Consider the following 55,316-nt stretch of genomic DNA (forward strand, 5'->3'; position numbering starts at 1 on the left):
CCGCGCGACCAGCGACGCCGCCCAGGCCAGGGCCGCCGCCGCCGAAGCCACCGCCGCCGCCACCGCCGCCCGCGAGGCCGCCACCCGGGCCGACGCCGCCGCGTCCCGCTCGCGGGCCGCCTCCGACGCCGCCCAGCGGGACGTGGCGATCACCAACGCCGCCGTCAAGACGGCCCACGCCGCGGCGGCCGAGGCCATCGACGCGTCGGAGGCGGCGGCCGAGAACGTCCGGCTGGCCAAGATCTACGCCGACACCGCCAAGGCCAAGGCCGCCGAGGCCAAGGCGAACGCCCTGATGGCCCGCAAGGAGGCCGACGCGGCGCACGCCTCGGCCGTGCGCACCGCCGGGTACGCCTACTCCACGGCCCAGGCCGCCACCGCCGCCCGCGACTCGGCGGCACAGGTGATCAAACCGGCCAACGACGCGATCGAGCTCGGGTCACCGTACAAGGACACCGACGCCTCGGCCGGCCTGGCCGGGCTGACCGGGCAGGCCGCCAAGCCGCTCGCCGAGCAGCAGGCCGCGGTCGCCAAGGCCAAGGCCGCGCAGGCGAAGAAGGCCGCGGCCGAGGCGGCGGCGCTGGCGGCGCAGGCGTCGGCCGACGCCAAGGCGGCGGCCACCGCGGCGGCCCAGGCGGCCGAGTACGCGGCCCAGGCAGCCGCGTCGCTGGCCGAGGCGCAGGCGTCGGCGGCCGAGGCCAAGAAGGCGGCCAAGGCGGCGGTGCAGGCCGAGGCCAACACCGTCGAGTACGACCGCCAGGCCACCGCGATCGCGGCGGCGGCGTGCTCGGCCGCCACCGCCGCCGAAGGCTACGCCGACGAGGCCGACGCCTCCGCCGACGCGGCCGAACGGGACGCCGCCTCCGCGCGCGACGCCGCGAGCGCGGCCGAGAGCGACGCAGCCAAGGCCCGCGACGTGGCCACCCAGGCCGAGCGGGACGCGGCCACCGCCGAGGCGGCGGCGCAACGCGCCCGCGAGGCGGCGGAAGAGGCCCAGGCCGCCGCCGAACGGGCCGAGGCGGAGGCCGACCGGCGGCGCGAGGCCGAACGGGCCTCGTCGTCCGGCCCGACCGGCATCCCCAACCTGATCGCCGTGCCGAGCGACGACGTCCGCTACGACGCGACGCCGCTGGAGGACCTCTGTGTCGGCACCAACGGGTGCGACATCGACATGGAGTACCACATCTACGGGACGCAGGACTACTACCTGGTGACCTGCGCCCAGCCCGGCAGGGACGTCGCCGACTGCACAGGACCCCTGGTCTACGACTACCTGGGCAACGGCCCGCTGGACATCCGCTACTCCGAGACCACCCACTTCAACGGCAGGGACCTGGTCGAGAACTTCCTGCGCGCGCTGGTCAGCGCGCTGGTGTACGACTACGTCGCCTGCTGGCGCAAGGTGACCGGTCAGGACGGCGGATCCGCCACGAGCTGTGCCTGGGCGATCGGCTCCATCGTCATCCCGCCGATGATCAAGGCGGGTTACACGTACGCGCTGACGCTGCGCACCGCGATGAGCAACGGCACGTCCTTCACCCACGCGCTGTTCCGGCTGCGCTACTCGACGCTGCCCGCCGAGGCCGTCTACGGCCTGGAGCGGGCCGCGGGCAACGCGCTGGCGGCCGGGCGGTGCTTCCCCGCCGGCACGCTCGTGGACACCGAGCACGGCCCCCGCAAGATCGAGGACATCAGGGTCGGCGACCGGGTCTGGTCCGCCGACCCGGCGACAGGCGAACGGAGGCTGCGGCACGTCACCCGGCTGTTCCACCGGACGGTGGACACCCTCGTGACGATCACCACCGGCAGCGGCACGCTGTCGGCCAGCGAAGGCCACCGGTTCTGGGTGCAGGGCCGGGGCTGGGTCGAGTCGCAGGACCTGCGGCCGGGCGACGCGCTGCAGAACCCGTCCGGCGCCGCCGAGCGCGTCCTCGGCGTGGCGCGGGCCGACGGGCCGGTGGACGTGTACAACTTCGAGGTCGAGACCGACCACACGTACTACGTGTACGCGGGCTCGACGGCGGTGCTGGTGCACAACGACTGCATCACCGACATCGTCAGAGCCGGGGACCACGTCGTGCTCGGCATCAACCCGTACTCTGACGACCTGGCCGCGGGGATGACGGGCGCATTCACATTCAACAACCGGGCGCTGGGGGCGCCGTTCCCGGCCGGGGACGGCAGACCCATCTGGATGGTCGCGGTCTCAGAAGCGGTCGGCAACCCCAACATCCGGCTGTCCGTCAGCCTGGACGGGGTGCCCGGCGCGTCCAACGCCGACGAGGCGCTCGCCGCCCTGCTGGCCCGTGGCGACACGGTGCCCGCCGGGAACTGGCAGATGGTGGCCGAGATCAACAGCGGGCTGGGCACCGCGTGGGAGATGACCGAGCTGCGACGGGCGTACCGGCTGGAGAAGCGCACCTGGGACTCCGTCGAGTTCTACATGACCAAGAACGGGAATCCCACCAGGGTGTACCCGAAGCCGCCGGCCCCTCCGGGGTCGTGACATGGAGTTCAGCAGGGAGGGACGGCTGTTCCGCGTCGTCCGCTTCGACCCCTCGCACCGGCAGCTCCTGCTGCGCAGCGAGGCCGTGGCGGTCGACGCCACCACCACCGTGGTCGAGGTGCACATCGGGCACGTGGAGCTGATGCTGCTCAAACCCATCTACCGGGACGGGCTGCACGTCCGGCGCGCCGATCCCGCCGAGTTCGCCTCGCTGCGCGAGCAGCACGGGCTCGGTGCGGATGCGGAGGGGTGGACGTGGATGCTCGAACGGGGTGGCGGGAGTTTCGTCGTCGGGGCGCAGCCGGCCTGGCGGGAGACTCGGTATCCGCCGGGTGATCGGGAGTGGTTGTTCGACTTCAGCAAGCCGTGGCCGCCGGACTATCCGGCGCAGTGGGGCATCGTCGAATGACCCCTCACCGCCGGGCCCCGTCACATCACACGGGGCCCGGCGGCATCCGCCTCTGTGCACGGGCTTCTGTGCACGGGTCTCTGTGCATGCGTGTGATGCACGGGCTTCTATGCACACGTCCGCATGCACACGTCCGCATGCACGCGTCCGCTTGCACACGTCCGCATGCACGCGTCCGCTTGCACACGTCCGCATGCACACGCCCGCATGCACACGCCCGCATGCACACGCCCGCATGCACGCGTCCGCTTGCACACGTCAGCTGGTGGGCGGTCGCGACAGCAGCGCGCGTCCCGGCAACTCGGGCCCGTTCTTGAGGCGGACGCTCAGCGCGTACAGGCGGGTGGTCTGGGTGGCGCTGTTGTTGTCGTCCGACAGCAGGTAGAGCGTGCGGCGGTGGCCGGACAGGCGGCCGCCCAGCGCCATGCCCTCGATGTTGTCCAGCAGCGGGTTGGGCTGCGGCTGCCTGGCGGTGGCGCCGGACGGCGGGCAGTCGGCGATGTCGGCGAGGAGCCGCTTGCCGAGCCAGGCGCGCTGGTCGGTGAGGGCGGACAGCGACTCGACGCCGGACACGTCGGTGGCGCCGGTGGCCGAGACCCGGAACACGCGCACGGTGTTGCCCACGCCCGAGGTGAAGCCGCGCTCCAGCGACAGCAACTGGCCGTCGGCGAGCGCCACCAGCTCGACCAGCCCGAGCCCCGGGTCGGTGCGGTAGGCGTGCTGGGCGACGGGCGCGTAGGCACCCGACCGGCGCTCGTAACGCAGGATCCGCTGCAGTCCGCGGCCCTCGGCGTCGCGGCCGTCGGCGGACAGCGGGCCCTCCATCCCGGCGTACAGGACGCGGCCGTCGGGGGTGGCGGTCAGCGCCTCGAAGGTCTGGTTGACCGCCGCCTCGCCGGACGGGGTGACCCGGAACCGTTCCGGCACCTGCAGCTCGGCGGTCTGGCGGCCGTCGGAGAGCCGGAAACGCCTGATGGACGGCTCGGTCTCGGAGCTGGCCAGCACGGTCTGGCCGCCGCGCTCCGCGACCAGCCCTTCGCCGTCGAAGTCCGCCCCCGTGTACGGGACGCCGTCCGGCCGTCGCAGCGTCGTCATGCCGCGGATCTGCGCCGACAGGGTTCTGCGGTGGGTGATGTCGAGCTCGTACAGGCGGGCGGGGGTGGTGCCGACGTTGTCCACCAGCGCCAGCGCCCGTGAGGCGCGGGTCGGCGCGAGGGCGGACAGCCCGCCGACGGCCGTGCCCTCGAACGTCGCCTTGTCGAGGTCGTCGGTGAAGCCGAGCAGGGAGACATCGGCCGAACACCGGCCCCCGTCCACGACCCGCTCAGCCCCAGCACCACCAGCGCCAGCGCCAGCGCCACCAGCGCCACCAGCGCCGCCGACCGCGCCGACCGCCGTGCCAGTCGTGCCAGTCTTGCCAGTCGCGCCGACCGCGGTGGTCGTGTGGGCTGCGGGGGTGGACGTGGCGAGCAGGGCGATGGCGGCTGCGGCCGTGATGGCCTGGGCGGGCCGCCGTGGGCTGCGCACAAATACCTCCGTATGGTTCGCGAAGTGTTCCCGGCCGATCGAAGTCCCCGCAGCCCGCCAGCATAGAACCGGCCGCCGAACTTCTCGTGAACAGCCGCTGTATCCCCACGGCCGGGAAACCTCCACGTAACGATCCGGTGACGAGGACTTCCCTCGTTGGCGTGTGACCGGTCACGCTTGCTCTGCGTGTGACCGGTCACACCCCCTCCGCCCCCCGAGAGGATCGCTCATGCACCGACATCGCTTCACCCGGCGAGCCGTCACAGCAGCCACCGTCCTGGCGTTAGCCTCCGTGACCATGACACCCGCCCGCGCCCAGGCCGCGCCCGACGTGGTCGCCGTGGACTTCGCCCAGCGCACGGGCCCCGTCCACGGCGGCGCGACCGGCATGCTCTACGGCCTGTCCGACCCGGGCGTACCCGGCGACTCCCTGCTCGCCGGCGCCCGCCCCCGCACCGTCGCGCAGAAGGCCCCCGACGGCGACCAGCACCCCAACGGCGACGCGCTGAAGATCGCCGACGGCTTCTTCGCCGCAGGCGGCGAGGAGATCGTCGTCTACATGCAGGACGTCTACAGCCAGTGGCCCTACGAGAACCTCGGCATCGACGACTACCTGGCCAAGGTGGACACGATGGTCCGCAAGGTCGTCCGCGACCGGCCGCGGGACAAGGACAGGTTCGTCTGGGTGCCGTTCAACGAGCCCGACGGGATCTGGTACCAGGACTGGAACGCGCTCAAGGACAAGTTCTTCAGCGACTGGAAGAGGGTCGTCGAGCGCATCCGCTCCATCGACCCCACCGCCCGCATCGTCGGCCCCAACGAGGCCAGGTACAACCCGGGCCGCCTGCGCGACTTCCTCACCTGGGCCAGGGACAACGACAGCCTGCCCGACATCATGGCCTGGCACGAGCTGTCGCGCGGCAGCCTGGCCGACTACCGCGGCCATTACCAGCACTACCGCGCACTGGAGCGCGAGCTGGGCATCGGCCCGCTGCCGATCAACATCGACGAGTACGGCAACCGCCGCGACATGTCCGTCCCCGGCCAGATGATCCAGTGGATCTCTTTGTTCGAGGACACCAAGGTGGACGCCGACATGGCGTACTGGACGTACGCCGGCAACCTCGACGACCACGCCGTGCGCACCCGCCAGGCCAACGGCGGCTGGTGGCTGCTCAAGTGGTACGCCGACCTGACCGGGCAGACGGTCAGGGTCACCCCGCCGCAGCCGGACGTCCCCGACACCGTGCAGGCGGTCGCGGCGCTCGACGAGGCCGCGCGGCGCGGCACCGTCCTGGTGGGCGGCGGCTCGGCGCCCGTCCGGCTCGACCTGACCGGCCTCGACCCGGCCGTCTTCGGCAGGCAGGTGGACGTCGTCGTGTCGAGGACGTCCTGGACGGGGTACGAGGGCGACGCGCTCAAGCCGTCCGTCGTCGCCGCCCGCCGCGCCGCCACGACCGGCGGCAGGCTCAGCGTGGACCTGCCCGGCGGGGACGTCATGGCCGCCTACCGGGTGACGATCGTCCCGTCGAGCGGCCCCGCCCCCGCCGCCGACGCGCCCTGGACGACGTCGGTGGAGGCCGAGTCCGCCACCCTCACCGCGGCCCAGGCCTACGACCAGGACACCACGGCCGACCCCCAGCGGTACGCGACCTCCGGCAAGCGCGACGTCGGCTCCATGAACCAGGCCGCTTCCGCGGTGACGTTCCCCGTCACCGTCCCGCGCGCCGGCCGCTACCGCCTCGGCGTCTACCACGGCGCGAACAAGACGCCCGGCAGGCACGCGCTGTTCGTGGACGGCGCGCTGAACCAGATCGTGCAGTACTCGGCGAACCTCGGCTGGACCTACCGGGGCCGCACCGACGTCCTGCTCGACCTGACCGCGGGCACCCACCGGCTGTCGCTGCGCACCAGCGCCGACGGGACGGCCCTGCTGCCCGGCAGCGACATCACCCTCGACAAGTTCGACCTCACCGAGGTCACCGGCCCCGCGCGGGCGGCGTTCCCGGCCGACGAGGCCAGGCTGTCCGGCGGCGCGCGGCTCGACCGCTCCGGCGCGTGGCCCGCGATCGTCCTGGGCGGCGGCGCCCGCGCCACGTTCTTCGTCGCCGCCGCCGAGGACGGCTACCACGACCTGACCCTGTCCTACCGCGCCGCCCGGGCCGGCGACCTGGACGTCCGCGTGGACGGGCGCGCCGTGCAGGGCGTGCGGGCCACCCGCCAGGGTGATGGGACGTCGCGCGCCCGCGTGTACCTCCCGGCGGGCATCTCGAAGGTCGAGGTCGGCGGCCCGCAGGGGCTGAACCTGCGCGAGCTGGTCACCGTACGGGCCGCGCAGGCGGACGGGGCGGTGCACCGGGTCGAGGCCGAGCAGGCCCGCCTGTCCGGCACGGCCCGCGTGGTCGGCGCGACCGGCGGCTCGAACGCCTCCGCCGCCGCCTACGTGGGCGACCTCGGCAACGGCGCGGGCAACACGATCACGCTCACCCGCCCCGCCGCCTTCGGCCCCGGCCAGTACGTCCTGGTGACGCACTACGCCAACGCCGACAGGAACACCGGGCACCCGTACAACACGGACGTCATCAGCCGTTTCCTCGACATCACCGAGACCGGCGGCGCGACGACGCGCGGCGTGTTCCGGCACAACTACGCCTGGGACAACTTCTGGCCCCAGGCCACCCCGCTCACCCTGACCACCGCGAACGGCGCCGTCGTCCTCGGCAACGCGGCCGCGTACGGGCCGAACGTGGACCGGCTGGAGCTGGCCCGATTCGTCCTGGAGGTGGACAACCGCGCCTGACCCCGGCACGGCCCGCCGGGGGACGGCCCCGGCGGGCCCCTTTCACCAGGTCACGGGCAGTTCGTAGGCGCCGTAGACGAACCCGTCGTGCTTGAACGGGATCTGCCCCACCTCGGCGGCCAGCGCCAGGGACGGGATCCGCCGCAGCAGCGTGGGGTAGGCGACCTGCAGCTCCATCCGCGCCAGCGACTGCCCGAGACACTGGTGCACGCCGTACCCGAACGTCACGTGCGAGCGGGCGTTGCGGCCCACGTCGAGGCGGTCCGGGTCGGGGAAGACGGCCGGGTCGCGGTTGGCGACCTCGTTGACGGCCAGGATGCCCTCGCCCGCCCGGATGACCTGGCCGGCGATCTCGAGGTCCTCCAGCGCGACCCGGCGCAGCCCGCCGTGCGTGATCGTCAGGTAGCGCAACAGCTCCTCGACCGCCGCCGCCACCTGCGGGTCGTCGCCCTTGCGCAGGGCGTCCGCCTGGTCGGGCTGCCTGAGCAGGGCCAGCGCGCCGAGGGTGATCATGTTCGCGGTGGTCTCGTGGCCGGCGAACAGCATCAGCACGCCCATCTGCGTGGCCTCCTGCTGCGACAGCTCACCGGCCGCGATCCGCTCGGCCAGCCCCGACAGCAGGTCGTCGCCTGGACGCGCGAGCTTCTCGCCGAGCAGCGTGTACAGGTACGCGCCCAGGGCGTACTGCGCCTGCCCGCGCACCTCCGCCGGGGAGTCGCGGTTGATGATCGTCCTGCTGTTGGCCTGGAAGAACTCATGGTCGTCGTACGGCACGCCGAGCAGGTTCGAGATCACCAGCGAGGGCAGTGGCAGCGAGAACGCCTCGACCAGATCGACCGGCCCCGGCCCGGCGAGCATCGCGTCCACCAGGTCGTCCGCGATCCGCTGCGTCGCCGGGCGCATCGCCTCCACCCGCCGGACCGTGAACGCCCCGGTGACCATCCGCCGCAGCCGGGCGTGCTCCGGGTCGTCCATGAGGATGAAGCTGATGCCGCCCGCGCCGTCCTCGCGCGCGGCCATCGCCTCCATGGCCGCCGCCTCGACCGCGGACAGCCTGGGCAGGCCGCGCGCCGGCTCGACGCTGACGCCGGGATGGGCGAGCACGGCGCGGTGCTCGGCGTGGCCCGTCACCAGCCAGGCCATGGTGCCGTCCCACAGCCGGACCCGGGTCAGCGGGCCCTCCTCCTGCCGGGCCCGCATCGCGGGCGCCGGATCCAGCGGGCACGCCGCCGACCTGGCGATGTCGTACTCGGGGATGGTCGTCACGATTGTCTCCTTCGGGAAGAGATCACGGAGCGCGCGAGGACTTCAGACGCGAAAGCCCTTCAGGCGCGGGACGCGCGAGTCCTTCAGGCGCGGGATGCGCGAGGACTTCAGGCCCGGTCCGGCGTTTGCGTAGGCTGTCCTTCCGACCACCCTCGCCCGGCACGCCTCCCCGGCACGGCCGAGGACCTGCGGCGGCCTGCGGGGCCGGGCCGTCGCGGGCAGTGCGAGGCCCCCGGTGCGGTGAAAGACGATGAGCGGCAAGATGACCCGGGTCGAGCAGGTGAGCGCCACCAGGGAGGCGCTGCTGGCGGCGGCGGAACGGCTGTTCGCCGAGCGCGGGGTGCACGCCGTCGGCAACCGGCAGATCAGCGAGGCGGCGGGCCAGGGCAACAACGCCGCCGTCACCTACCACTTCGGGACCAAGGCCGACCTCATCCGCGCGATCGCCCGCAAGCACGCCGAGCAACTCGAAGGCATCCGCGTCCGCATGATGGGCGACATCGCCGACTCCACCGACCTGCGCGACTGGGTCGCCTGCCTGGTCCGGCCGCTCACCGAGCATCTGGAGAGCCTCGGCAGCCCCACCTGGTACGCCCGCTTCACCGCCCAGGTCATGGCCGACCCCGCGCTCAACGCCATCATGGTGGACGAGGCCATGAGCGCCGCCCCCGTGCTGCGGCTCTTCCGCCACGGCCTGACCCGCTGCCTGCCCGACCTGCCCGCCGACGTCCGCGTCGAACGGGGCGTCATGGCCCGGCACCTGATCGTCCAGATGTGCGTGGAACGGGAACGAGCACTGGCCGACCACAGCCCCACCTTCCGTCCCACCTGGTCCGCCACCGCCGACGGCCTGATCGACGCGATCGTCGCGCTGTGGCGGGCACCCGTCTCGGACCCATCGTGATGCCGCCAGGGCCCGCCGGGAAGCCCTAGCACGCGGGCAGGCCGGGAGGGCCTGGGCGCGGGCGCGCCTGCGCTCGCCGGGGAAGGGCGCACGTTTGCGCTCGCCGGAAGGCCTGGCGCGCGGCCCCGGCCGATCGCGATCCTGGTGGCGGCACACCCCCGAGCCTCAGGAGCCACGATGATCGCCAGGATCTGGCACGCGACCGCCACCCCGCCCGGCGCCGACGCCTACCACCGCCACTTCACCACCGCCGTCCTCCCCGAACTACGCAAGACGGGCGGCCACCTCGGCGCCTACGTGCTCAAGCGCCCCACGGACGACCACGTGGAGCTGCAGGTCATCACCCTCTGGGAGTCGTTCGACTCGATCAGGGCCTTCGCCGGGGACGACGTCGCCACGGCGGTGGTCGAGCCCGACGCCCGCGCCGTCCTGCTCTCATACGACACCACCGTCACCCACCACGACGTGCTCACAGCCGTCCCCTGACGGAGGCGGCGCCCGCCCGGTCAGGGCGTCCCCCCGCACGTGAGATGCTGCGAGGATGACCACGACTGAACATGCCGAACCGGCCCCCCGCCGCAGGCGGGGCCGTCCAGGCCATGACCAGTCGGCGATCCTGCGCGCCGCCGTCGAGCTGTTCAACCGGCGCGGGTACGACGCCACCAGCATGGGCGACCTGGCCAAGGAGCTGGGGCTGACGAAGCCGGCCATCTACCACCACGTCACCAGCAAGGAGCAACTGCTCGGCCAGGCGCTCGACGACGCCCTCGACGAGCTCACCTCCGTCGTGACCGAGGCGTCCGAGCAGCGCCCCGGGGAAGGCGCTTACCAGCGGTTGCGCGAGGTGGTGCGGCGCAGCGTGGAGGTGCTGGTCGCGCACCAGCCGTCCGTCACGCTGCTGCTGCGGGTGCGCGGCAACAGCGAGATCGAGGTGGCCGCGCTGGAACGGCGGCGCTGGCTGGACGACCGGCTGGCCGCGCTCGTCGCGGACGCGGTGGGCGAGGGGGCGCTGCGCGACGACGTGCCGCCCGCGCTGGTCAGCCGGTTGCTGTTCGGGATGGTGAACTCGCTGGTCGAGTGGTATCGGCCGGACGGGGCGTACGACCAGGGGATGGTCGCGGACGCGATCACGTCCATCGCGTTCGACGGCCTGGCCCGTCACGAGACGGGGTCGCCGTAGCCCAGGCAAGCCAGCGCCTGGTGGCGAGCGCGTCCGACTGCCTGGTGCTGCGGGCGGCCGGGTCAGTGGCCCTCGAAGGTGGGTTTGCGCTTGGCCAGGAACGCCGCCACGGCCCCCGCGTGATCCTTGGTCAGCCCGAGCCGTCCCTGAGCCCGGGCCTCGGCGACCAGCGTCGCGCCGAGGTCGCGCCCCCACGCCTCCCCGATGAGCCGTTTCGACTCGGCGTAGGCCGCTGTCGGCCCGGAGGCGAGCCGGGCGGCGAGCGCCCGCCCGGCCGCGCCGACCTCGTCGCGCGGCACCACCCGCCCGGAGATCCCCCACTCGACGGCCTGCTGAGCGCTGAACGGCTCGGCGAGCAGGACCAGCTCCCTGGCCCGCGACTCGCCGACCGACCGGGTGAGCGTCGCCGACAGGCCGGAGTCGCAGGTCAGGCCGATGGCGCTGAACGCCGTCCCGAGCACGGCGTCCTCGGCGAGCACGCGCAGGTCGCAGGCGAGCGCGAGGGCCAGCCCCGCGCCCACGCAGGTGCCGTTGACACCGGCGACGACCGGTTTGTCCATGGTGGCGAGCAGCCGGACGACGGGCGCGTAGTCCTCCTCGACGGTGTCGAACGCGTGCGCGGGGGCCTCGCGCAGCGCCGCCGCGTGCTCGGCCAGGTCCTGCCCGGCGCAGAACGCGCCGCCCGCCCCGGTCAGCAGCACGGCCCGGACGGCGGAGTCGGCGGCGACGTCCTCGAGGGCGCCGCGCAGCGCCACCTTGGTCTTGGCGTCCAGCGCGTTGCGGCGCTCCGGACGGTTGAGCGTCACGACGGCCACGCCGCCGTCGCGCTCGACGACGACGGGAGCCCCGTCCACCGGGCCGCTCATCGCGCGTCCCAGGTCTTGGCGACCAGCGTGAGCACGTCGTAGGTGGCGACCGGCTGGCCCTCCTGGTTGGTCACCACGGCGTCCCAGCGGACCTCGCCGTAGTCGGCGTTGCTCCGGGGCGTGATCTGCTTGACGGTCAGCGTCACGGCGATGGTGTCGTCGGCCTTGACCGGGGTGAGGAAGCGCAGGGAGTCGACGCCGAAGTTGGCCAGCACGGGCCCGGGCGCGGGGTCGACGAAGAGCCCGGCGGCCAGCGACACGACCAGGTAGCCGTGGGCCACGATGCCGCCGAACAGCGGGTTGCGGGCGGCGGCCGCGGGGTCGGTGTGGGCGTAGAAGGTGTCGCCGGTGAACTCGGCGAAGTGGTCGATGTCGGCGAGCGACACCGTGCGCGGGGCGGAGGCGATCGTGTCGCCGATCCGCAGCTCCGCGAGCGACTTGCGGAAGGGATGCACGCCGGTCTCGGCGCGGGCGGCGCCGGTCGTCCACCGTCCGGTGATGGCGGTGAGCTGGTCGGGGGAGGCCTGGACGGCGGTGCGCTGCATGTGGTGCAGGACGCCGCGCACGCCGCCCAGCTCCTCGCCGCCGCCGGCCCGTCCAGGGCCGCCGTGCACGAGGACGGGCAGCGGGGAGCCGTGCCCGGTGGACTCCTTGGCGTCGTCCCTGTCGAGGACGAGGACGCGGCCGTGCCACGGGGCGAGCCCGAGCACGACGGAGCGGGCGACGCCGGGGTCGTGGGTGGCGACGGAGGCCACCAGGCTGCCCTTGCCCTTGGCGGCGAGCGCGACGGCCTCGTCCAGGCCGCCGTAGCCGATCACGGTGCTGACCGGCCCGAACGGCTCCACGTCGTGCGGCTCGACGGCTCCCGGCCGCGCGCGCAGCACGAGCGGGGTCATGAACGCGCCGCGCTCGGGGTCGCCGTCGAGCAGGGCCGCGCCCTTGGGGTCGCCGAAGACGACCTCGGAGCTGGTCATCAGCGACTCGACGGCCTTGCGTACCTCTTCGCGCTGGCCGAGGCTGGCGAGCGGGCCCATCCGCACGTCGGGGTTGCGCGGGTCGCCGACGCTCACCTTCGCGAGGCGGCCGGCGAGCGCGTCGGCGACCGCCCCGGCCATCCCCGTGGGGACGAGCACGCGGCGGATGGCGGTGCACTTCTGGCCCGCCTTGACGGTCATCTCGGTGACGACGCCCTTGACGAACAGGTCGAACTCCGGATCGTCCAAAGCAACGTCGGGGCCGAGGATGGAGCAGTTGAGCGAGTCGGCCTCGACGTTGAGCGCCACGCCGTGGTCGAGCACGTTCGGGTGGCGGCGCAGGATGCCCGCCGTGTGCGCCGAGCCGGTGAACGCCACGGAGTCCTGGATCGTCAGCTCGTCGAGCAGCCCGCCCGCCGAGCCGGCGAGGAACTGCAGCGTGCCCTCGGGCAGCAGGCCCGACTCGACGATCCGCCGGACGGCCAGCTCGGTGAGGTAGGCGGTCTGGCTGGCGGGCTTGACGATCGTGGGCAGCCCGGCGAGGAAGGCGGGCGCGAGCTTTTCGAGCATGCCCCAGACGGGGAAGTTGAACGCGTTGATCTGGACGGCCACGCCCGGCCGGGAGGTGTAGAGGTGCTGGCCGGCGAACGTGCCGCCCTTGCCGAGGGGCTCCAGGCCGCCGTCGAGGACGACCGTGTCGTTCGGCAGCTCCCTGACGCCCTTGCTGCCGTAGCTGAACAGGGTGCCGATGCCGCCGTCCACGTCGACCGCGGTGTCGCGCGCGGTGGCGCCGGTGCGCGCGGACAGTGCGTACAGCTCCTCCTTGTGCTCTAGCAGATGCTTTGCCAGAGCTTTGAGCAGGGCGGCCCGCTCGTGGAAGGTCAGGGATCGCAGTGCCGGGCCGCCGGTGTCCCTGGCGTGCCTGACCATGGCCGCGACGTCCAGCCCACGGCTTGAGATCCGCGCGACCTCCTCGCCCGTGGCGGCGTCGAGCAGCGGTTCACCGTCGTCGGCCGCGCGGAACCATCGTCCGGCGGCGTAGCTCTCCAGCAGCGCGCTCACGCTGTCTCCTTTCCCCGGGACCTGTTGCGCGAAGACCCCGACCCGTGTCACGGTATTACTGACCGAGCGATAAGTAAATAAGAGCGATGTGTCTCGGAGGGAACATGACGACGACCCCGGCGGAGCCGGATTTGCAGGCCGCGTTCGACGCGACCATCGACCGCCACGACCGGGTCGAACCCCGCGACTGGATGCCGGACGCCTACCGCAGGACGCTCGTCCGCCAGATCGCCCAGCACGCGCACTCCGAGATCATCGGCATGCAGCCCGAGGGCAACTGGATCGGCCGCGCACCGTCCCTGCGGCGCAAGGCGATCCTGCTGGCCAAGGTGCAGGACGAGGCGGGGCACGGGCTCTACCTGTACTCCGCCTGCGAGACGCTGGGCGTCTCCCGCGCCGAGCTGACCGAAATGCTGCTCACCGGCAGGCAGAAATATTCCTCGATCTTCAACTACCCGACCCTGTCGTACGCCGACGTCGGCACGATCGGCTGGCTCGTGGACGGGGCCGCCATCTGCAACCAGGTGCCGCTCTGCCGCACCTCCTACGGCCCGTACGGCCGCGCCATGATCCGCATCTGCAAGGAGGAGTCGTTCCACCAGCGACAGGGGTACGAGCTGCTCATGACCATGATGCGCGGGACGGACGAGCAGCGGGCCATGGTGCAGGAGTCGGTGGACCGGTTCTGGTGGCCGGTGCTGATGATGTTCGGGCCACCGGACGCGCAGTCGCCCAACAGCGAGCGGTCCATGGCCTGGGGGATCAAGCGCAACTCCAACGACGAGCTGCGGCAGAAGTTCGTGGACATGACCGTTCCGCAGGCCGAGGCGCTCGGCGTGAGGCTGCCCGACCCCGGGCTGCGCTGGAACGAGGAGCGCGGGCACTACGACTTCGGCGAGCCCGACTGGCGGGAGCTGGCCGCCGTCATCAGGGGTGACGGGCCGTGCAACGAGCAGCGGCTGGCGCACCGCAGGGCCGCCCACGACGAGGGCGCCTGGGTACGCGACGCCGCCACCGCCTTCGCCGCCCGCGAGGCCGCAGCCACCGCTCGTGAGGCCGCCATCGCCCGCGAGAGCGCTGGGAGTGCCCGATGAGCGGCGGCGACCGGCGGGAGTGGCCGCTGTACGAGGTGTTCGTGCGCGGCAAGCGCGGCCTCAACCACGTGCACGTCGGATCCCTGCACGCCCCCGACGACATGATGGCCCTGCGCCACGCCCGCGACGTCTACACCCGCCGCAACGAGGGCGTCAGCATCTGGGTCGTCCGCGCCGACGCCATCACCGCCTCCAGCCCGGACGAGAAGGACCCGCTGTTCGGCCCGAACGGCGACAAGGTCTACCGGCACCCCACGTTCTACGAGATCCCCGACGACGTCCCGCACATGTGAGGAACGCGAAATGAGCGACGAACACGGCAGCGTCTTCGACGGCCTGCTCGGCGGCGACTCCTCCCAGTGGGCCTTCGGCACCGACTTCGAGGACCCCCTCTCCGGCGTCGACACCACGACGCCCGCCGGCGTGAACCCCGCCGAGCTGGCCGCGTACTGCCTGATGCTCGGCGACGACGCCCTGATCATGTCCCAGCGCCTGTCCGAGTGGTGCAGCCGGGCGCCCGACCTGGAGGAGGACATCGCCCTCGCCAACATGGCGCTCGACCTGCTCGGCCAGGCCCGCCTGCTGCTGGCCAGAGCCGCCGCCGCCGACCCCGGCGTGCTGCCCGCCCTGCCCGAGGGCTCGCCCGTGCCGCCGGAGGACGCGCTCGCCTTCTTCCGCGACGACCGCCAGTTCAGGAACGTGCGGCTCGCCGAGGTGGCCAACGGGGACTTCGCGCACGTCGTGGTGCGGCTGCTGCTGTTCTCCACGGCCCGGCTGGCGCTGCTGGAGCGGCTGCGTACGAGCCGGGACCAGGTGCTGGCGGCCGTGGCGGCCAAGGGCGTCAAGGAGGTCACCTACCACCGGGACTGGGCCGGGCGGTGGTTCCTCACGCTGGCGCGCGGCACCGAGGAGTCGCACCGCAGGCTGCTCGCCGCCCTCGACGCCCTGTGGCCGTTGCGGGGGGAGCTGGTGGCCGCGCATCCGCTCGAACGCGCCCTGGCCGGGGCCGGTGTGGGGGTGGATCCCGCGACGCTGGGTGAGGAGGTGGACGCCGTGCTCGATCAGGTGCTGGCCGTCAGCGGCGTGCCGCGTCCTGAACGCGGGGACCTGGCGGGGGTCGGCGGCCGTACCGGCCGGGACGGGCTGCACACCGAGGCCCTCAGCCGGTTGCTCGCCGAGATGCAGGTGGTCGCCCGCGCACACCCGGGCGGGCGCTGGTGAACGCCGACCGGCGCGCCACCGCGTCCCGCACCCCCGGGACGGCGGACGCCGGGCGGCGGGCGGCCGAGGTCGCCGGGGAGGTGCGCGACCCCGAGATGCCCATGCTCACCCTCGCCGACCTGGGCGTCCTGCGCGGCGTCGAGGTGCGGCGGGACGCGGACGGCAGCGACGCCGTCATCGCCTCGATCACCCCCACCTACACCGGCTGCCCCGCCATGGCGACCATGCGCGACGACCTCGTGCACCGGCTCAACGACGCCGGCTTCGCCCACGTCGAGGTGCGGATCGTGCTCGACCCGCCCTGGTCCAGCGACTGGATCTCCGAACGGGGCCGCGCCGCGCTCCGCGCCGCCGGGATGTCGGCCCCCGGCCCCGTACCGAAGCGGACAGGACCGGTGCCGCTGACGCTCGGCCCGCCCCGCACCGCGCCGCCCTGCCCGCGCTGCGGCTCGGCCGCCACCCGCCTCACCTCGGAGTTCGGCGCCACCGCCTGCAAGGCCCTCTACCGCTGCACCGGCTGCCTCGAACCGTTCGAGCACGTCAAGGAGATCTGAGACGATGACCACGCTCGCGCCCGCCCCGTCCAGGGCAGCCGTCTTCCACCCGCTGACCGTGGCGGCCGTGGACCGGCTGTGCGACGACGCCGCCGCGATCACGTTCGCCGTCCCCGGCGAGCTGCGCGACGCCTACGCCTTCCAGGCAGGCCAGTCGCTCACCCTGCGCCGCGTCATCGACGGTCGCGAGCACCGCCGCTCGTACTCGATCTGCGCCCCCGCCGGCGCGGCGCCGCGCATCGGCGTCAGGGAGATCCCCGGCGGCCTGTTCTCCTCCTGGCTCGTGCACGAGGTGCGGCCCGGCACCCGGATCGAGGCGCAACCGCCCACCGGCTCCTGGCGGGCGGACCCGGACCTGGGCGAGCGGCACCTGTGCGTCGCCGCGGGCTCGGGCATCACGCCGATGTTGTCGGTCGCCTCGACGGTGCTCACCCATCCCGGCGCGCAGGTCTCCCTCCTGTACGGCAACCGGACCAGCCGCACCGTCATGTTCGCCGAGGAGCTGGGCGACCTGAAGAACCGTTACGGCCCCCGGCTCCAGGTCGTGCACGCGCTGTCGCGGGAGCCGCGCGACGTGGAGCTGCTGTCGGGTCGGCTCGACGGCGACCGGCTGCGGCGGCTGCTGACCGGGCTCGTGCCCGTGGAGGTGTTCGACCACGTGTGGTTGTGCGGGCCGCTGCGGATGGTCGAGGAGGCGCGGGAGGTGCTGACCGAGCTGGGGGTGCCAGGGGATCGGGTGCACGTCGAGCTGTTCTACGCCGACGCCCCGCCCCCGCCGCCCCGCCGCCTCGCGAGCGAGGTCTCCGGGGCGACCACCGAGCTGACCACCGTGCTGGACGGCCTGCGCACCACCTCAGCGGTGTCCAGGGAGACGACGCTGCTCGACGGCGCCCAGAACACCCGGGGGGATCTGCCGTTCGCGTGCAAGGGTGGGGTCTGCGGGACGTGCCGGGCCGTCGTGCGGGAAGGGGAGGTCGACATGCGCCGCAACTACGCGCTCGAACCGGCGGAGGTCGCCGCCGGGTTCGTGCTCACCTGCCAGACGTATCCGGTGGGGGAGCAGGTGACCGTCGACTACGACGCCTGAACCGCGACCACCGCACCCGTCCGCCCGACTCGTGAGTCACCACCGCACCCGTCCGTTCACCGATCACAGGAGCTGCACGTGCCCGAATCCTTCGTCGTCTCCGGCGTGCGGACGCCGATAGGCCGTTACGGCGGCGCGCTCGCCCACGTCCGCCCCGACGACCTGGCCGCCCTCGTCGTGCGGGAGGCCGTCGCCCGCGCCGGGATCGACCCCGGCCTGGTGGACGAGGTGGTGCTCGGCGCGGCCAACCAGGCGGGCGAGGACAACCGCAACGTCGCCCGGATGGCCGCCCTCCTGGCGGGCCTGCCCGACACGGTGCCCGGCTTCACCGTCAACCGGCTCTGCGCGTCCGGGCTCACCGCCGTCACCACCGCGCGCGCCCTCATCGCCGCCGGGGACGCGGACGTGGTCGTCGCGGGCGGCGTGGAGTCGATGACCAGGGCGCCGTGGGTGATGGAGAAGCCCGCCAAGGCGTTCGCCAAGCCGGGCGCGTCCTTCGACACCTCCATCGGCTGGCGCTTCACCAACCCGCGGTTCGGCGCCGCCACGACCGCGTCCATGCCGCAGACCGCCGAGACCGTCGCCGAGCGGTGGGGGCTGGGCCGCGAGGAGCTCGACGCGTTCGCGCTCCGCTCCCACCAGCGGGCCGTGGCCGCGGCGAAGGAGGGCCGGTTCGCCGGTGAGATCGTCCCGGTGCCGGTCGGCAAGGGCGCGGCCGGGGAGCTGGCCGAGGCCGACGAGGGGCCGCGGGCGGACACCAGCATGGAGCGGCTGGCCCGGCTGCGCCCGCTGCACGGGCCCGGCGGCGTCATCACCGCGGGCAACTCCAGCTCGCTGAACGACGGCGCGGCGGCCGTCGTCGTGGTGAGCGAGCGCTTCCTGGAGCGGCACGGGCCGGCGCCGCGCGCGCGGCTCGTGGCCGCAGCGCACGCCGGGGTGCCGCCCGAGATCATGGGGATCGGGCCGGTGCCCGCCACCCGCAAGGTGCTCGAACGCGCCGGGTGGGACGTGGCCGGCCTCGACGCCGTCGAGCTGAACGAGGCGTTCGCCGCCCAGTCGCTCGCCTGCGTCCGTGACCTGCAGCTCGACCCCGAACGGGTCAACGCAGACGGGGGCGCGATCGCCCTCGGGCACCCGCTGGGCGCTTCAGGGGCGCGCATCCTGGTGACGCTGCTCGGCCGCCTCGAACGCACCGGCGGCCGTCGGGGGCTGGCCACCCTGTGCGTCGGGGTCGGCCAGGGCGCGGCACTGCTCGTGGAGCGGCCATGAGCGGGAAGCCCAGTCTGCTGGTCGAGGAGGGCGAGAACCGGGTCGTGTGGCGGCTCAACCGCCCCGACGTCCGCAACGCCATCGACCGCACGATGGTGGACGCCCTGCACGAGGCGTGCGCCGCCGCCGAGGCCGAGGCGAAGATCGTCCTGATCGTCGGCGAGGGCACCACGTTCGCCGCCGGCGCGGACATCGCCCAGCTCCGCGAACGCGGCAGGGAGGACGCCCTGCGCGGCATCAACTCCAAGATCTTCGACCGCATCCACAGGCTGCCGATGCCCACCATCGGCCTGCTCGACGGCTACGCCCTGGGCGGCGGCGCCGAACTCGCCTACGCGTGCGACTTCCGGATCGGCACGCCGCGCACCCGCCTCGGCAACCCCGAGACGGGCCTCGGCATCCTGGCCGCCGCCGGCGCCGCCTGGCGGCTGGCCGAGCTGGTCGGGGAGCCGCTGGCCAAGGAGATCCTGCTCGCGGGCCGCGTACTGACGGCGGAGGAGGCGCTGTCCGTGCACCTGCTCAACGAGGTGGTGCAGCCGGACGACTTGCTCGCCACCGGCCACCTGCTGGCCGACCGGATCGCGGCGCAGGCGCCGCTGGCGACCCGGCTGATGAAGGCCGTCTTCCACGCGCCGCGCGACGCGCACCCGTTCGTCGACGACGTGGCGCAGGCGGTGCTGTTCGAGACCGAGGAGAAGCACGCCCGCATGACGGCGTTCCTGGACCGGCGCAACAGGAAGGAGGGCAACCGATGAACGCTGACCTGCCCAGGAGCGTGGGAGTCGTCGGCGGCGGGCGGATGGGGGCCGGGATCGCGCACGCGTTCCTCGTCGCGGGCGGCCACGTGGTCGTCGTGGAGAGCTCCGGCGGGACGGCCGCCGCCGCGCGCGGCCGGATCGGTGACAGCCTGGCCAAGGCCGCCGCCAAGGGCACGCTCGGCGAGCCCGCGGAGTCGGCCGCGTCCCGGCTCGTGGTCACCGCCGACCCCGCCGGGCTGGCCGGGTGCGAGCTGGTGATCGAGGCCGTCCCCGAGGACGCGGCGCTGAAGGCCGAGGTGCTGGCCCTGGCCGGGAAGCAGGCGCCGGGCGCGGTGCTGGCCACCAACACCAGCAGCCTGTCCCTGGCCGGGCTGGCCGCCGGGCTGGCGGCGCCCGGACGTTTCCTCGGCCTGCACTTCTTCAACCCCGTGCCGGTGAGCGACCTCGTGGAGATCGTCGTGGCGCCGCAGACGGAGCCCGAGCTGGTGACGCGGGCCCAGGGGTGGGTGGCGGCGCTGGGCAAGACGCCGATCACCGTGCGCGACTCGCCCGGGTTCGCCAGCAGCAGGTTGGGGGTGTGCCTGGCGCTGGAGGCGATGCGGATGCTGGAGGAAGGGGTCGCGAGCGCGGCCGACATCGACGTCGCGATGACGCTCGGCTACCGCCACCCCGTCGGGCCGCTGCGCACCACCGACCTCGTCGGGCTGGACGTGCGGCTGGCCATCGCCGAGCATCTGGCCCGCGAGCTCGGCCCGCGCTTCGAGCCGCCGCGCATCCTGCGCGACCTCGTCGCCGCCGGGCACCTGGGCCGCAAGACGGGGCAGGGCTTCTACACCTGGTGAGCCGGTGACGCCGCCACGCCCGGCACCTCCTCGCCCGGCCGCCCGCTCCCTGCCCGGCCGCCTCCTTGCCCGGCCGCCCGCTCCCTGCCCGGCCGCCCGCTCCCTGCCCGGCCGCCTCCTTGCCCGGCCGTCCGCTCCCTGCCTGGCCGCCCGCTACTCGCCCGGCGGGTCGCCCAGGTCGGCGGCCACGCGGGCGGCCGTCTCCCGTAGCCAGCGGTGCGCCGCGTCGTGCGTGTGCACCGGGTGCCACCACAACGCCTCCTGCAACGGCACCGCCTCGAAGGGACACGGCAGCGTCCGTACGGGAGCCAGCCCCCGCAGCAGCTCCGCCAGCCGCCGCTGCACCAGCGCGACCCGCCGGGTGCCCGCCACCAGCGCGGGCAGGAGCTGGAAGCTCTGCACCGACACCTCCACCCGCGGCTCCAGCCCCAGCATGGTGAGCTGCCGGGTGACGGGCGCGTCGAAGGTGCGCTGGTAGACCACCCACGGCAGCCGCGCCAGGTCATCCATGGTGACGGCGCCGGGATGCTCGTCCGACACCAGGCACACCCACTCGTCCCGGTACAGCTCGACCGCGGGCATGCCGGAGATCACGCCGTGCGGCATGAGCATGCCGTCCACCCCCGACAGCAGGGCCTCGGGGTTCTCGACGAGGTCGCGCGGCACGTGCCGGAAGTGCAGCCGCACGCCCGGCGCCTCCTCGTGCAGGACGCGCGCCAGCCGCGCGCCGAAGACGGCGATGGCGTAGTCGGAGGACAGCAGCGTGAAGTCGCGCTGCCCGGCGCCGGGCTGGAAGTCGGCGCGGCTGGTGAACAGCCGCTCCAGCACCGCGCAGGCGTTGCCGGCGGGCGCGCGCAGGGCGGTGCCGAGCGGGGTCAGCTCGTAGCGGTTGCCCTGCCTGATCAGCAGGTCGTCGGAGAAGTGGCGGCGCAGCCTGGCCAGGGCGGCGCTCATCGCGGGCTGGCTGAGCCCGACGCGCACGCCCGCCCTGGTGACGTTGCGCTCCTCCAGCAGGGCGCGCAGGGCGACCAGGAGGTTGAGGTCGAGGCTGGCGAGGTCCACGCACTATCCATGTCGTCGATGGCCGGCATCCAAAGAATCGATTTCCCAGATCTCCCGGGATGGCTCAAGGTTAAGGCACCGCATCCGGAGGAAACCTCGTGGAAACATCCCCGTCCCTCGCCGGCCCCTTCGCGCTCGGCACCTTCTCGGCCGCCCCCGGCCCCGCCTCTCCCGGCCCCGCCTCTCCCGGCCCCGCCTTTTCCGGCCCCGTCTTTCCCGGCCTTGTCGCCGGAGACCGCGTCCTCGACCTGAGCGCCCACGGCCCCACCACGCGTGCGCTGCTGGAGCGCTGGGACGACGTCCTGCCCCTTCTGCATGAGGCCGCGACGTCGGCGGGGGAGTGGCGCCCGCTCGCGGAGCTGCGCGTGCACGCCCCGGTCGAGCCGCGCCAGATCCTGCAGTCCGGCGCCAACTACCGCACCCACGTCATCGACCTGGCCGTGGCGCACGAGCCCGCGGACGGCCGTCCCGCCGAACGGGTGCGGGCCGAGGTGGCGGCGATGATGGACCGGCGCGCGGCCGAGGATCAGCCGTACGTGTTCATCGGCCTGCCGTCGTCGGTCACCGGCCCGTACGACGACGTGGTGATCCCGTCGTGGTGCACGAAGCCGGACTGGGAGCTGGAGCTGGCGGCGGTCATCGGCCGCCCGGCGTTCCGGATAAATCCTGATAAAGCGCTCGAACACGTCGCCGCCTACACGATCGCCAACGACGTCACCGCCCGCGAGGTGGTCTTCCGCCGCGACATGCCGGAGATCGGCACCGACTGGCTGCGCGCCAAGAACGCGCCGACGTTCACCCCGCTGGGCCCGTACCTGGTGCCGGCCGCGTTCGTCGGCGACCCGGGCGAGCTGCACGTGACGCTCAAGCTGAACGGCGAGGTCATGCAGGACGAGTCCACCAAGGACATGATCTTCGACGTGGCGCGGCTGGTCTCCTACGTCTCCCGGACCGTCGAGCTGCTGCCCGGTGACCTGGTGCTGACCGGCAGCCCGGCGGGCAACGGCCTGCACCACGGCCGCCTGCTGCGGGCGGGCGACGTCATGGAGGGCACGATCACCGGGCTCGGCACGCAGCGGAACGGATGCCGGGATGAAGGCTGACCGAGCCACCGCCGGGCAGGCGGCCCCGGCGAGCGCCGAGCAGGCGATCGCCGAGGCCGCCGCGGCGTACTCCAACTGGGGGCGCTGGGGCGAGGCCGACGTCCTCGGCACCGTCAACTTCATCGGCCCGGCCGAGCGCCGGGCGGCGGCCGTCCTGGTGCGGCGGGGCGTGACGTTCTCGCTGTCCCAGCGCTTCGACGCCGACGGCCCGCAGAAGGGCTGGCGCCGCCGTACCAACCCGGTGCACACCATGACCGACACCGGCCTGGACGCCGTCCACGGCGACCAGGGCTTCCCGCACGGGTTCGGCGGCGCGGACGACGTGATCGCCATGCCGCTGCAGTGCTCCACCCAGTGGGACGGCCTCGGCCACATCTTCGACCACGGCCGGGCGTGGAACGGCCGCCCCGCCGACAAGGTCGTCACCAGCGAGGGCGACCGGGTGACCGGCATCGAGCACCTGGCCGCCCCGGTGGCGGGCCGCGGCGTGCTGCTGGACGTGGCCGCCGTGTACGGCGAGCTGCCGGACGGCTTCGCCATCACCGAGGAGCACCTGACGGCCACGGCGGAGGCGCACGGCGTCCGGGTCGGGCGCGGCGACCTCGTGTGCGTGCGCACCGGCCGCCTCGCCAGGGCCAGGCGTGAGGGCTGGGGCGACTACGCGGGCGGCCCGTCGCCAGGCCTGTCGTTCTGGAGCGCCGGCTGGCTGCACCGCACCGAGATCGCCGCCGTCGCCACCGACACGTGGGGCTTCGAGGTGCGTCCCAACGAGTTCGAGAACGCGTTCCAGCCCCTGCACCAGGTCGTCATCCCGCACCTTGGCCTGCTCGTCGGCGAGATGTGGGACCTGGACGCGCTGGCCGCCGACTGCGCGGCCGACGGCGTGTACGAGTTCTTCCTCACCGCCCCGCCGCTGCCGATCACCGGCGCGGTCGGATCCCCCGTCAACCCCCTAGCCATCAAATGAGGCCCGCATGCCCGCAGTAGGGAACGTCCTCATCGTCGGCGGCGGCACCGCCGGCCCCGCCCTGGCCATCCTGCTCGCCCGCGCCGGCGTCACCGTGGACGTCGCCGAGATCGAGCCCGGCCCCACCACGCTCGGCTCCGGCATCACGCTACAGGGCAACGCGCTGCGGGTGCTGCGCGACCTCGGCGTGTGGGAGGAGGTGAGCGCGGCCGGGTTCGCGTTCGACTCGCTCGGGCTGCGCACCCCGGGCGGCGACCTGATCGCCGAGATCCCCGACGCCCGCACCGGCGGCCCCGGCCTGCCCGCGACGCTCGGCATGAACCGCCCCGAGCTGGCGGCCATCCTGGCCGCCGCCATGCGCGAGGCGGGCGCCACCATGCGGTACGGCCTCACCGTGGACGCCGTGTCGGGCACCGTGTCCAGCACCGTGTCCAGCACCGTGTCCAGTACCGTGTCGGGCACCGCGCCGGGCATGGTGTCGGACAACGTGCCGGGCATGGTGTCGGACAACGTGCCGGGCATGGTGTCGGACAACGGGCCGGGCATGGTGTCGGACAACGGGCCGGGCATGGTGTCGGACAACGCGCCGGGTGCGATGTCGGACACGGTTGAGGTCACCTTCTCCGACGGCACCACCGGCGCCTACGACCTGGTGGTGGGCGCCGACGGCATCCGCTCGCACGTCCGCGCCCTGATCGGCGTCGAGGCCGCGCCCGAGCCGGTCGGCATGGGAATCTGGCGCATCCACACCCGCCGCCCCAAGGACGTCGAGCGCACCGACCTGATCTACGGCGGCCCCTGCTTCATCGCCGGCTACTGCCCGACCGGCGCCGACACCATGTACGCGTACCTGGTCGAGAAGGCGCGCCCGCGCGAGGACGTCGGCGACAAGGCCGCGCACCTGCGCGCGCTCGCCGAAGGGTACGGCGGCGCCTGGGACGAGATCCGCGCCGGCATCACCGACCCGGCCCGCATCAACTACACCTGGTTCGAGTCGCTGCTGGTGGACCGGCCGTGGAACCGGGGCCGCACCGTCCTGATCGGCGACGCCGCGCACGCCTGCCCGCCCACCCTCGCCCAGGGCGCCGCCCAGTGCCTGGAGGACGCCGCCGTCCTGGCCGAGCTGCTGCTCGCCGCCGACCGGCTCGACCAGGGCCTGTTCGACGCGTTCATGGACCGCCGGTACGACCGGGTCAAGGCCGTGGTCGAGGCGTCGGTGCGGCTGGCCCGCTGGCAGCTCGACGGGGTGCGCGACGCGGACGTGCCCGGTCTGATGGGCACGATCGCGGCGATGGTGAGCGAACGCCCATGATCACCGTTGACGTGCACGCGCACGTCCTGCTGCCGGAGGTCGAGCAGGCCGTGGCCGGGCAGCCGGGGCTGGAGGCGCACCGGGAGCTGGACGCCCGCCGCAACGGGCCCGAGGCCCTGGCCGTGTCGGGGGCGATGATCGGCGAGCGAATCGGGCTGCTCACGCGGGCCGCCGATCGGCTGGCGGCGATGGACGCGGCAGGGGTGGACGTGCAGGTCGTCAGCCCGTCGCCGTCCCACTACCACTACTGGGCCGACCCGGGCCTGGCCCGCACGGTGTGGCGGCTGGCGAACGAGGGCGTGGCCGCCCACTGCGCCTCCGGGCGGCCAGGCCCGGCCTCGCCTCAGCGCCCCGAGCCGCTGCAAGGGCTCGGCGTGGCCCCGTCTCAGCGCCCCGCGCGGCTGCAAGGGCTCGGCGTGGCCCCGTCTCAGCGCCCCGCGCGGCTGCAAGGGCTCGGCGTGGCCCCGTCTCAGCGTCCGGGGCGGCTGCACGGGCTCGGTCTGGCCCCGCTTCAGCACCCTTCGCTGCTGGTCGAGGCCCTCGACCACGCGCTCGGCCTGGGCCTCAAGGGCGTGGAGATCTCCTCCCACGCCCCCGGACGCGACCTGTCCGACCCCGCCTACGAGCCGTTCTGGGCGCACGCCGCCGGGACGGGCGCGGTGGTGTTCCTGCACCCGTTCGGCTGCACCCTGGACGAGCGCCTGAACCGCTGGTACCTGTCCAACCTCGTCGGCCACCCCGTCGAGAACGCCGTCGCCCTGTCCCACCTGATCTTCGCGGGCGTGCTCGACCGCCACCCCGGGCTGAAGCTGCTGGCGGCGCACGGCGGCGGTTACCTGCCGTACTACCTGGGCCGCGCCGACCACGGCTGGCGGGTCCGCCCCGACGCCCGCACCTGCGCCCGCGAGCCCAGCAGCTACCTGCGCGACCTGCACTTCGACTCCCTCACCCACGACCCGGCGGTGCTGCGCGAGCTGGTCAGGGTGGCCGGGCAGGAGCGGGTGCTGCTCGGCTCCGACTTCCCCTTCGACATGGGCGACCCCGACCCGCTCGCCGCCCTGCGCGCGGCCGGGCTGGCGGACACCCCCGTACGCGGCGGCAACGCCGCAAGGCTCTTCGACCTGAAGGATCCCGCATGAGACTCATCACCCACCTGCGGCACGTCGATCTGGCCGTGCCCGACTACGCCAAGCAGCGCGACTTCTACGCGGGCGTCTGGGGCCTGACCGAGGTCGCCAATGACAACGGCATCAGCTTCCTGGCCGCCGAGGGCTCGCCCGAGCAGTACGTCATCCGGCTGCGCAAGGCGGGGGAGAAGCGCCTGGACCTGGTCTCTTTCGGCGCCGCCACCCCGGCGGACGTGGACGCCCTGGCCGAGCGGCTGCGCGCCGCGCAGGTGGGGATCATCTCCGAGCCGGGCAAGCTGGACACCCCCGGCGGCGGCTACGGCTTCCGCTTCTTCGACCTCGACGGCCGCACCGTCGAGGTCTCCGCCGACGTCGCCGTCCGTAAGCACCGCAAGCTGGAGGCCAAGGAGTCCGTCCCGGTCCGCCTCTCGCACGTCGTGCTCAACGCGCCCGACATCGACGCCACCCGCACCTGGTACGAGACCCACCTCGGCTTCGCCCTGTCCGACACCCTCGCCCACCCGCACATGGGCCAGGTCATGCACTTCATGCGCTGCAACCCGCGGCACCACAGCATGGCCATCGCCCGCGGCCCGCACGCCAGCCTGCACCACATCAGCTTCGAGCTGCGCGGCCTCGACGAGTACATGTACGGCACGGGCCGCCTGCTGCGCGCCGGAGTCCGGATGATCTGGGGACCGGGCCGCCACCTGGCGGGCGACAACACGTTCTCCTACTTCATGGACCCGCACGGCAACACCGTCGAGTACACCACCGAGCTGGAGGAGCTGGACGAGGACGCCTGGCACCCGCACGTCTACGACTTCTCCGAGCCGGAGGTCACCGACCAGTGGGGCACCGCCAACCCGATGAACGAGCTGGTCGCCAAGGAATCGTTCAACGACGTCGACCGCGGCGTCTTCGTCGCCCCGCCCGTCTGATGAGGATCGCCACCTTCACCCACCGCGGACGCACCCGCTGCGGCCTCGTCCAAGACCACGTGGTGCGGCCCCTGCCCGACGGCGTCGGCCCGCTCGACGTCCCCCATGACGTGCGAACCGGCGTGCCCATCCCCCTGGCGGACGTGCGGCTGCTCGCCCCGTTCCAGCCGCCCACCGTCCGCGACTTCGTCGCGTTCGAGGAGCACGTCGAGGGCGTGCGCAGGAGCGTTGACGGCCGTTCCGGGGTGCCGGACGCCTGGTACGACGCCCCCGCCTTCTACTTCACCAACCCGTACGCCGTCATCGGCCCGCACGACGACGTGCCGATGCCGCCCGGCTGCCACGCCTTCGACTTCGAGCTGGAGGTCGCCGCCGTCATCGGCTCGCCGGGCCGCGACCTCACCCCTTCGCGGGCGCGGCAGCACATCGCCGGATACCTGATCATGAACGACTGGTCGGCCCGAGACCTGCAGTCCCGCGAGATGCAGGTCAACCTGGGCCCGGCCAAGGGCAAGGACACCGCCACCACCCTCGGCCCGTGGCTCGTCACGGCGGACGAGCTGGAGCCGTACCGCGACGCCGAAGGCTTCCTGAGCCTGGGGCTCACCGTCAGCGTCAACGGCACCGAGATCGGCCGCGACCTGCTGTCCAACATGGGCTGGCCGTTCGAGGAGCTCGTCGCCTACGCCTCGCGCGGCACCTGGGTCCGGCCCGGCGACGTGCTCGGCTCCGGCACCTGCGGCAACGGCGGCTGCCTCGCCGAGCTGTGGGGGCTGCGCGGCGAGCAGTCCCCGCCGCCGCTCAAGCCGGGCGACGTGGTCGAGATCGCCGTCGAGGGCATCGGCTCGATCCGCAACACCGTGGTCCCGGGCGCGGCCCCCGTACCCATCCCCCGAGCCAGGCCCCGCCCGAGAAGCCGCCCGGCCTGATCAACGCGCGCCGCGCCGAGGTAGGTTGAGCCGGGAGATCTCTTCACTTCGGCGATGGGGATGGGGATGGGGATGGGGATGGCCGAGGGCCTTTTACTCGTGGTGTGGGGGATCGTGCCGGCGGTGCTGTTGTTCTTCATCGTCTACTGGGCGGTGCGGCTGGCGATCAGGGACGAGAGGCGACGCTCCGAGGGCGGGCCCCGGCGGCGCAGAGTGCGCCGCCAGCCGCAGTGAGGCCGCTCAGCCGCAGTGTTCGAACGGGCTGGTGTACGAGCTGCTCCCCACGGACCCGCCCCACTTGACGCACTGCCCGGCCGCCGACCGCACCACAGGCCCCGCGTAGTAGCCGAAGCTGCCCGAGTTGGTCGTCCTGCTCTCCCCTTGCGGCTCCAGGAAGGCCGACATCGACGACGCCGTCCCCACGTTAGTCGTCTTCAGCGTCGCGACGCAGTTGTTGCCGTTGCCCGAGTTGTAGAGCAGGTACGTGCGCCCCCCGGTGAGCGCCGCGGAGTCGATCACCGTGTAGCCGCTGCCGCACACCTCCTCGGCCGTGTAGGGGTTGCCGCCGCCGCACGAGTTGGTGCTGGTGACGGCCTTCTTCTGGCCCAGGGCGATGGTCACGCCGTCCACGGTCGGGCTGGTGTCCATCGCCCCGGTGGAGGTGCGCTGCTCGTAGTGCAGGTGCGGGGCGTTGGAGCCGCCGGTGGAGCCGACGGTGCCGATGGCGGTGCCCTGCCCGACGCTCATCGAGCCGCCGGCGGCGCGCGCCATGGTGGCGAGGTGGGCGTAGCGGGTTCTGGTGCCGTCGCCGTGGCGGATCTCGATCCACTTGCCGTAGCTGGTGTTGCCGGCGTCGTAGAAGTAGGCGGTGCCGGCGGCTGTGGCGCGGACGGTCTCGCCGTTGATGTCGTCGCCGCCGTAGTCCTGCCAGTCGATCGAGCCCGACGGGTTGTGGTCGGGCAGCCAGTTGTTGGCGTAGAAGGTCTTTCCGCAGTTGAACGGGCTCTTGTGGGTGGCCAGGGCGGTGCTGGAGTCGGCTGAGGCGGGCTGGGGGAGCAGCGCCGCCGCGAGGGCGAGGGCGGCCAGGGGCAGGACGGGCTTACCGATCTTGGGCATGCTCACCTCGTGAAGCAGGGGGTGGAGGGGGGTACGGTCGAACGCCCAGTCGCTCCGCCCCGGGTGAGGGGCGGCTTGATCGTGAAGATATCCCCGAAAGATCTCTTCATCAATCCCTGTCGATGTGAAAGTTTCCGGCTTCTCCGATGACGGGAAGATGACGCGCCCCCACAGGCCTCTTGTCACAGCGCCGCGGACTGCGTCGTCTAACAGGTATGCACACCGCCCATGAGTTCGAGCGGTACCGGCCCCATCTCACCGAGGTCGCCTACCGGATGCTCGGCACGCTGGCCGACGCCGAGGACGTCGTACAAGAGGCGTACCTGCGCTTCGTCCGCGCGCGCGGCAGCGAGCCGCGCGACGTGCGGGCCTGGCTCACCACGGTCGTCGCCCGCATCTGCCTGGACGAGCTGGGCTCCGCCAGGGCCAGGCGCGAGAGCTACGTCGGGCAGTGGCTGCCCGAGCCGCTCGTCGGCGCCCCGGCCGTGCCGGGGCCGGAGGACCGGGTCACCCTGGACGAGTCGGTCAGCATGGCGGTGCTCGTCCTGCTCGAATCGCTCAGCCCGGCGGAGCGGACCGCGTTCGTGCTGCGCGAGGTGTTCGGCCTGTCCTATGAGGAGGTCGCCCGCACGGTCGGCCGCAGCGAGGCGGCCTGCCGCCAGCTCGTCGCCAGGGCCAGGGCGCACGTCCGCGCCCGCGCGCCGCGCTTCACCCCCGACCGGGGGCAGCACGCCAACGCGGTGGAGGCGTTCGCGAAGGCGTGCTTCCACGGCGGCGTCGAGGAGCTGGTACGCGTCCTGGACCCGAAGGTCGTGCTGCGCTCCGACGGCGGAGGCCTGGTGCCAGGGGTGGCGCGCCGCCCCGTCACCGGCGCGGTGAACGTCGCCCGGCTGCTGCTCGGCGTCGTGGCCAGGAACGCCGTCACACCGCGGACGAGCACGGTCAACGGCTCGGCGGGCCTGGTGTTCGAGGCCGGCGGGACGGTCGTCGGGGTGATGGGCTTCACCGTGGCGGGCGGCCTGATCACCGAGCTGGACCTCGTGGTCAACCCCGGCAAGCTGCGCCGGGTCACCCAGTGAAGGAGAGAGCACGTGTCGTCACTCGCGTACACCCGCAAGGGCGCCGGACCGCCCCTCGTGCTGCTGCACGGCCTCGGCGCCATGCGCGACGCCTGGAACCCGGTCATCCCCGCGCTCGCCGAGCGCTTCGACGTGGTGGCCGTCGATCTGCCCGGGTTCGGGGAGTCCGAGCCGCTGCCCGAACGCATCGAGCCGTTACCGGCCGCCCTGGCGGCGATCGTCGCGGACTTCCTGCGCGGCCTCGGCATCGACTCGCCGCACCTCGCCGGCCACTCGCTCGGCGGCTGGGTCGCGCTCGAACTCGCCGCCATCCGCCCGGCCGCCTCGCTCACCCTGGTGTCGCCGGCGGGCCTGTGGCGCGGTGACACGCCGCTCTACCAGCGGATCAGCCTGCGCATGATCCGGTGGGGCGCCGAGCACGCCACCGGCCTGCTGTCGCGCCTGGTGGACTTCCGGCTGGGACGCGTACTCGTCCTCGGTCAGACCCACGCCAGGCCCCTGCGGGTGACGCCTGGCCAGGCCCGCGCGAGCATCGAGGCCATGGGACGCTGCCCCGGCTTCGCCGCCACGCTGCAGGCCACGGCCAGGCGCCGATACCTGGCGGGCGCGCCGCTGGGCGTCCCGACGACCGTCGCGTTCGGCTCGCGGGACCTGCTGCTCCTGCCCGGGGTGGCCCGCCACCTCGACGAGCTGCCGCCCGACGTGCGCGTCGGGTCGCTGCCCGGCTGCGGCCACGTCTGCATGAGCGACGACCCGGACGCGGTCGCCGCCCTCATCACCAAATCGGCCTGGAACGTTCCAGAACCTCGCTGACCAGGGCGCTCCGGAACATTCCGGGGCACCGCTGACCCGGGCGTCCTGGAACGGCGCCACTGAGCCGGACGTCCTGGAGCGACGCTGTTCGCCGGAGCCTTCTGGAGCGGCGCCCCTGACGCGGGCGTTCTGGAGCGGCGCTGCTCGCCTGGGCGTTCTGGAGCGGCGCCGCTCGCCTGGGCGTTCTGGAGCGGCGCTGCTCGCCTGGGCGTTCTGGAGCGGCGCCGCTCGCCTGGGCGTTCTGGAGCGGCGCCGCTCGTCCGGGTGTTCCGGAACGCTCCGTGGCGCCGCAGGCTCGGCGAGGGCTCAGGTCTCGATGCCGTGCCGGAGCATCCGCCAGATCCGCGCCGCCGTCTCCGTGCGCTCGGACGCCGGGATCTCGGTGAGCATGAGCGCCAGCATGCCGACCGCCAGCACCAGGTCGCCGGTGGAGACGTCGGCGCGGATCCGCCCCGCGCGCTGGGCCTCGGCCAGCCCGGACTCCAGCAGCCGCGCCAGCCGCTCGCGGACCGCCAGGATCCGCGGGTCGGGCTGCGGCGGGATGCTGACCATGGTGATGAACGTGGTCTGCGCGATGGCCTGCTCGGTGACCAGGGCCAGCACCTCGTCGAGCGTGGTGCCGGGCTTGGCGGCCAGCGACTCCAGCTCGGCGATGCTGTCCTCGAAGACGGCGAGGGCGAGGCTGACGCGATCGGGGAAGTGCCGGTAGAGGCTGCCCTGCCCGACTCCGGCCGCCCGCGCCACCTCGGTGAGCGAGGCGTCGTACCCGGCGGTCGCGAACGCCTCGCGGGCCGCCGCGATCAACGCGGCCCTGTTGTGGGCCGCGGCCCTCGGGCCTCGGTTGGGTCGACGGGCGGCGGTCACAGCGGCTATCGTACCAACCGGACGAGACAGTCCGGTTGTCGCGGGAGCGGCCCACCCGACCGAGAGGACCACCTTGACCATGACCTTCGACGACCGTGTCGCCCTCGTGACGGGTGCGGGCTCGGGCATCGGCAGGGCGATGGCCGTCGCCTTCGCCAAGGCCGGCGCCCGCGTCGTGGCCTGCGACATCGACCCCGACAGCGCCGCGAGCACCGCCGCCGACGTCGCCGGCACCGCCGTCGCCGCCGACATCGGCGACGAGTCCTCGGTGGCCGCGCTCGTCGAGGCGGCGATCAGCGCGTACGGGCGGATCGACGTGCTGTGCAACAACGCCGGGATCATGGACACCATGGCCCTGCCCGCCGACATCCCCCTCGACCAGTGGGAGCGGGTGCTGCGGATCAACCTGACCGGCACCTTCCTGGTCACCCACGCGGTGCTGCCGCACATGCTGCGCCAGGGCGGCGGCGCGATCGTCAACACCGCCTCCGAGGCGGGCATCCGCGGCGGCGCGGCCGGCGCCGCCTACACCGCCTCCAAGCACGGCGTCGTCGGCCTGACCAAGAGCGTCGCCTGGGCCTACGCCAAGGACGGCATCCGCTGCAACGCCATCCTGCCCGGCCCCACGATGACCAACATCGCCAACGGCACGTCCTTCGACGCCACCGGCGCCGCCCGCCTCGGGCCCGTGCTCGCCCTGGGGGAGCGGCTGGCCCAGCCGGAGCAGATGGCCGAGGCGGCGCTCTTCCTGGCCTCGGACGCCGCCTCGTTCGTCAACGGCGCGATCGTCCCGGTGGACGGCGGTTGGTCCGCGGCCTGAAAGCGCGCTCAGCCTCCGCCGCCACCACCACCGCCGTCGCCCCCCGAGCAACCGCCGCCATCGCCTCCCGAGTAGCTCGCGCTGTCACCGCCACCGAACCCCCAGCCTCCACCGCCGAACACGGTGTGGTGGTGGTGATGCGCGGAGTGCCCGCGCCGTGCGGGCCGCCGCCGCCCCGAAGGCCGCCCGCCCGTAAGCGACACGACCATGCTCACAATGATGATCACGAACGCGATCACGAAGACCGCCGCCAAGATCGTCGAGAACGTCACAGAATCATCCCCCCGGGAAAGTCCTGGAACCGCCTACACCCTCACGCTAGACACGGCACTTCCTCTCAAAGGGCTTTTGCTCTTTCTGCTGGCACGGCAACGGCCGTGACCCGGGAGCCGGTCACGACGAGCCCCAGGCAGACCAGGGCGGCGACGGCCACCGCGGCGAGCATGACCGGGTAGGACAGCCAGGCCGACAGCGTGGCCAGCAGGGTCGGCAGCAGGAACCCCGCGTAGGCGAGCGTGTAGTAGATCCCGGTCAGCCCGGCCAGGTCGTCCGCCCCCGCCATCCGCTGGATCTCCAGCAGCCCCGACACCACCGCGACGCCGTACGCGGCCCCCAAAACTGCGGCGGCGCAGGCGGCCAGCCAGGGCGACAGCACCACGGCGTTCGCCGCGCACAGCATCGCGCCGAGGAGCGTCACGCTCATCGCCACCACCGGAGCGCCCGCCCGCAGCCTCTTGGCGACCGGCTGGACGGCCACGCCCATGCCCAGCGTCAGCACGGTCAGCCCCGTCGCGTACGCCAGTCCCCAGGACCCCACGCGGAAGCCGACGAGCTGCGGCATGACCGCGTACGCCAGCCCGGCCGCGCCGAACACCCACGGCGCCATCGGCAGCACCACCAGCCGGAACCGCCGGCGGGAGGGCGCGGGCACGCGCAGGTCGTCCACCAGGGCGGAGAGCAGGCCGCGCAGCGGGAGCCGCGGCCGGGTCTCCGGCACCCGCAGGAGCAGCACGGGGATCGCCGCCGTGAGCAGCACATGCACGACGTACGGGGTGACCATGGGCGCAGGACCCCACTGGGCGAGCGCGCCCGCGACGCCCGCCCCCAGCCCGAACCCGGCCGTCTGGCAGAGCGAGGCGCGGCGCGCGGGCAGCCCGCTGTCGCCGCCGGACGACAGCTCCTTGACCCAGCTCGTGCCCACGGCCATGGCGACGCCGACCGCGAAGCCGGTGATCAGGCGGCCCGCGTAGATGGGCCAGGCGCCGTGGCCGCCGAAGCAGAGCACCAGGCTCGCGACGGCCGACGCGACGGTGCCCGCCACCAGCACGGGACGCCGCCCGCGCCGGTCGGACAGCGGCCCGGCCAGCAGCAGGCCCGGCACGAGGCCCACGACGTACGCGCCGAGGAAGGCGTCCACGCTGAGCGCCGAGTAGCCGCCCAGGCGGCGGTACATGAGCAGCAGCGGGGTGAACTGGTTGCCGCCCCAGCCGCAGGCGAACATCGCCGCGGCGACGCCGCGCCAGGCGTTCGGACGTGACAGGGCGGAGGCGGGGAAGGTGTGCGACATGCGGAGGGCAGGGCTTTCGGGAATCGTGATCGAGGCCCTGGGGGGAGGGGCATGGGACGAGGGCTGCGGCGGGGCGGGCGGCCTGGGGCCAGCGGGGCGGGCGGCCCGGGGGGGTCAGTGGGGTGAGCCGTGTGTGGCCGTGAGGTGGTCGAGCAGCGCCTCGGAGAAGGCGGCGCTGTCACCGCTCATCAGGTGTCCGAGCAGCGTCTCGTGCTCATCGGCGAGCAGCGCCAGCCGCTCAGGCCGCGGACGCAGCGCGTGGACGCTCATCCGCCGCTGCCGATCGCCCAGGGTGGCGTAGAACCGGGCGGCCAGCCGGTTCCCCGACGCCTCGACGATGCAACGGTGAAACGCCTCGTCGGCGTGGGCGAACCCGCCGACGTCCGCCACCTCGGCCAGGGCCCGCTGCCGGGCCAGCAGCTCCCGCATCCGCCCGTGGTGCTCCTCCGGCAGACCGATGTGGGCGAGCCGCTCGGCGGCGGCGCGTTCGAGCGCCAGCCGCAGCTCCAGCACGTCCGCCGCCTCGCCGGGCGGGACCGGCACCACCACCGCGCCGCGCTTGGGGTGCAGCGCGAGCAGTTCCTCCGACTCCAGGCGCAGGAACGCCTCCCGTACGGGCGTCCTGCTCACCTGGACCCGCTCGGCGATCTCGCCCTCGCTGATGAGGCTGCCGCCGGCCAGCTCGCCGGACAGGATCAGCTCCTTGGTCACCGCGTACGCGGTGTGCGCGGCGGAGGGACGCTTCGCGGGTTCGGGCATGCCCGCAGCGTACCAGCTATGAATGCAACCTTGTATCTATGCTTGCGGCTCACACCACCTTGGTGTTCACCTCCGGGAAGTGGCAGGCGGCCGGATGCCCGGTGCCCCGGTCGATCAGGGCGGGCTCCTCCGCGGCGCAGATCTCCTGGGCCTTCCAGCAGCGCGTACGGAACCGGCACCCGCTCGGCGGGTCCAGCGGGCTCGGCACCTCGCCGGTGAGGATGATTCGCTGCCTGCGGCGCTCCTCCTCGGGGTTGGCCGTCGGCGCGGCCGACAGCAGCGCCTGCGTGTAGGGGTGGACGGGCCGGTCGTAGACGTCGTCGCGCGCGCCCGTCTCGACGATCTTGCCGAGGTACATCACCGCGACGCGGTCGGAGATGTGCCTGACCACCGACAGGTCGTGCGCGATGAAGATGTACGACAGGCCGAACGTGTCCTGGAGGTCCTCCAGCAGGTTGATCACCCCGGCCTGCACCGACACGTCCAGCGCCGACACCGGCTCGTCCAGCACCAGCAGCTTGGGCTCCAGCGCCAGGGCTCGGGCGATCCCGACGCGCTGGCGCTGGCCGCCGGAGAACTCGTGCGGGTACCGGTTGCCGTGCTCGGGGTTGAGCCCGACCAGCTCCAGCAGCTCCGACACCTTCGCGGGGCCGGTGTCCTTCCACCGCTCGTGCACCTTCAGCGGCTCGGCGATGATGTCGTTGACCGGCAGCTTCGGGTTGAGCGAGGCGTAGGGGTCCTGGAAGACGATCTGGATGTCGCGCCGCACCGCGCGCAACCGCTTCGGCGACAGCGTCGTCAGCTCGTTGCCCTCGAAGCGCACCGAGCCCGACGTGGGCTTGTGGAGCTGGAGGATGGCCCGGCCTGTCGTCGACTTGCCGCAGCCCGACTCGCCCACCACGCCGAGGGTCTCACCCTGGTCGACGTGCATGGAGACGCCGCTCACCGCCTGGATGTGGCCCGCCACCTTGCGCAGGAACCCCGCGCCGCGTACGGGGAAGCTCATCACCAGGTCCTCCACCTCCAGGAGGTGCTCCTGCGTGACCTGAACGCTCATGTGACGGGCTCACTCTCCGTACGGAACAGCGCGGTGGGATCCGCCACCGCGGCCAGTTGGTCCCAGTGGTGGCAGGCGGCGTAGTGCCCGCCCTCGTCCACCTCCGCCAGCGCGGGCTCCTCGCCGTGACAGCGGGTGTCGGCCAGCGGGCAGCGCGGCGAGAACGGGCAGCCCGACGGCAGGTTGATCAGGGAGGGTGGGGCGCCCTTGATCGGCCGCAGCCGCCCGCCCGACGTCTCCAGCGACGGCATCGAGCCGAGCAGCCCCGCGGTGTACGGCATGCGCGGCCGGTAGAAGATCGTGTCGGTGTCGCCGATCTCGACCGGCTTGCCGGCGTACATGACGAGCACCCGGTGGGCGATGCCCGCCACCACGCCGAGGTCGTGCGTGATGAGCACGATCGCGGCGTTGACGGCGTCCTTGACCTCCAGGAGCTTCTCCAGGATCTGCGCCTGGACGGTCACGTCGAGCGCGGTGGTCGGCTCGTCGGCGATGATGACGTCCGGGTTGTTGATGACCGCCATCGCGATCATCGCGCGCTGCCGCATACCGCCGGAGAACTCGTGCGGGTAGCTGCGCAGCCGCTGCTCGGCCTGCGGGATGCCGACCAGGTCGAGCATCTCCCTGGCGCGGGCGAGCGCCTGCTTGCGCGGCACGAGGTCGTGGGCGAGCACGGCCTCGGCGAGCTGGTCGCCGACGGTGTGCACCGGGTTGAGCGCGGTCATCGGGTCCTGGAAGATCATGGCGATCTTGCGTCCGCGCAGGTCGCGCCGCTTGCGGGCGGACATCTTGAGTACGTCGTCGCCGCGATAACTGATCTTGCCCCGGACGCGGGCGCCGCGCGGCAGCAGCCCCATCACGGCCAGCGACGAGACGGACTTGCCGGAGCCGGACTCGCCGACGATCCCGAGCACCTCGCGCTCGTGCAGGGCGTAGGAGACCCCGCGGACCGCCTTGACGACGCCGTCCTCGGTGGGGAACTCGACGGCCAGGTCCTTCACGCGGAGGATCTCGGCGGGAAGGTCGGTCATCAGGCACGCACCCGGGTCTGTCGAGGGTCGAACGCGTCGCGCAGACCGTCACCGATGAAGTTGATGGACAGCGCGATCGCGATGATGAAGACGCCCGGCCACCAGAACAGCCACGGGCGGGTCGTCATCGCGCTGCGGTAGGTGTCGATGAGCTGGCCGAGCGAGACGTCGGGCGGTTGCACGCCGACGCCGAGGAAGGACAGCGCCGACTCCAGCAGCACCGCGTTCGCGATGGCCAGGGTGGCGCTGACGATGATGACGCCGACCGTGTTCGGCAGGATGTGCCGGAAGATGATGCGGCGGGAGGAGGTGCCCAGCGCCCGCGCGGCCTCGACGAACTCCTTCTCGCGCAGCGATAGGAACTCGCCGCGGATCAGCCGGCTCAGCGTGGGCCAGGTGACCAGGCCGATGCAGACGGCCAGGATGACGATGCCCGAGTCGCCGAACGTGCGGCCGACGATGGCGGCGATGATGAGCACCGGGATGGTGATCATCACGTCGGTCAGCCGCATGAGCACCGCTTCGGTCTTTTTCCTGAAATATCCGGCGAAGGCGCCGGCCAGCGTGCCGACCGTCGTCGCGACGAGCCCGACGATGAACGCGACGATGATCGACTGCTGGGTGCCGCGCATGGTGAGCGCGAAGTAGTCGATGCCGATGTTGTCCTGGCCGAACGGGTGCTCGCCCCAGCGGATGCCCTCGCCGCCCAGGAACTCCGGCACCAGGCTCAGCGTCGGCCTGCCCTGGTCGACCACCGACCCGGTGGACAGGTAGCTCTTGTCCCACCAGCCCGGGACGGGCCCGAACCCGATGGAGGTGAACGCCAGCAGGACGACGGAGCCGAAGACCAGCATGCCGATGAGCGCCGCCCGGTGCCGGAAGAAGCGGCGGCGGACGAGCTGGCTCTGCGTGCGGGCGACGACGGTCATGCCCTGCGCGGCCACCGCGGCCTGCGCATCGATCGCCATGGGCGGCTCTCCTGTGGGTCCGGAGTGATCGGCGGTGTACTGGCCGCTCATGACAGCCTGATCCGCGGGTCGAGGTAGGCGTAGATGATGTCGGCGAGCATGTTGAACAGCACGATCGCGCTCCCGGAGACGATGAAGAACGCCATGACAGGGGCCGGGTCCACCTGTTGCAGCCCGTGCAGGAACAGGCTGCCCATGCCCTGCCAGCCGAACACGTTCTCGGTCACGATCGCGCCGCCGATCACGCCCGCGAAGTCGAAGGCCATCAACGTGGTGATGGGGATCATCCCGTTGCGGAAGGCGTGCTTGGTGACCACCGTACGCTCGGCCAGGCCCTTGGCCCGCGCGGTGCGCACGTAGTCCAGGTTCATCACCTCCAGCATGCTGGAGCGGCTGTAACGCGTGTAGGTGGCCAGCGAGATCAGGATCAGCGCCATCGTCGGCAGCAGGAGGTGGCCCGCCACGTCGAGGTTGGTCTGCCAGAAGTCGCCCTCGAAGTTGGGGGTGCTGGAGCCGATCGTGGCGATCGGGCGCCCGCGTACGTAGTCGCTGTACTCCGCGAAGCCGCGCAGCATGCGGTCCAGGAAGATCAGCCCGGCGGTGACCAGCCCGGTCAGGACGGCGGCGAGGATCGCCTGGCGGCGCAGCAGCCCGCCGAGCGCGTAGCCGAGCCCCACGCAGACGGCCACCGTCAGCAGCGCCAGGCCGAAGATCTCCAGCCAGCTCGGGTCGGCCAGCACCGGATCCAGGAGCTGCGAGCAGAGCACGCCGATCCCCGCGGCCGAGAGTGCGGCGTAGAGCGGGTCGCGGTAGCGCAGCCCGGAGATCAGCGCGGTGACGCCGACCGCGGTGCCGCCCGCGAGAATCGCCAGCAGGACGACGCCGATGCCGGGATCGGCGAACCAGCGGGTGGCCGACAGCAGCGTCAGCGTCAGGGCCGTGGCGGCGGCGCCGAGGCCGAACGCGGCCAGCCGCGCCTGCCGGCCGCCGACCCAGAGCGCGCCCCAGATCAGCCCGGCGACCAGCGAGATCACCGCGATGACCGCGGGCGGGATGACGGGGTCGCCCAGCCAGTCGTTGAACTCGATCGCGATGTACTGCTTGAGCATCACCGCGACCCAGAAGAGCGGGAGCGAGAAGCAGACGAAGGCGGTGAAGGTCACCGAGTAGTCGAAGCCGCTGTACTGCCGCAGCGCCGAGACGATGCCCACGACGACGCCGATGATGACGGCCAGCACGGTGGCGGCCACGACGAGCTGGAGGGTGGCCGAGAGGGCGTTGCCGAGCAGCACGGCCACGTCCTGGCCGTCGCGGTTGACGCCGAGGTCGCCACGGAACAGGTTCCCGAGCCAGGCCAGGTATCTGAGGGGGAGGGGAGTGTCGAGGTTCATCCGCTCGACGCGGTCGGCGATCTTCCGTTCCCGGTCGGCGCCCGGGAGCTCCCTGAGGTCTTCCAGCGGGTCGCCCGCGAGCGCCGTCAGCCCGTAGATGACCATGGTGGCCGCCAGGAGCACGAAGAAGGAGACGATCAATCTTCGCGCGATGAAGGCGATCACTCGCTATCTCCTTGGTTCATGAGTGGTGCTGGCGCGGAGCGGGGGGCCCGGGAGTCCTCCGCTCCGCGCCGGGTGGTTCAGAGTGATCGGACGGCTACTGGGCCAGCGCCCACTTGTCCATGTTCCAGGTCACCGACGACTGGGCCGGGTTGGGCACGATGTTCTGCATCTTCTCGTCCCAGGCCAGCATGTTCGGGTGGGCGAACAGCGGGATCGTGGCCAGGTCCTGCCAGAGCACCTTCTCGATCGAGGCGATCATGGCGGGGTGCTTGGTCTTGTCGACCTCGGCGTTCAGCTTCTTGATGAGGTCGTCGACCTCCTTGTTGGAGTAGCAGCCGTTGTTGTTCTCCTTGCCGGCCTCGCTGCACTCCTTGACCGTGGTGTACGTCGAGCTCCAGCCGCTCACCTCGGCCGAGCCGGTCCAGGCGAACAGCGCCACGTCGTAGGTGTTGGTGGCGAGGGGGCCGCCGGCCTCGAAGAACTTCTCGTCACCGGCGTCGGTGATCTTGAAGCCCGCCTTGTTGCAGGAGTCGGCGATGAGCTGCACCTCCTGCGTACGGCGCGGGTTGGGCAGGTTGTGGCCGATCTTCACTTCCATGCCGACCTTGCCGGCCTTCTCCAGCAGCGCCTTGGCGCCCTCGACGTCGGGCTGGGCGTAGGTCTCCGAGCCGCTGCCGGCGGAGACGGTGGCGTAGTCCGGCTCGAACGGTAGCGTGTTGCGCACCTGCAGCACCTGCGCCTGCGGCGCGAGCGGCTTGATCAGGTTGTCCACGATGAGCTGCCGGGGCACGCACTTGGCGAACGCCTCGCGCAGCGTCTTGTCCTTGAACGCGCTGGAGTCGAAGTTGAAGTCCAGGTGCTCGTAGGTGTAGGCGTCACCCGTCTTCACGGTCACGCCCTGCATGCCCTCCAACTGGGCGAGCAGGTCGGGGTTCGGCTGCGGCTCGATCAGGTTGACCTCGCGGTTCTGCAGCGCCTGGGCCTGCTCCTCCTGGGAGATGACCCGCATGACGATCGTCGGGGTGGCCGGCTTGGCGCCCCACCACTTGTCGTTGGCGCTGAGGGTCAGCGACTGGCCGGGCTCCATGGCGGAGATCTTGTAGGGGCCGGACGCCGGGAAGAGCGACATGTCCTTGATGCCGCCCTCGATGACCCAGCCCTCGTTGTAGAACTTGATCACCGCTTCGAGCTTCTTGACGTCCGCCGCCTGCACCGCGGCGATGAAGTCCGCCTCGCTCATGCCCGCGGCCTTGTAGGCCACGTGGGCCGGCAGCACGTCGGCGGCGCCGGGGCCGTTGCTCTCCCAGTCGGCGAACGGCTCGGAGTACTCGAAGGTGAACTTCTTGTCGCCGGCCTTGCACGCGGGGGCCTTGACGAGCTCGACACCGGTGGTGCCGTCCACCTGGAAGCCCTTGATCTTGCCGGACTTGGCCGCCCAGTACAGCAGGGCGTCGTCACAGTCGATCGGGTTGCCGTCGGACCACACGCCGTTGGCGGCGAACTCGTAGTCGACGGTCAGCGGCGAGTCGGACGTCTTCGTGTACGAGCCGAAGTCCTTGTCGGGCGTCACCGCGCCCTTCTCGCCGTAGTACCAGAAGCCGAGCAGCACCCGCTGCATGGCGGTGCTGTTGACCAGGTTGTTCACGGCGATGCTGTTGTAGGAGTTGAACTCCTGCTCACCGGCGTAGGTGATGGTCTGCCCCGAGGCGGCGCCACCCGTGCTGGACGCCGTCGGCTTGCTCGCCTCGTCGCCGCTCTGGCCGCAAGCGGACAGCAGAAGCGCGCCTGCTGTCACCGCCGTGAGGAATCTCCCAAGTCTCCGCCTATGGGTCACGACAGCTCTCCTTTGTCCGAACTAGGGTCAGCGCTGCTGGTTAATGCGCAACAGGATCATCGGCCAACGTTTCGGACAAATAGCCGTCCCCATACTGTTGCGAACTTGAGATCGACGTCTGCCCGATCTGTAATCAGATGTCAGGGAAATCCACATTTCGCTGTCCACACTGTAGACAGGAGGGGGCCCTCTGTGCCAGGGTTTGCGCAAAAGCCGTCGCAGGCTGAAACCCCTGCGTAAGCATGCTTTTTTGTGGAAAGGGTGCGCTTTATCGTGTCCTTGGTAAGGCGGCTTTTCCGTGCCCGCCAGCCTCCGGCGCCCTCTCACGCTTCGGCGCCGTGAGCCGGCTCGTCCCTTCCTCCGCCGCGCGCCCCCGTCATCGGGGCGGACCGCGAGCACGATAATGGCCGGTGACGCGACGCGGCCGACCCAGGAAGAGGACGACACCGGTGACCCAGTTGGTCGAACACCACTCACGCAAGGCCGCGCGCATCCTCGACAGCGCGCGCGAGCTGGTGCTCGACCACGGCGCGGGCAAGGTCACCGTGTCCGAGATCAGCCGCGCGGCCGGCGTCGGCAAGGGCACCGTCTACCTCTACTGGCCGAGCAAGGAGGACCTCATCCGCGGGCTGTTCGCCCGCGACATGCTGACCGGCATGGAGGAGCTCATCACCCGCGTCACCGCCGATCCCGCCGTCGTGCTGCCCCGCCACCTGGCCCCCGCACTGGTGCGCACCATGGTCAGGCTCCCGCTCGCCCACCGCGTCCAGCGCGGCGACCCCGAGCTGCTCCGGCTGCTCGAACAGGAGCCCGCCGACCGCGAGCTGTACGCCCGCACCAAACCCACCGCCCTGGGCAACACGGTCATCCCCATCATGCGCAGGCACGGCCTCATCCGCGCCGACCGGCCGCTCGCCACCCAGGTCTACGCCGTGCACGCCGTGCTCGACGGGTTCATGACCGCCATCCAGGACCCGGCGTCCGCGCCGCAGGGCGTCGAGGACCCGGAAGCCGTTCTGGCCGATACCGTGCACCTGCTCGTCGAACCGGCCACCCCTCCCGGCGACGCGGCCGTCGCCGCGGCGGCCGGCGAGATCGTCGCCGTCTTCCGCGAGGCCAGGGACGCCGTCCTCGACCTCATCCGGCGCAGCCAGACCCCCGCACAATGAACGCGGGCCCAATTAACGATTTCGCGCGTTCTCTGATCCTTTCGGGGCCGACCGGATTTAAGCAATTCCGGTGGTGTCGCTCCGTAATTGAGCGACCCTTTCTTGGTCACCCGGACGGCGTATCGAGCTTGCCCCGCGAAAGGCTCATCCGCACGGCCCGACAGTCAGGCGGACGGTGACGATGTCACCCACGTCGAGCCCCTCCGCCTTGCGCACCCCCGCCTTCACCGGCACCAGGTAACGCCCGTCCTTCGGGAACATCGACGTCTGCCACCGGGTCTCCCGGATCTGGGCCGTCACCGGGATCATGCCCCAGCCGTAGCTCACCGAGGCGGCGATCGCCTCCACGTCCTGGCACTCCTCGTCCGGCACCGTGATGAAGTGCCAGGGCGCGGGGCCTCTCCAGAACCACAGCTCACCGCTGAACTCGATGTTCATCGACACAGAATAGGGCAGGTCATCTGAACAGGATGAGAAGCAGCAAAGCGGCCAGAATCACCGGCAGGGCGCCCAGGACCAAGGGGAGAGGCCGCTTCCGGTCGGGAGGCGGGCCCGCCTGCCCGGCGGCCAGGGTGTCCTCCCAGTCGCGTTCGGCGAACCTGCGGATGATCAGCAGGAGGAGGGGCAGGGCGACGCCCGCCATGGCGATCGCGGTGCCCAGCGCCTGCTCGGACGTGGTCACCGCCAGCCGGACCCCGCCGATGACCAGGACGGCGGCCAGGCCGAGCGGCACCGCCGAGCGGCGGGTCAGGTTCATCACGAGGGCGGCCCTGAGCGCGCCCAGCGCCACGCGCGACGAGCTCAGGCCCGCCTCCGCCGCCCCCTCGCCGTCGGCGAGCCACTGCTCCAGGTGACGCTCGCGCCGCGCCTTGCCGGGCAGGAGTGCGGCGGCGGTGACGATGACGCCCCTGACCAGCGGGTTCACCGTCAGACTCCCGGATGGGGCAGCGGCTGGCCGATCGGCTGGTGCGCGGCGGCGCGCCTGGCGACGGCGCGGCGCGCGGCGGGCAGCGCCTCGCCCTTGAGCCGGTAGAGCCGCCGGCGCGGGCCCTGCCTGGCGGCGTCCGCCTCCCAGGTGGAGATCACCCATCCGCCGCGCTCCAGCCGGTCGAGCACCAGGTAGACGGTGCCGGGGGAGCGGCCCGTGGCCTTGACGATCTCCAGCGCCCAGCGCGGGCTCAGGTCGGCCGTCAGGGCCTCGATCACGTCCACGGTGGCGGGGGTGATCACCGGCAGAGGCTGCATGATCACATGCTATGGCGTGCGCTTGCCCGGTGCTGTCGCCCCGCGCACACGCGTCATCGCGGTGCGGCGGGGCCCTGCCCGGCCTGTCTCTTCTCGTGCGCGGCGATCAGCGTGTCGATCTGCACGCTGAGCTTGGCCCCCAGCGGCCAGCCGATGTAGTGCGTCAGGAAGATCGCGATCTCCCGCAGCTCCCCGGCGGTCAGCTCGTCGTTGCCCAGCGCCGCCGGGATCTGGATGTCCAGCACGTCGTTCAGCCCCTTGGCGGCCAGGACGCCGACCAGGAGCAGCCGCCGGTCACGCATGGACAGCCCAGGCCGCGACCAGATGTCGGCGAACAGGTGATCCACCGTGATGCCGAAGAAGTCGCCGGGCCCGTCACGCACCTCCCACCCGTAGACCTGGGCCATCATCTCCAGCCCCCGCTGCCGCCGCTCGTCCGTCATGAGGGCTCCTCCAGGCCGAGGTCGGCGGCCAGCCGCCGGTGGGCGTGCCGGGCGAGCGGGGTGTCCACGCCCAGCTCGCCGGCCAGTTCGAGGGCGAACGACAGGTCCTTGTCGCCCAGCGCGAACACGTGCGCCATGATCTCCCGCAGCGGGTCGCCCGGAGGCAGCGGCGAGGTGGTGTCGCGGATCATCAGGGCGCCAGGCCCGCCGGTGACGGCGTCGGAGTGGCGGACGATCCGGCCGAGCGCGCCGAGCGGGATCCCCGCCGCCTCCGCCAGGCGCTGCGCCTCGGCGACCGCCGCGAAGGAGGCGAAGTGCAGCAGGTTGCGGGCCAGCTTGGCGCGGGTGCCCGCGCCGACGGGGCCCATGTGCAGGACGAGCCCCGCCCACGCGCCGAAAGCCGCCTCGACCCGCGCGAACGCCGCCTCGCTCGCGCCGACCATGACCGCGAGCGTGCCCGCCGCCGCGCCCATGAACCCGCCGCTGACCGGCGCGTCCACCACCTCGATCCCGTACGGCTGCGCCTCCTCCGCCAGCTTGACCGCCGTCTGCGCGCGGATCGTGGAGTGCACGGCGATGATCGTGCCGGGCCGCGCGGCGGGGATCAGCGCGGCGGCGACCTCGTTCACCTGGGCGTCGTCGCGGACCATGAGCGAGATGATCGCGGCCTGGGCCACGTCCGCCAGGCTCCCGGCGGCCACCGCGCCCCGCTCGGCCAGCGGCGCCATCGCCTCGGCCCGGACGTCGTAGACGATCAGGTCGGGGCCGGCCAGGCGTCCCGCCATGGGGCCGCCGATCTGGCCGAGCCCGACGAAGCCGTACCTCATGCCCGGAACACCTCGCCCCCGTCCACGTTGAAGATCTGCCCGGTGATCCACGCCGCCTCGTCCGACAGCAGGAACAGGCACATCCCGACGAGGTCGTCCGGCGTGCCGAGGCGCTTGAGCGCGAGCTTGTCCCGCACGATCCTGGCCGACATCCCGCCGGGCACCACCGCGCGGTGGGCGGCGGTGTCGATGGGGCCGGGCGCGATCGCGTTGACCCGGATGCCGAGCGAGCCGAGCTCGTGCGCGAGCTGCTGGGTGAGGCTGTTCACGCCCGCCTTGGCCAGGCCGTAGAAGCCGGAGTACTGCCAGGCGGCGGTGGAGGACTGGTTGACGATCGCGCCGCCGCCGCGCTCGGCCATCCGGGCGTGGCAGGCGCGGGCGCACAGCAGCGCGCCGTCCATGTTCACGGCCATGAACCTGCGGTAGTAGTCCCAGTCCACGGTGAACAGGAAGTCCAGCTTCATGGTGCCGAAGATGGCGGCGTTGTTGACCAGGTAGTCGATGCCGCCGAACGCCGTCACGGCCGCCGCCGCCATCGCCTCGACGGAGGCGGGGTCGGACACGTCGGTCCTGACGAACAGGCCGCCGAGGTCGTCGGCGACCTTCGCGCCCTGCTCGTCCACGTCCGCGACGACCACGCCGGCGCCTTCGGCGGCCAGCGCCCGCGCGTACGCCTCGCCGATGCCCTGAGCGGCGCCCGTGACGATCGCCACCTTCCCGGCGAACCGCCTCATCCCGCCACCGCCACCGCTACCACCACCGCCACCGCCACCGGCCCCGGGTTCCTGCGCGGTCATCCCGCTCCCTCCGCGATCGACTTGGTCTCCAGGTACTCCTCGAAGCCCGCGACCCCCATCTCGCGCCCGACCCCCGACTGCTTGTAACCGCCGAACGGCACGTCGGGGCCGTACCAGACGCCGCCGTTGACGCTGACCGTGCCGGTGCGCAGCCGCCGCGCCACCGCGCGCGCCCGCTCCGGGTCGCCCGCGTGCACGGCGCCCGACAGCCCGTACGGCGAGTCGTTGGCGATCCGCACGGCGTCGTCGTCGCCGTCGTGCGGCAGCACCACCAGCACAGGCCCGAAGATCTCCTCCCGCGCCGCCCTGGACCGGTTGGTCAGGCCCGTGATCAGCGTCGGCTCGATCCAGAAGCCCCGGTCCCTGTCGGGCCGCCGCCCGCCGGTGGCGAACGAGCCGCCCTCCGCGACCGCCAGCTTCAGGTAACCCTCGACGCGCTCGCGCTGGCGCGCGGAGATGAGCGGGCCGCAGACGGTGCGGTCGTCGGACGGGTCGCCGGCGCCGAGCCGCGCCATCGTCCGCGCGGTGATCTCCACCGCCTCGTCGTGCCGGGCGCGGGGGACCAGCAGCCGGGTGGTGAGCGCGCAGCCCTGCCCGGCGTGGGAGATCGCGGCGAAGGCGGCGTACGCGCACGCCTTGGCGAGGTCGGCGTCGTCCAGCAGCACGCACGCCGACTTGCCGCCCAGCTCCAGGAACACCTTCTTGAGCGTCTCTGCGGCGCCGCGCATCACCGCGCGGCCCGTCGCGGTGGAGCCGGTGAAGGAGACCAGGTCCACGCGCGGGTCGGCGGCCAGCCGGGCGCCGAGCGCGTGGTCGCGGCCGGTGACGACGTTGAGTACGCCCGGCGGCAGGTCGGTCTCCTCGGCGGCCAGCCGGCCGAGCACCGCCGCGCACCAGGGGGTGTCGGGGGCGGCCTTGAGCACCACCGTGTTGCCGGCGGCCAGCGCGGGGCCGAGCTTGGCCAGGTTGATCTGGTGCGGGAAGTTCCACGGGGTGATCGCGGCGACGACGCCCACCGGCTCGCGCAGCACGCGCCGGTCGCTGGCGATCCCCATCGGCGCGGCCCGGCCCAGGTCGCGCGTCCAGGCGTAGTTCTCGGCGAGGTCGGCGACCCAGCCCAGGTCGGCCACGGGCTGGTCGAGCTGCGCCCCGTACGTCAGGAAGCGCGGCGCGCCCGCCTCCCTGATGGTGAGCGCGCGCAGCTCGTCGGCGTGCCGTTCGAGCGCCTGCCGGAGCTGGCGCAGGCAGCGGACGCGCAGGCCGAGGTCGGTGGCCCAGCCGGACTCGTCGAACGCGCGGCGGGCGGCGTCGATCGCCTCGCCGAGCTGGTCGCCGGTGGCGTCGGCGGCCAGGCCGATGACCTCTTCCGTGGCCGGGTCGATCGTCTCGAAGCGCCGATCGCCCGTGACGAGCCTGCCGCCGATCAGGAGGGGAGAGCCCCGGTCCGCCCAGTCGTCGAGCAAGCGTCCGCTTGTTATGGACACGTGTCCAGACTACAGTTCACGAATGACCGTGCAAGGGGGAATCGAAGGAGGGGCCCGTGTCCCGTGACGACTACTCCGGCGCGTTCGACCCCGGCTTCCGCTTCGAGGACCTGTCGAAGGACGCCCTCGTGCGCCTGGTCAGGGAGTACGCGCTCATCGTGCACCTGCTCGACCGCTCCTCGCTCATCGCGGTCGGGATGAAGTACGGCCAGGAGGCCGTGGAGGAGATCGCCGTCCAGGAGTGGCGCGGCGCCAGCCCCGTCTACACCCAGCGGATCCGCGAGATCATGAGGATCGAGGGCGACGGCGTCTCGGCCATCTTCAAGTGCCTCCAGCTCGACCCCGGCTTCGCCCAGCACTACATGGACGTCGAGTACGAGCTGATCGACGAGACGCACGGCTTCTTCCAGCTCCGCACCTGCGGCGCGCTGCTCGACGTCGAGCCGTTCGGCGAGCGGGCCGTGCGCGGCATGTGCCACCACATCGAGGACGGCACCTTCGACTGGACCGCCCAGGCCGTCAACCCCAGGGCGCGCATCCGCCCGGTGCACCGGCCGCCCCGCGTCCCCGGCGACAGGGTGCCGCACTGCCGCTGGGAGGTCGTCATCGACGACCGCACCGAGCCGGTCGGCGAGGACCCGATCACCGCCATGACCCGCGCCACCACCGCGGCCCGCTTCCGCTTCCCGCCGATGCGCGACGGCACCCCGCACGTCCCCTGAGACCGATGAGTTCCGGCCGCGCGAATGGTCTTCTTGACTGCAACGGCGGAGAAGGGAGCGGTCTCGATGGACCTGCACAGCGTGGTGTGCGTACGTGACCTGGCGATCTCGCGGAAGTGGTACGAGGCGTTCTTCGGACGGGAGGCCGACGAGATCATCGGCGAGGAGCTGCTGTGGCAGGTGGGGGAGAACGCCTGGCTCGTCCTCGACGACAGGCCCGTGCGGGCCGCGCGAGTCGGCGGCACCATGATCACGTTCGGGGTGACCGACCTCGACGACATCCTCGCCCGGCTCGCCGCCCACGGCATCGCCCACGAACCCGTCGAGACGTACGGCAACGGCGTACGCCACGTCGAGATCCTCGACCCGGACGGCAACAGCCTGTCACTCGCCGCGGCGCCGCCCTCATAGTTGACCCGGATCCGGCGGAGGTGGCGCTACCATCGGCGGATGGCCGTCTCTGAGCTGATCCGCATCGCCACCCGCTCCTCACCCATGGCGCTCGCCCAGGTGGAGCGGGTCCGGCAGGAGCTCACCGCGCTGCACCCCGGCGTCCGCACCGAGGTCGTCCCGGTCACGACCTCCGGCGACCGGTGGCAGGGCGCGCTGTCGGAGCTCGGCGGCAAGGGCGCGTTCACCAAGGAGGTGGACGCCCTCCTGCTCGCGGGCCGCGCCGACCTCGCCGTCCACTGCGTCAAGGACGTCCCCGCCGACCGCCCCCTGCCCGCCGGCACCACCTGGGCGGCCTTCCTCAAGCGCGACGACCTGCGCGACGCCCTCGTGCACCCGGGCGGCCTCACCCTCGACGAGCTCCCGCCGGGCACCCGCATCGGCACCTCATCCGTCCGCCGGGTCGCGCAACTGTCCACCTCCCACCCGCATCTGCGCTGCGTGCCCATGCGCGGCAACGCCAACCGGCGGCTGGAGAAACTCGACGCGGGCGAGGCCGACGCGCTCCTGCTGGCCGTGTCGGGCCTGGAGCGGATCGGCATGCGCGACCGGATCACCGAGGCGCTGCCCCTGGAGACGATGTGCCCGCCGATCGGCGCGGGCGTGCTCGCCCTGCAGTGCAGGGAGGACGACTCCGAGACCATCGAGGCGGTCGCCGACCTGGGCGACGCCGACACCTGGCGCGAGGTCACGGCCGAACGGATGCTGCTGCACGTCCTGCAAGGCCACTGCAACAGCCCCATCGCCGGCTACGGCCGCGCCGAACGCGGCGGACGCCTGTCGCTGCGCGGCCGGGTCTTCAGCCCGGACGGCAAGACGGTCCTGGACGCCCACGAATGGGCGGGCCCGCTCGACCCGGCCACGCTGGGCACGTCCGTGGCGGTCGCGCTCCTGCGCCAGGGCGCCCGCCAGCTCATCGACGCCATCCCGCACTAGAGGTCACCACAGCGGCACCGGGGTCTCCGTCCTCGCGTAGTACCCCGGCACCGCCGCCCCGGAAGCCGCCCGGTCGAGCCGGCGGCGCATCCCGTCCGACAGCACGCCCGCCTTCAGCATCTCGACGAACACCGCCGTGACGTTCCCCAGGTCGAACCAGTCGCGCTGCCACCGCCACCGGAAGTCGCCGCCGTACCGGAACCAGCTCCCCCCGATCCCCGGCACCTCGTACGCGCTGCCGTCCGGCCGGCGGGCGTCGGCGATCTGCTTCCAGAACCCGACCACCTCCCCCTGGCGCTCGTCCACGAGGATGCTCTGGTACGGGTAGGACCAGCCGTCCAGCCCGCCCATCTCGGAGCCGAGGGCGAGGTCGCGGATCTCGTCCCGGCCGACCGCCATGAAGTCCTGCCCGGGGCCGATGTTCCAGCCGTAGGTGGCGTCCTCGGTGTAGAGGTCGGCGAGCGGGCGCCAGTCGCCCTGCTCCTCGCACCGCCGGTTGGCCTCCAGCCAGCGCCGTACCATCTCGTCCAGCTCGTCACGCGGGTACACCATCAGCCTCCTAGCTTGAGCGCCCGGGTCGGGCAGTATCGGACGGCGGCCTCCACCTGGGCGCGCAGCGACTCGTCGGGCTCCTCGTCGAGGACGCGCACCTTGCCGTTGCGCGGCACCTCGAAGACGTCCGGCGCCTCCAGCTCGCACATGGCGTGTCCCTGGCACAGGTCCAGATCGGCTTCCAGCTTCACGGCCGGCGCCTGCGGTAGCGGACGCGGCACGGGCGGGCGAGCTGGACGACCATCTTGGTGTGGTCGTTGCGGTAGGTGCCGGGCGGCTGGGCGAGGTCGAACTCCCAGTCGCGCAGCAGCACCGAGAAGATGGCCTTGAGCTGGATCATCGCGAAGTTGGCGCCCACGCAGCGGTGCCTGCCCGCGCCGAACGGCACCCAGGTCCACCGGTTGAGCACGTCCTCCTCGCGCGGTTCGGCGTAGCGGGACGGGTCGAAGGCGTCGGGCTGCGGGAAGTCCTGCGGGATGCGGTTGGAGACCGCCAGGCTGCAGCCGACCAGCGTTCCGGCCGGGACGCGGTGACCGAGCACCTCGTGCTCCTTCTTGGCCACCCGCAGCAGCAGGATCAGCGGCGGGTGCAGCCGCAGCGCCTCCTTGATCGCCGACTCCAGCAGCGGGATCTCGCGCAGCGCCTGGAAGCTGACCTCGGAGCCGTCGGCGTACAGCTCGTCCAGCTCCGCCACGACCCCGGCCAGCACCGGGGGGTGGCGCAGCAGCTCGATCAGGGTCCAGGCGGCCGTGCCCGAGCTGGTGTGGTGCCCGGCGAACATCATCGAGATGAACATGCCGGTGATCTGGTCGGCGCAGAAGCGCGGCGTGCCGTCGTCGTCGCGGATCGACATGAGCACGTCGAGCAGGTCCCGCTCCTCGCGCGGCGGGCGCGGCGCGGCGGCCCGCCCGGCCATGATGCCCTCGACGAGCGCCACGAGCTGGACGCGGGCGGCGTCGCGGCGGCGGAAACTGTCGATGTCGGCGTACGGGTCGACGTAGGCGATCGCGTCGGTCCCTCGCTCCAGGTCGTGGTACAGCTCGGCGAAGCGGCGGTCGAGCTGGTCGCGGAAGCGCTTGCCGATCAGGCAGGCGGAGGAGGTGTAGATGGTCAGCTCGGCGAACCAGTCGAGCAGGTCGAGCTCGCCGTCCTCGCCCCACCCGGCGACCATCCGGTCCACCTCGGCGGCGATCGTGGCGGCGTGGCCCTTGAGGAACGAGCCCTTCAGCGCCTGGTTGTGCAGGGCCTCGCGGCGCTGCTCGGGGGTGGCGTCGAAGACCACGCCCGTCCCGAAGATGGGCGTCATGAACGGGTACGCCTCCGCCTGGTCGAGCTCCTCGTCGGGGGCGCGGAAGAAGAACTCGTTCGCCTCGGCGCCCGACAGGAGGACGACCGGGCGGCCGGCCAGCAGGAAGCGTCCCACGTCGCCGCACTCCTCGCGGACGCGCCGCATCAGCCCGATCGGGTCGGTGCGCAGCTCGTCGAGGTGGTCGGGGCCGCCGGAGACGAGCGCGGGCTCCCTGGTCATGACTCGACCGCCTGCTCCGACCGGGTCTCGGCCGCGGGTTCCGGAGCGACCTCCACCGCTCGTTCCGGCTGGACCTCGACCAAGGTGAGGTGCACGCCGCGCGGCGCGGTCGCGACCGTCACGATCACGGCGGCGACCTGCTCGGCCTGGAGGAAGTGCGGGTGCCGGGCGAGCCCCCACTGCACCCACTCCTCCAGCACGACCGTGGTCGTCTCCGCGTCCCAGGTCATGCCCATCCCCGTCATCGTCGGCCCCGGCCTGACCAGCGAGACGCGCACGCCGCTGCCCTCCAGCTCCATCCGCATGGCGCGGGCCATGCCTTCCAGGCCGTGCTTGGCCGCGACGTAGGCGCCCATGCGGGGCCGGGGCGAGGGCACCACGTCGGAGGAGACGAGCACGACGTCGCCGCGCGCCCTGGCCACCATGCCGGGCACCACCTGCGAGATCAGCCGGTGCGCGCCGACCAGGTGCACCTGGAGCTGGGCGGCGAACGCCTCCGGGTCGAGCTCGTGAACGCGGGCGGCGGCCAGGTCGCCCGCACCGGAGACGACGATCTCCGGGTCGCCGTGCGCGTCGGTGGCCGCCGCCACGAACGACTTGACGGAGTCGGAGTCGGAGACGTCCAGGGGCAGGGCGACCGCCTGCCCGCCGCGCTCGCGGACGGCGGCGGCGATCTGCTCGCAGCGGTCCACGCGGCGCGCGCCGAGTGCGACGGGATGGCCGGCGTCGGCGAGCAGGGCGGCGGTGGCCGCGCCGATCCCGGACGAGGCCCCGCTGACCAGCGCGGGGCGGCGTTCGGGGTGGGGGGCGAATCGGGCCATGGAGGCGGGCCTCCTATCGGGGGGTGACGGTCATGGGTAACGCGGCGAAGCCTCGGACGTTGACGGAGTGCACACGGACGGCCTTGTCCGCGTCCACGTCGTAGGCGCGGACCCGGCGGACGAACTCGGTCAGGGCCAGCCTCGCCTCCAGGCGGGCGAGGTTGGCCCCCAGGCAGAAGTGCCGGCCGCCGCCGAAGCTGATCAGCGGCGAGGTGTCGCGGCCGAGGTCGTAGACGTCGGGGTCGGCGAACACCCGCTCGTCGCGGTTGGCCGACCCGATCAGGAGCAGCATCCGCGCGCCGGCGGGGACGAGCGTGCCGTGCAACTCGGTGTCCTGCGTGACGGTGCGGGCGATGAGCTGGCTGGAGGTGTCGTACCGCAGCGTCTCCTCCACCCAGGCGGGCACCAGGGCGGGGTCGGCGAGCGGCCTGGCGAGCTGCTCAGGGTTGCGCCAGCCCCAGTACAGGGCGTTGGCCAGCAGCTTGGTGGTGGTCTCGTTGCCTGCCACGACCATGAGGAACAGGAAGGCGACGACCTCCTCGTCGGTCATGCGGTCGCGGCCCTCCTCGGCGGCGAGCAGCGCGGAGGTCAGGTCGGGACGCGGCCTGCGGCGGCGCTCGGCTACCAGATCCTGGTAGTAGCCGGCCAGCACCAGCGCCGCCTCCATGCCGGCTGGCGGCACGTCGTTGAGTCCCTCCTCGCGGTGCACGACCAGGTCGGCGAGCCGCCGCACCTCGTCGCGGTCGGCCTCCGGCACGCCCATCAGCTCGGACACCACGTCCATCGGCAGCTTGCCCGCGAAGTCGGCGACCACGTCGAACCCGCCGGCGGCCACGGCCGGATCCAGGTGCCGCCTGGTCAGCCGCAGGATGTCGGACTCCAGCTCGCGCACCCGGCGCGGCGTGAAGCCCTTGGAGACCAGGGTGCGCATCCTGGTGTGCGACGGCGGGTCCATGGCCAGGAACGACATGGTGCGGTGCGCGGCCGGGCCCCACGCGCTCGGGTCGAGGGAGACGCCGTTGGCGCTGGAGTACCGCTCGTGGTCGCGGAAGGCGGCCGACACGTCGGCGTGCCGGGAGATCGCCCAGAAGTCGAGGCCGTCGTCGCGGTAGAGCGGCGCGGCGTCGCGCAGCCGCCGGTAGGCGGGGTACGGGTCCTCGTGGATCGCGTAGTCGTACGGGTCGTAGGACGGACTGTCCTGCACGGCGATCACCACCTCAGAACAGCAGCTCGGCCACCTCGGCGAGCCGGTCGGCCATTTCGGCGTAGGAGCTGTAGTTCATGCCCGCGTGCACGAGCGCCCCCGCGTACGCGAACTCCAGCGCGTTCAGCACGCGGCTCTGCTCCGGCGTGGGGCGTTCCGCGCCGGGGTCGAGCGCGGCCAGCAGCCGGCGGTGGATGGTGCGGCCGATGCGCAGCCGCAGCTCCCGCACGTCCGGGTCGGTGCCGAGCAGCGCGCTGGTGCAGGCGGCGGCCAGCTCGGGCTCGCCCGCGACCAGCAGCGCGATCTCGCGCAGCACGGCGATCACCCGCTCGCGCGGCTCCGCCGGCGTCGGCGGGATGGGCGGCAGTGCGCGCAGCCGCCGCCAGAACACCTCGGCGATGAGGTGGTTCTTGGAGGTGAAGTACGTGTACGCGGTGGCGGGCGCGACCCCCGCGCGGCGGGCCACATTGCGCACGGTGAACCCGTCGAACCCGGTCGCCGCGACCTCCTCGACCGCCGCGTCGGTGAGCCGGCGCACGGTGTCGGCCTGCCGGTCGGACAGCCGGCGGCGGGTCGACTCCATCAATTCGCCGGACATGTGTCCAGACGCTAGTTCAGGTGGGTGCGCGGCGCAAGGGCCGCCTCCACCGGACCCGGGTGGAGGCGGCCCCGCTCAGGTCACTGCGACAGGACGCTGTTGGGCAGGTAGAGAGGCATGGAGTCCTCCCACTGGCTGTCGGTCAGCATCCGCTTGCCGGAGCCGTCCGCGTTCATGATGAAGATCTGGCCGTACGGCTGGAAGGTGTTGTCGTACAGGGCGGCCTCCTGGCGGAAGCCGTACTCGCCGCTGTTGTAGAGGATGCGGCCGTCGGGGTTCCAGACGGCGTGGCCGTCGTTGGAGCCGCTGGTGGTCAGGACGCGCAGCCCCGTTCCGTCGGGGCGGATGGTGCATACGTCGAAGTTGGTCGCGCTGGTCTTGCGGGTGAACAGGATGAGCCTGCCGTCGGGCGACCAGTCGGGCAGGTTGTCGTACTCGGTGGTCAGGACGCGGGTCGCGCCGGTCGTCAGGTTGAGGATGCGCAGGCCCTTGGCCTGCTCGCCCCACACGCGGTAGACGATCTCGTTGCCGTCGGCCGAGTAGCTGGGGAAGCCGGCGTTGGTGGTGCCGTCCGTGAGCGTCTCCCACGCCGAGCCGTCGCTGCGCACCCGCGCGATCACGGCGGTGTGGTTGGCGCGCTCCTGGAACCAGCCGCCCAGGCCGAACGCGATCCACGCGCCGTCCGGCGACCACGCGGGACGGAACGCCCCGGCCAGGCCCTTGGCCACCATGACCGGGTCGAGGCCCTTGCCGAAGCTGTCGAAGACGAGCCGCTGGTCGGAGCCGTCAGGGCGCATGGTGACGATCGAGGAGTGGCCGAGCTGCTTGTCGGTGATCGCCAGCCGGCCCTGCCGTGACAGGACGGGGAACACGTCGCAGAAGCGGTACTCCCAGTCGGAGTCCCAGCTGTAGACCGGCTTGTCGAGCGGGCGCACGGTGAAGCCGACCTTCTGGTAGATCACCGACTGGCCGTCCGGCGTCCAGACCGGCGAGCGCAGCCACGGCCGCTTGACGACCGGCAGCGTGCCCGACACGTACGCCAGGCCCTCGTCGGCGCCGCCCTTCACCAGGTAGCCGATCTCGGTGGCGTTGACGTACTGCGGCGAGACCTTCAGGCCGGGGCCCGAGGTGTGCTCGACCCGGTCGCCGGTCACGAAGTCGACGGAGACGATCTGGGATTCCACCTTGCCGATGTACTCGGGCCGGTGGGCGCCCCAGGTGCCCTCCGTGGTGATCTCGTAGAAGACGATCCGGCGGCCGTCGGGCGACCACTTCGGCGAGCCGAGGCAGTACCCCTCCTTGGCGGCCACCTGGCG

General features: G+C 72.6%; 57 protein-coding genes (1 of these 57 running past the window's edge). 28 read left to right on the forward strand and 29 right to left on the reverse strand.

Translation table 11 applies throughout. From position 1 onward, the window contains the following. Both ABD331_RS44040 and ABD331_RS44045 read left to right on the forward strand, forming a co-directional pair. Window positions 1–2,506 (forward strand): polymorphic toxin type 27 domain-containing protein (locus ABD331_RS44040; protein ID WP_344489018.1); only part of this gene is annotated, 2,506 nt, incomplete at its 5' end. Between the two features lies 1 nt (window position 2,507). Then, window positions 2,508–2,915, forward strand: a complete 408-nt coding sequence (locus ABD331_RS44045) for a hypothetical protein (protein ID WP_344489023.1) — start codon at window positions 2,508–2,510, stop codon at window positions 2,913–2,915. Between the two features lie 258 nt (window positions 2,916–3,173). On the opposite strand, the gene ABD331_RS44050 is transcribed toward ABD331_RS44045, so the two are convergent. Further along, the gene (locus ABD331_RS44050; protein ID WP_344489026.1) at window positions 3,174–4,442 is read right to left on the reverse strand and encodes an esterase-like activity of phytase family protein; all 1,269 of its coding nucleotides are present in this window, start codon (window positions 4,440–4,442) and stop codon (window positions 3,174–3,176) included. Window positions 4,443–4,740: 298 nt separating this feature from the next. Between ABD331_RS44050 and ABD331_RS44055 the strand changes: the two genes are divergently transcribed. Continuing rightward, entirely contained in the window at window positions 4,741–7,242 is a 2,502-nt protein-coding gene (locus tag ABD331_RS44055; protein ID WP_344489029.1) for a CBM35 domain-containing protein, read from the forward strand. 42 nt (window positions 7,243–7,284) lie between these two features. Here the strand turns inward: ABD331_RS44055 and ABD331_RS44060 are convergent, their stop codons facing one another. Beyond that, complete coding sequence (locus ABD331_RS44060; protein ID WP_344489032.1) at window positions 7,285–8,508, reverse strand: cytochrome P450; 1,224 nt, start codon at window positions 8,506–8,508, stop codon at window positions 7,285–7,287. 250 nt (window positions 8,509–8,758) lie between these two features. On the opposite strand from ABD331_RS44060, the gene ABD331_RS44065 reads away from it, so the two are divergent. The 3 genes from ABD331_RS44065 to ABD331_RS44075 all read left to right on the forward strand — a co-directional run bounded on the left by ABD331_RS44065 (window position 8,759) and on the right by ABD331_RS44075 (window position 10,592). Next, entirely contained in the window at window positions 8,759–9,412 is a 654-nt protein-coding gene (locus tag ABD331_RS44065) for a TetR/AcrR family transcriptional regulator (RefSeq protein ID WP_344489035.1), read from the forward strand. A 177-nt stretch (window positions 9,413–9,589) separates the two neighbouring features. Continuing rightward, complete coding sequence (locus ABD331_RS44070; protein ID WP_344489038.1) at window positions 9,590–9,898, forward strand: antibiotic biosynthesis monooxygenase; 309 nt, start codon at window positions 9,590–9,592, stop codon at window positions 9,896–9,898. Window positions 9,899–9,953: 55 nt separating this feature from the next. After that, complete coding sequence (locus ABD331_RS44075) at window positions 9,954–10,592, forward strand: TetR/AcrR family transcriptional regulator (RefSeq protein WP_344489041.1); 639 nt, start codon at window positions 9,954–9,956, stop codon at window positions 10,590–10,592. Window positions 10,593–10,654: 62 nt separating this feature from the next. Here ABD331_RS44075 and ABD331_RS44080 read toward each other — a convergent pair whose 3' ends face one another. Further along, window positions 10,655–11,458, reverse strand: a complete 804-nt coding sequence (locus ABD331_RS44080) for an enoyl-CoA hydratase/isomerase family protein (RefSeq protein WP_344489044.1) — start codon at window positions 11,456–11,458, stop codon at window positions 10,655–10,657. Continuing rightward, window positions 11,455–13,494 (reverse strand): phenylacetic acid degradation bifunctional protein PaaZ, encoded by a 2,040-nt coding sequence (gene paaZ, locus ABD331_RS44085; RefSeq protein WP_344489047.1) that lies wholly within the window; start codon window positions 13,492–13,494, stop codon window positions 11,455–11,457. The genes ABD331_RS44080 and paaZ overlap by 4 nt, the downstream gene beginning before the upstream one ends. Before the next feature lie 104 nt (window positions 13,495–13,598). Between paaZ and paaA the strand changes: the two genes are divergently transcribed. The 8 genes from paaA to ABD331_RS44125 all read left to right on the forward strand — a co-directional run bounded on the left by paaA (window position 13,599) and on the right by ABD331_RS44125 (window position 20,319). Continuing rightward, a complete protein-coding gene (gene paaA, locus ABD331_RS44090) occupies window positions 13,599–14,588 on the forward strand; it encodes a 1,2-phenylacetyl-CoA epoxidase subunit PaaA (protein ID WP_344489050.1) in 990 nt (329 codons plus the stop codon). Continuing rightward, window positions 14,585–14,881, forward strand: coding sequence for a 1,2-phenylacetyl-CoA epoxidase subunit PaaB (gene paaB, locus ABD331_RS44095; RefSeq protein ID WP_344489052.1), 297 nt, complete (start codon window positions 14,585–14,587; stop codon window positions 14,879–14,881). The genes paaA and paaB overlap by 4 nt, the downstream gene beginning before the upstream one ends. A 10-nt stretch (window positions 14,882–14,891) precedes the next feature. Next, complete coding sequence (gene paaC / locus ABD331_RS44100; RefSeq protein WP_344489054.1) at window positions 14,892–15,809, forward strand: 1,2-phenylacetyl-CoA epoxidase subunit PaaC; 918 nt, start codon at window positions 14,892–14,894, stop codon at window positions 15,807–15,809. Further along, window positions 15,806–16,363: a 1,2-phenylacetyl-CoA epoxidase subunit PaaD gene (gene paaD, locus ABD331_RS44105; RefSeq protein ID WP_425566202.1), complete on the forward strand. Its 558-nt coding sequence runs from the start codon at window positions 15,806–15,808 to the stop codon at window positions 16,361–16,363. The genes paaC and paaD overlap by 4 nt, the downstream gene beginning before the upstream one ends. Window positions 16,364–16,367: 4 nt before the next feature. Further along, the gene (paaE, locus tag ABD331_RS44110) at window positions 16,368–17,450 is read left to right on the forward strand and encodes a 1,2-phenylacetyl-CoA epoxidase subunit PaaE (protein WP_344489057.1); all 1,083 of its coding nucleotides are present in this window, start codon (window positions 16,368–16,370) and stop codon (window positions 17,448–17,450) included. Between the two features lie 78 nt (window positions 17,451–17,528). Next, the gene (locus tag ABD331_RS44115) at window positions 17,529–18,719 is read left to right on the forward strand and encodes a thiolase family protein (protein WP_344489060.1); all 1,191 of its coding nucleotides are present in this window, start codon (window positions 17,529–17,531) and stop codon (window positions 18,717–18,719) included. Continuing rightward, the gene (locus ABD331_RS44120) at window positions 18,716–19,474 is read left to right on the forward strand and encodes an enoyl-CoA hydratase/isomerase family protein (RefSeq protein ID WP_344489063.1); all 759 of its coding nucleotides are present in this window, start codon (window positions 18,716–18,718) and stop codon (window positions 19,472–19,474) included. The genes ABD331_RS44115 and ABD331_RS44120 overlap by 4 nt, the downstream gene beginning before the upstream one ends. Continuing rightward, window positions 19,471–20,319 (forward strand): 3-hydroxyacyl-CoA dehydrogenase family protein, encoded by an 849-nt coding sequence (locus ABD331_RS44125; RefSeq protein WP_344489066.1) that lies wholly within the window; start codon window positions 19,471–19,473, stop codon window positions 20,317–20,319. Before ABD331_RS44120 ends, ABD331_RS44125 begins: the two co-directional genes overlap by 4 nt. A gap of 153 nt (window positions 20,320–20,472) precedes the next feature. On the opposite strand, the gene ABD331_RS44130 is transcribed toward ABD331_RS44125, so the two are convergent. Further along, complete coding sequence (locus tag ABD331_RS44130) at window positions 20,473–21,381, reverse strand: LysR family transcriptional regulator (protein WP_344489069.1); 909 nt, start codon at window positions 21,379–21,381, stop codon at window positions 20,473–20,475. A 98-nt stretch (window positions 21,382–21,479) separates the two neighbouring features. Between ABD331_RS44130 and ABD331_RS44135 the strand changes: the two genes are divergently transcribed. Genes ABD331_RS44135 through ABD331_RS44165 form a run of 7 tightly spaced genes read left to right on the forward strand, consistent with a single transcriptional unit; the run spans window position 21,480 to window position 27,994 of the window. Continuing rightward, window positions 21,480–22,484 (forward strand): fumarylacetoacetate hydrolase family protein, encoded by a 1,005-nt coding sequence (locus ABD331_RS44135; RefSeq protein ID WP_344489072.1) that lies wholly within the window; start codon window positions 21,480–21,482, stop codon window positions 22,482–22,484. Next, window positions 22,474–23,451 (forward strand): cyclase family protein, encoded by a 978-nt coding sequence (locus ABD331_RS44140; RefSeq protein WP_344489075.1) that lies wholly within the window; start codon window positions 22,474–22,476, stop codon window positions 23,449–23,451. The genes ABD331_RS44135 and ABD331_RS44140 overlap by 11 nt, the downstream gene beginning before the upstream one ends. Before the next feature lie 7 nt (window positions 23,452–23,458). Continuing rightward, window positions 23,459–24,763 (forward strand): FAD-dependent monooxygenase, encoded by a 1,305-nt coding sequence (locus ABD331_RS44145; protein WP_344489077.1) that lies wholly within the window; start codon window positions 23,459–23,461, stop codon window positions 24,761–24,763. After that, window positions 24,760–25,902 (forward strand): amidohydrolase family protein, encoded by a 1,143-nt coding sequence (locus tag ABD331_RS44150; protein WP_344489080.1) that lies wholly within the window; start codon window positions 24,760–24,762, stop codon window positions 25,900–25,902. The genes ABD331_RS44145 and ABD331_RS44150 overlap by 4 nt, the downstream gene beginning before the upstream one ends. Continuing rightward, window positions 25,899–26,831: a VOC family protein gene (locus ABD331_RS44155; RefSeq protein WP_344489083.1), complete on the forward strand. Its 933-nt coding sequence runs from the start codon at window positions 25,899–25,901 to the stop codon at window positions 26,829–26,831. The genes ABD331_RS44150 and ABD331_RS44155 overlap by 4 nt, the downstream gene beginning before the upstream one ends. After that, window positions 26,831–27,760: a fumarylacetoacetate hydrolase family protein gene (locus tag ABD331_RS44160; protein WP_344489086.1), complete on the forward strand. Its 930-nt coding sequence runs from the start codon at window positions 26,831–26,833 to the stop codon at window positions 27,758–27,760. The genes ABD331_RS44155 and ABD331_RS44160 overlap by 1 nt, the downstream gene beginning before the upstream one ends. A gap of 54 nt (window positions 27,761–27,814) precedes the next feature. Further along, window positions 27,815–27,994 (forward strand): hypothetical protein, encoded by a 180-nt coding sequence (locus ABD331_RS44165; protein ID WP_344489089.1) that lies wholly within the window; start codon window positions 27,815–27,817, stop codon window positions 27,992–27,994. A 6-nt stretch (window positions 27,995–28,000) separates the two neighbouring features. Here ABD331_RS44165 and ABD331_RS44170 read toward each other — a convergent pair whose 3' ends face one another. After that, on the reverse strand, window positions 28,001–28,876 hold the full coding sequence (locus ABD331_RS44170; protein WP_344489092.1) for a M23 family metallopeptidase: 876 nt from the start codon (window positions 28,874–28,876) through the stop codon (window positions 28,001–28,003). Window positions 28,877–29,091: 215 nt separating this feature from the next. Here ABD331_RS44170 and sigJ point away from each other — a divergent pair, with 215 nt between their 5' ends. After that, window positions 29,092–29,955, forward strand: coding sequence for an RNA polymerase sigma factor SigJ (gene sigJ / locus ABD331_RS44175; protein WP_344489095.1), 864 nt, complete (start codon window positions 29,092–29,094; stop codon window positions 29,953–29,955). Between the two features lie 12 nt (window positions 29,956–29,967). After that, complete coding sequence (locus tag ABD331_RS44180; RefSeq protein ID WP_344489098.1) at window positions 29,968–30,768, forward strand: alpha/beta fold hydrolase; 801 nt, start codon at window positions 29,968–29,970, stop codon at window positions 30,766–30,768. A 306-nt stretch (window positions 30,769–31,074) separates the two neighbouring features. On the opposite strand, the gene ABD331_RS44185 is transcribed toward ABD331_RS44180, so the two are convergent. Further along, complete coding sequence (locus ABD331_RS44185) at window positions 31,075–31,632, reverse strand: TetR/AcrR family transcriptional regulator (protein WP_344489101.1); 558 nt, start codon at window positions 31,630–31,632, stop codon at window positions 31,075–31,077. A 79-nt stretch (window positions 31,633–31,711) separates the two neighbouring features. Here ABD331_RS44185 and ABD331_RS44190 point away from each other — a divergent pair, with 79 nt between their 5' ends. After that, on the forward strand, window positions 31,712–32,452 hold the full coding sequence (locus ABD331_RS44190) for an SDR family NAD(P)-dependent oxidoreductase (protein WP_344489104.1): 741 nt from the start codon (window positions 31,712–31,714) through the stop codon (window positions 32,450–32,452). A gap of 8 nt (window positions 32,453–32,460) precedes the next feature. Here ABD331_RS44190 and ABD331_RS44195 read toward each other — a convergent pair whose 3' ends face one another. From ABD331_RS44195 to ABD331_RS44230, 8 genes are all read right to left on the reverse strand, one after another. After that, entirely contained in the window at window positions 32,461–32,724 is a 264-nt protein-coding gene (locus tag ABD331_RS44195; protein WP_344489107.1) for a hypothetical protein, read from the reverse strand. Between the two features lie 65 nt (window positions 32,725–32,789). After that, a complete protein-coding gene (locus ABD331_RS44200) occupies window positions 32,790–34,019 on the reverse strand; it encodes an MFS transporter (RefSeq protein WP_344489110.1) in 1,230 nt (409 codons plus the stop codon). A gap of 114 nt (window positions 34,020–34,133) precedes the next feature. Beyond that, window positions 34,134–34,778, reverse strand: a complete 645-nt coding sequence (locus ABD331_RS44205; RefSeq protein ID WP_344489113.1) for a GntR family transcriptional regulator — start codon at window positions 34,776–34,778, stop codon at window positions 34,134–34,136. Window positions 34,779–34,827: 49 nt separating this feature from the next. Beyond that, complete coding sequence (locus ABD331_RS44210) at window positions 34,828–35,835, reverse strand: ABC transporter ATP-binding protein (protein ID WP_344489116.1); 1,008 nt, start codon at window positions 35,833–35,835, stop codon at window positions 34,828–34,830. Continuing rightward, entirely contained in the window at window positions 35,832–36,866 is a 1,035-nt protein-coding gene (locus ABD331_RS44215; RefSeq protein ID WP_344489119.1) for an ABC transporter ATP-binding protein, read from the reverse strand. Before ABD331_RS44215 ends, ABD331_RS44210 begins: the two co-directional genes overlap by 4 nt. Further along, the gene (locus tag ABD331_RS44220; protein ID WP_344489122.1) at window positions 36,866–37,834 is read right to left on the reverse strand and encodes an ABC transporter permease; all 969 of its coding nucleotides are present in this window, start codon (window positions 37,832–37,834) and stop codon (window positions 36,866–36,868) included. Before ABD331_RS44220 ends, ABD331_RS44215 begins: the two co-directional genes overlap by 1 nt. A gap of 47 nt (window positions 37,835–37,881) precedes the next feature. Continuing rightward, the gene (locus tag ABD331_RS44225) at window positions 37,882–39,390 is read right to left on the reverse strand and encodes an ABC transporter permease (protein WP_344489125.1); all 1,509 of its coding nucleotides are present in this window, start codon (window positions 39,388–39,390) and stop codon (window positions 37,882–37,884) included. A 94-nt stretch (window positions 39,391–39,484) separates the two neighbouring features. Beyond that, window positions 39,485–41,224 (reverse strand): ABC transporter family substrate-binding protein, encoded by a 1,740-nt coding sequence (locus tag ABD331_RS44230; RefSeq protein WP_344489128.1) that lies wholly within the window; start codon window positions 41,222–41,224, stop codon window positions 39,485–39,487. A gap of 449 nt (window positions 41,225–41,673) precedes the next feature. Between ABD331_RS44230 and ABD331_RS44235 the strand changes: the two genes are divergently transcribed. Continuing rightward, window positions 41,674–42,393: a TetR/AcrR family transcriptional regulator gene (locus tag ABD331_RS44235; RefSeq protein WP_344489131.1), complete on the forward strand. Its 720-nt coding sequence runs from the start codon at window positions 41,674–41,676 to the stop codon at window positions 42,391–42,393. 144 nt (window positions 42,394–42,537) lie between these two features. Here the strand turns inward: ABD331_RS44235 and ABD331_RS44240 are convergent, their stop codons facing one another. The 7 genes from ABD331_RS44240 to ABD331_RS44270 are packed head-to-tail and all read right to left on the reverse strand — an operon-like array spanning window position 42,538 to window position 47,189. Beyond that, a complete protein-coding gene (locus ABD331_RS44240; protein ID WP_344489134.1) occupies window positions 42,538–42,831 on the reverse strand; it encodes a DUF1905 domain-containing protein in 294 nt (97 codons plus the stop codon). Window positions 42,832–42,850: 19 nt separating this feature from the next. After that, a complete protein-coding gene (locus tag ABD331_RS44245) occupies window positions 42,851–43,318 on the reverse strand; it encodes a hypothetical protein (protein WP_344489137.1) in 468 nt (155 codons plus the stop codon). Window positions 43,319–43,320: 2 nt separating this feature from the next. Continuing rightward, on the reverse strand, window positions 43,321–43,638 hold the full coding sequence (locus tag ABD331_RS44250) for a PadR family transcriptional regulator (protein WP_344489140.1): 318 nt from the start codon (window positions 43,636–43,638) through the stop codon (window positions 43,321–43,323). Window positions 43,639–43,691: 53 nt separating this feature from the next. Beyond that, complete coding sequence (locus ABD331_RS44255) at window positions 43,692–44,081, reverse strand: carboxymuconolactone decarboxylase family protein (protein ID WP_344489142.1); 390 nt, start codon at window positions 44,079–44,081, stop codon at window positions 43,692–43,694. Next, window positions 44,078–44,908: an NAD(P)-dependent oxidoreductase gene (locus ABD331_RS44260; protein ID WP_344489144.1), complete on the reverse strand. Its 831-nt coding sequence runs from the start codon at window positions 44,906–44,908 to the stop codon at window positions 44,078–44,080. Before ABD331_RS44260 ends, ABD331_RS44255 begins: the two co-directional genes overlap by 4 nt. Next, window positions 44,905–45,642 carry an SDR family oxidoreductase gene (locus ABD331_RS44265; protein WP_344489147.1) on the reverse strand — a complete coding sequence of 246 codons (738 nt, stop codon included), beginning with the start codon at window positions 45,640–45,642 and terminating at the stop codon, window positions 44,905–44,907. The genes ABD331_RS44260 and ABD331_RS44265 overlap by 4 nt, the downstream gene beginning before the upstream one ends. A 59-nt stretch (window positions 45,643–45,701) precedes the next feature. Beyond that, a complete protein-coding gene (locus tag ABD331_RS44270) occupies window positions 45,702–47,189 on the reverse strand; it encodes an aldehyde dehydrogenase (protein ID WP_344489150.1) in 1,488 nt (495 codons plus the stop codon). A gap of 56 nt (window positions 47,190–47,245) precedes the next feature. Here ABD331_RS44270 and ABD331_RS44275 point away from each other — a divergent pair, with 56 nt between their 5' ends. From ABD331_RS44275 to hemC, 3 genes are all read left to right on the forward strand, one after another. Next, window positions 47,246–47,911, forward strand: coding sequence for a hypothetical protein (locus ABD331_RS44275; RefSeq protein WP_344489153.1), 666 nt, complete (start codon window positions 47,246–47,248; stop codon window positions 47,909–47,911). 66 nt (window positions 47,912–47,977) lie between these two features. Then, on the forward strand, window positions 47,978–48,322 hold the full coding sequence (locus tag ABD331_RS44280) for a VOC family protein (RefSeq protein ID WP_344489156.1): 345 nt from the start codon (window positions 47,978–47,980) through the stop codon (window positions 48,320–48,322). 39 nt (window positions 48,323–48,361) lie between these two features. Further along, window positions 48,362–49,297 carry a hydroxymethylbilane synthase gene (gene hemC / locus ABD331_RS44285; protein ID WP_344489159.1) on the forward strand — a complete coding sequence of 312 codons (936 nt, stop codon included), beginning with the start codon at window positions 48,362–48,364 and terminating at the stop codon, window positions 49,295–49,297. Between the two features lie 3 nt (window positions 49,298–49,300). Here hemC and ABD331_RS44290 read toward each other — a convergent pair whose 3' ends face one another. From ABD331_RS44290 to ABD331_RS44320, 7 genes are all read right to left on the reverse strand, one after another. After that, window positions 49,301–49,849 (reverse strand): Cif family virulence factor, encoded by a 549-nt coding sequence (locus ABD331_RS44290; protein ID WP_344489162.1) that lies wholly within the window; start codon window positions 49,847–49,849, stop codon window positions 49,301–49,303. Continuing rightward, a complete protein-coding gene (locus tag ABD331_RS44295) occupies window positions 49,849–50,040 on the reverse strand; it encodes a ferredoxin (RefSeq protein ID WP_344489165.1) in 192 nt (63 codons plus the stop codon). The genes ABD331_RS44290 and ABD331_RS44295 overlap by 1 nt, the downstream gene beginning before the upstream one ends. Next, on the reverse strand, window positions 50,037–51,377 hold the full coding sequence (locus tag ABD331_RS44300) for a cytochrome P450 (protein ID WP_344489168.1): 1,341 nt from the start codon (window positions 51,375–51,377) through the stop codon (window positions 50,037–50,039). Before ABD331_RS44300 ends, ABD331_RS44295 begins: the two co-directional genes overlap by 4 nt. After that, window positions 51,374–52,198, reverse strand: a complete 825-nt coding sequence (locus ABD331_RS44305; RefSeq protein ID WP_344489171.1) for an SDR family oxidoreductase — start codon at window positions 52,196–52,198, stop codon at window positions 51,374–51,376. The genes ABD331_RS44300 and ABD331_RS44305 overlap by 4 nt, the downstream gene beginning before the upstream one ends. A 13-nt stretch (window positions 52,199–52,211) precedes the next feature. Further along, window positions 52,212–53,402 (reverse strand): cytochrome P450, encoded by a 1,191-nt coding sequence (locus ABD331_RS44310; protein ID WP_344489174.1) that lies wholly within the window; start codon window positions 53,400–53,402, stop codon window positions 52,212–52,214. Window positions 53,403–53,415: 13 nt separating this feature from the next. After that, window positions 53,416–54,000 (reverse strand): TetR/AcrR family transcriptional regulator, encoded by a 585-nt coding sequence (locus tag ABD331_RS44315; protein WP_344489177.1) that lies wholly within the window; start codon window positions 53,998–54,000, stop codon window positions 53,416–53,418. Between the two features lie 80 nt (window positions 54,001–54,080). Further along, window positions 54,081–55,316 carry the 3' portion of a hypothetical protein gene (locus ABD331_RS44320; RefSeq protein WP_344489180.1) on the reverse strand. Its footprint extends 663 nt past the window's final position, so 1,236 of the gene's 1,899 nt are visible here — the last part of the coding sequence; the start codon falls outside the window, past its right edge; it ends in the stop codon at window positions 54,081–54,083.

This window comes from Nonomuraea monospora (assembly GCF_039531895.1).
Classification (GTDB): Bacteria; Actinomycetota; Actinomycetes; order Streptosporangiales; family Streptosporangiaceae; genus Nonomuraea; species Nonomuraea monospora.

What these genes read in the sequence shown, in the direction of transcription:
- ABD331_RS44045 (WP_344489023.1), top strand. Translation starts at nt 2,508, where the DNA reads ATGGAGTTCAGCAGGGAGGGACGGCTGTTCCGCGTCGTCCGCTTCGAC.
- ABD331_RS44055 (WP_344489029.1), top strand. Translation starts at nt 4,741, where the DNA reads ATGACACCCGCCCGCGCCCAGGCCGCGCCCGACGTGGTCGCCGTGGAC.
- ABD331_RS44065 (WP_344489035.1), top strand. Translation starts at nt 8,759, where the DNA reads ATGAGCGGCAAGATGACCCGGGTCGAGCAGGTGAGCGCCACCAGGGAG.
- ABD331_RS44070 (WP_344489038.1), top strand. Translation starts at nt 9,590, where the DNA reads ATGATCGCCAGGATCTGGCACGCGACCGCCACCCCGCCCGGCGCCGAC.
- ABD331_RS44075 (WP_344489041.1), top strand. Translation starts at nt 9,954, where the DNA reads ATGACCACGACTGAACATGCCGAACCGGCCCCCCGCCGCAGGCGGGGC.
- ABD331_RS44080 (WP_344489044.1), bottom strand. Translation starts at nt 11,458, where the DNA reads ATGAGCGGCCCGGTGGACGGGGCTCCCGTCGTCGTCGAGCGCGACGGC.
- paaA (WP_344489050.1), top strand. Translation starts at nt 13,599, where the DNA reads ATGACGACGACCCCGGCGGAGCCGGATTTGCAGGCCGCGTTCGACGCG.
- paaB (WP_344489052.1), top strand. Translation starts at nt 14,585, where the DNA reads ATGAGCGGCGGCGACCGGCGGGAGTGGCCGCTGTACGAGGTGTTCGTG.
- paaC (WP_344489054.1), top strand. Translation starts at nt 14,892, where the DNA reads ATGAGCGACGAACACGGCAGCGTCTTCGACGGCCTGCTCGGCGGCGAC.
- paaE (WP_344489057.1), top strand. Translation starts at nt 16,368, where the DNA reads ATGACCACGCTCGCGCCCGCCCCGTCCAGGGCAGCCGTCTTCCACCCG.
- ABD331_RS44120 (WP_344489063.1), top strand. Translation starts at nt 18,716, where the DNA reads ATGAGCGGGAAGCCCAGTCTGCTGGTCGAGGAGGGCGAGAACCGGGTC.
- ABD331_RS44125 (WP_344489066.1), top strand. Translation starts at nt 19,471, where the DNA reads ATGAACGCTGACCTGCCCAGGAGCGTGGGAGTCGTCGGCGGCGGGCGG.
- ABD331_RS44140 (WP_344489075.1), top strand. Translation starts at nt 22,474, where the DNA reads ATGAAGGCTGACCGAGCCACCGCCGGGCAGGCGGCCCCGGCGAGCGCC.
- ABD331_RS44145 (WP_344489077.1), top strand. Translation starts at nt 23,459, where the DNA reads ATGCCCGCAGTAGGGAACGTCCTCATCGTCGGCGGCGGCACCGCCGGC.
- ABD331_RS44150 (WP_344489080.1), top strand. Translation starts at nt 24,760, where the DNA reads ATGATCACCGTTGACGTGCACGCGCACGTCCTGCTGCCGGAGGTCGAG.
- ABD331_RS44155 (WP_344489083.1), top strand. Translation starts at nt 25,899, where the DNA reads ATGAGACTCATCACCCACCTGCGGCACGTCGATCTGGCCGTGCCCGAC.
- ABD331_RS44160 (WP_344489086.1), top strand. Translation starts at nt 26,831, where the DNA reads ATGAGGATCGCCACCTTCACCCACCGCGGACGCACCCGCTGCGGCCTC.
- ABD331_RS44165 (WP_344489089.1), top strand. Translation starts at nt 27,815, where the DNA reads ATGGGGATGGGGATGGGGATGGGGATGGCCGAGGGCCTTTTACTCGTG.
- ABD331_RS44170 (WP_344489092.1), bottom strand. Translation starts at nt 28,876, where the DNA reads ATGCCCAAGATCGGTAAGCCCGTCCTGCCCCTGGCCGCCCTCGCCCTC.
- sigJ (WP_344489095.1), top strand. Translation starts at nt 29,092, where the DNA reads ATGCACACCGCCCATGAGTTCGAGCGGTACCGGCCCCATCTCACCGAG.
- ABD331_RS44190 (WP_344489104.1), top strand. Translation starts at nt 31,712, where the DNA reads ATGACCTTCGACGACCGTGTCGCCCTCGTGACGGGTGCGGGCTCGGGC.
- ABD331_RS44200 (WP_344489110.1), bottom strand. Translation starts at nt 34,019, where the DNA reads ATGTCGCACACCTTCCCCGCCTCCGCCCTGTCACGTCCGAACGCCTGG.
- ABD331_RS44205 (WP_344489113.1), bottom strand. Translation starts at nt 34,778, where the DNA reads ATGCCCGAACCCGCGAAGCGTCCCTCCGCCGCGCACACCGCGTACGCG.
- ABD331_RS44210 (WP_344489116.1), bottom strand. Translation starts at nt 35,835, where the DNA reads ATGAGCGTTCAGGTCACGCAGGAGCACCTCCTGGAGGTGGAGGACCTG.
- ABD331_RS44215 (WP_344489119.1), bottom strand. Translation starts at nt 36,866, where the DNA reads ATGACCGACCTTCCCGCCGAGATCCTCCGCGTGAAGGACCTGGCCGTC.
- ABD331_RS44220 (WP_344489122.1), bottom strand. Translation starts at nt 37,834, where the DNA reads ATGGCGATCGATGCGCAGGCCGCGGTGGCCGCGCAGGGCATGACCGTC.
- ABD331_RS44240 (WP_344489134.1), bottom strand. Translation starts at nt 42,831, where the DNA reads ATGAACATCGAGTTCAGCGGTGAGCTGTGGTTCTGGAGAGGCCCCGCG.
- ABD331_RS44250 (WP_344489140.1), bottom strand. Translation starts at nt 43,638, where the DNA reads ATGCAGCCTCTGCCGGTGATCACCCCCGCCACCGTGGACGTGATCGAG.
- ABD331_RS44255 (WP_344489142.1), bottom strand. Translation starts at nt 44,081, where the DNA reads ATGACGGACGAGCGGCGGCAGCGGGGGCTGGAGATGATGGCCCAGGTC.
- ABD331_RS44260 (WP_344489144.1), bottom strand. Translation starts at nt 44,908, where the DNA reads ATGAGGTACGGCTTCGTCGGGCTCGGCCAGATCGGCGGCCCCATGGCG.
- ABD331_RS44265 (WP_344489147.1), bottom strand. Translation starts at nt 45,642, where the DNA reads ATGAGGCGGTTCGCCGGGAAGGTGGCGATCGTCACGGGCGCCGCTCAG.
- ABD331_RS44280 (WP_344489156.1), top strand. Translation starts at nt 47,978, where the DNA reads ATGGACCTGCACAGCGTGGTGTGCGTACGTGACCTGGCGATCTCGCGG.
- hemC (WP_344489159.1), top strand. Translation starts at nt 48,362, where the DNA reads ATGGCCGTCTCTGAGCTGATCCGCATCGCCACCCGCTCCTCACCCATG.
- ABD331_RS44290 (WP_344489162.1), bottom strand. Translation starts at nt 49,849, where the DNA reads ATGGTGTACCCGCGTGACGAGCTGGACGAGATGGTACGGCGCTGGCTG.
- ABD331_RS44300 (WP_344489168.1), bottom strand. Translation starts at nt 51,377, where the DNA reads ATGACCAGGGAGCCCGCGCTCGTCTCCGGCGGCCCCGACCACCTCGAC.
- ABD331_RS44305 (WP_344489171.1), bottom strand. Translation starts at nt 52,198, where the DNA reads ATGGCCCGATTCGCCCCCCACCCCGAACGCCGCCCCGCGCTGGTCAGC.
- ABD331_RS44315 (WP_344489177.1), bottom strand. Translation starts at nt 54,000, where the DNA reads ATGTCCGGCGAATTGATGGAGTCGACCCGCCGCCGGCTGTCCGACCGG.